Source organism: Vibrio sp. McD22-P3 (genome assembly GCF_021568915.1).
Taxonomy (GTDB): domain Bacteria; phylum Pseudomonadota; class Gammaproteobacteria; order Enterobacterales; family Vibrionaceae; genus Vibrio; species Vibrio mediterranei.
Map to the genome: position 1 here is coordinate 1 of NZ_JAKGTN010000029.1, position 57,671 is coordinate 57,671.

General features: G+C 44.4%; 53 protein-coding genes and 2 tRNA genes (1 of these 55 running past the window's edge). 43 read left to right on the forward strand and 12 right to left on the reverse strand.

Annotated features, from left to right (window positions below):
• The first annotated feature begins 16 nt into the window (after positions 1-16).
• The 4 genes from L2W36_RS24345 (at position 17) to L2W36_RS24360 (ending at position 1,155) form a co-directional block, all read left to right on the forward strand.
• A tRNA-Asp gene (locus tag L2W36_RS24345) sits at positions 17-93 on the forward strand.
• 34 nt (positions 94-127) lie between these two features.
• Positions 128-204 (forward strand) — tRNA-Trp (locus L2W36_RS24350).
• Positions 205-332: 128 nt separating this feature from the next.
• Positions 333-668 (forward strand): DUF1904 domain-containing protein, encoded by a 336-nt coding sequence (locus L2W36_RS24355; protein ID WP_006074774.1) that lies wholly within the window; start codon positions 333-335, stop codon positions 666-668.
• Between the two features lie 178 nt (positions 669-846).
• Positions 847-1,155 carry a hypothetical protein gene (locus L2W36_RS24360; protein WP_038223073.1) on the forward strand — a complete coding sequence of 103 codons (309 nt, stop codon included), beginning with the start codon at positions 847-849 and terminating at the stop codon, positions 1,153-1,155.
• Positions 1,156-1,188: 33 nt separating this feature from the next.
• On the opposite strand, the gene L2W36_RS24365 is transcribed toward L2W36_RS24360, so the two are convergent.
• The 3 genes from L2W36_RS24365 to rdgC form a co-directional block, all read right to left on the reverse strand.
• Entirely contained in the window at positions 1,189-1,443 is a 255-nt protein-coding gene (locus L2W36_RS24365; protein WP_006074776.1) for a YfhL family 4Fe-4S dicluster ferredoxin, read from the reverse strand.
• 2 nt (positions 1,444-1,445) lie between these two features.
• Positions 1,446-2,828 carry a prephenate-dependent tRNA uridine(34) hydroxylase TrhP gene (gene trhP / locus L2W36_RS24370; protein ID WP_006074777.1) on the reverse strand — a complete coding sequence of 461 codons (1,383 nt, stop codon included), beginning with the start codon at positions 2,826-2,828 and terminating at the stop codon, positions 1,446-1,448.
• Between the two features lie 138 nt (positions 2,829-2,966).
• Positions 2,967-3,875, reverse strand: a complete 909-nt coding sequence (rdgC, locus tag L2W36_RS24375; RefSeq protein ID WP_236111810.1) for a recombination-associated protein RdgC — start codon at positions 3,873-3,875, stop codon at positions 2,967-2,969.
• Positions 3,876-4,069: 194 nt separating this feature from the next.
• Between rdgC and phoB the strand changes: the two genes are divergently transcribed.
• From phoB to L2W36_RS24390, 3 genes are read left to right on the forward strand one after another with little or no spacing between them, the layout of a single operon-like run.
• Complete coding sequence (gene phoB, locus L2W36_RS24380; RefSeq protein ID WP_038227986.1) at positions 4,070-4,759, forward strand: phosphate regulon transcriptional regulator PhoB; 690 nt, start codon at positions 4,070-4,072, stop codon at positions 4,757-4,759.
• Between the two features lie 19 nt (positions 4,760-4,778).
• Entirely contained in the window at positions 4,779-6,077 is a 1,299-nt protein-coding gene (phoR, locus tag L2W36_RS24385; protein ID WP_038227984.1) for a phosphate regulon sensor histidine kinase PhoR, read from the forward strand.
• A 5-nt stretch (positions 6,078-6,082) separates the two neighbouring features.
• On the forward strand, positions 6,083-7,045 hold the full coding sequence (locus tag L2W36_RS24390) for a PstS family phosphate ABC transporter substrate-binding protein (protein WP_373682926.1): 963 nt from the start codon (positions 6,083-6,085) through the stop codon (positions 7,043-7,045).
• A 35-nt stretch (positions 7,046-7,080) separates the two neighbouring features.
• On the opposite strand, the gene ppx is transcribed toward L2W36_RS24390, so the two are convergent.
• Both ppx and ppk1 read right to left on the reverse strand, forming a co-directional pair.
• Positions 7,081-8,586: an exopolyphosphatase gene (ppx, locus tag L2W36_RS24395; RefSeq protein WP_236111811.1), complete on the reverse strand. Its 1,506-nt coding sequence runs from the start codon at positions 8,584-8,586 to the stop codon at positions 7,081-7,083.
• Positions 8,564-10,672 carry a polyphosphate kinase 1 gene (gene ppk1 / locus L2W36_RS24400; protein ID WP_236111812.1) on the reverse strand — a complete coding sequence of 703 codons (2,109 nt, stop codon included), beginning with the start codon at positions 10,670-10,672 and terminating at the stop codon, positions 8,564-8,566. Before ppk1 ends, ppx begins: the two co-directional genes overlap by 23 nt.
• 283 nt (positions 10,673-10,955) lie before the next feature.
• On the opposite strand from ppk1, the gene L2W36_RS24405 reads away from it, so the two are divergent.
• The 4 genes from L2W36_RS24405 to phoU are packed head-to-tail and all read left to right on the forward strand — an operon-like array spanning position 10,956 to position 16,353.
• A complete protein-coding gene (locus L2W36_RS24405) occupies positions 10,956-13,151 on the forward strand; it encodes an ABC transporter permease subunit (RefSeq protein WP_236111813.1) in 2,196 nt (731 codons plus the stop codon).
• Between the two features lie 20 nt (positions 13,152-13,171).
• A complete protein-coding gene (pstA, locus tag L2W36_RS24410; RefSeq protein ID WP_124940210.1) occupies positions 13,172-14,818 on the forward strand; it encodes a phosphate ABC transporter permease PstA in 1,647 nt (548 codons plus the stop codon).
• A 2-nt stretch (positions 14,819-14,820) separates the two neighbouring features.
• Positions 14,821-15,639, forward strand: coding sequence for a phosphate ABC transporter ATP-binding protein PstB (gene pstB / locus L2W36_RS24415; protein ID WP_006074789.1), 819 nt, complete (start codon positions 14,821-14,823; stop codon positions 15,637-15,639).
• Between the two features lie 18 nt (positions 15,640-15,657).
• Positions 15,658-16,353, forward strand: coding sequence for a phosphate signaling complex protein PhoU (phoU, locus tag L2W36_RS24420; protein WP_006074790.1), 696 nt, complete (start codon positions 15,658-15,660; stop codon positions 16,351-16,353).
• Between the two features lie 9 nt (positions 16,354-16,362).
• On the opposite strand, the gene L2W36_RS24425 is transcribed toward phoU, so the two are convergent.
• The 4 genes from L2W36_RS24425 to L2W36_RS24440 form a co-directional block, all read right to left on the reverse strand.
• Positions 16,363-16,851, reverse strand: coding sequence for a hypothetical protein (locus L2W36_RS24425; RefSeq protein WP_236111814.1), 489 nt, complete (start codon positions 16,849-16,851; stop codon positions 16,363-16,365).
• A 90-nt stretch (positions 16,852-16,941) separates the two neighbouring features.
• Positions 16,942-17,877, reverse strand: a complete 936-nt coding sequence (locus tag L2W36_RS24430; RefSeq protein ID WP_236111815.1) for a LysR family transcriptional regulator — start codon at positions 17,875-17,877, stop codon at positions 16,942-16,944.
• Between the two features lie 87 nt (positions 17,878-17,964).
• Positions 17,965-18,714, reverse strand: coding sequence for a copper homeostasis protein CutC (locus tag L2W36_RS24435; RefSeq protein WP_236111816.1), 750 nt, complete (start codon positions 18,712-18,714; stop codon positions 17,965-17,967).
• Between the two features lie 192 nt (positions 18,715-18,906).
• Entirely contained in the window at positions 18,907-19,515 is a 609-nt protein-coding gene (locus L2W36_RS24440) for a peroxiredoxin (protein WP_006074794.1), read from the reverse strand.
• A 187-nt stretch (positions 19,516-19,702) separates the two neighbouring features.
• Here L2W36_RS24440 and L2W36_RS24445 point away from each other — a divergent pair, with 187 nt between their 5' ends.
• Positions 19,703-20,608: a hydrogen peroxide-inducible genes activator gene (locus L2W36_RS24445; RefSeq protein ID WP_006074795.1), complete on the forward strand. Its 906-nt coding sequence runs from the start codon at positions 19,703-19,705 to the stop codon at positions 20,606-20,608.
• 762 nt (positions 20,609-21,370) lie between these two features.
• Here the strand turns inward: L2W36_RS24445 and L2W36_RS24450 are convergent.
• Positions 21,371-21,841 (reverse strand): CBS domain-containing protein, encoded by a 471-nt coding sequence (locus L2W36_RS24450; protein WP_038227972.1) that lies wholly within the window; start codon positions 21,839-21,841, stop codon positions 21,371-21,373.
• A 255-nt stretch (positions 21,842-22,096) separates the two neighbouring features.
• On the opposite strand from L2W36_RS24450, the gene queA reads away from it, so the two are divergent.
• The 5 genes from queA to secF all read left to right on the forward strand — a co-directional run bounded on the left by queA (position 22,097) and on the right by secF (position 27,769).
• Positions 22,097-23,149, forward strand: a complete 1,053-nt coding sequence (gene queA / locus L2W36_RS24455) for a tRNA preQ1(34) S-adenosylmethionine ribosyltransferase-isomerase QueA (RefSeq protein ID WP_236111817.1) — start codon at positions 22,097-22,099, stop codon at positions 23,147-23,149.
• A 151-nt stretch (positions 23,150-23,300) separates the two neighbouring features.
• The gene (gene tgt / locus L2W36_RS24460) at positions 23,301-24,434 is read left to right on the forward strand and encodes a tRNA guanosine(34) transglycosylase Tgt (RefSeq protein ID WP_236111818.1); all 1,134 of its coding nucleotides are present in this window, start codon (positions 23,301-23,303) and stop codon (positions 24,432-24,434) included.
• A 169-nt stretch (positions 24,435-24,603) separates the two neighbouring features.
• On the forward strand, positions 24,604-24,933 hold the full coding sequence (gene yajC / locus L2W36_RS24465) for a preprotein translocase subunit YajC (protein WP_006074799.1): 330 nt from the start codon (positions 24,604-24,606) through the stop codon (positions 24,931-24,933).
• Between the two features lie 22 nt (positions 24,934-24,955).
• The gene (secD, locus tag L2W36_RS24470) at positions 24,956-26,812 is read left to right on the forward strand and encodes a protein translocase subunit SecD (protein ID WP_006074800.1); all 1,857 of its coding nucleotides are present in this window, start codon (positions 24,956-24,958) and stop codon (positions 26,810-26,812) included.
• Between the two features lie 9 nt (positions 26,813-26,821).
• Complete coding sequence (secF, locus tag L2W36_RS24475) at positions 26,822-27,769, forward strand: protein translocase subunit SecF (protein WP_038227970.1); 948 nt, start codon at positions 26,822-26,824, stop codon at positions 27,767-27,769.
• Positions 27,770-27,995: 226 nt separating this feature from the next.
• Here the strand turns inward: secF and suhB are convergent, their stop codons facing one another.
• A complete protein-coding gene (gene suhB, locus L2W36_RS24480) occupies positions 27,996-28,799 on the reverse strand; it encodes an inositol-1-monophosphatase (protein WP_031493748.1) in 804 nt (267 codons plus the stop codon).
• A gap of 177 nt (positions 28,800-28,976) precedes the next feature.
• On the opposite strand from suhB, the gene trmJ reads away from it, so the two are divergent.
• The 21 genes from trmJ to L2W36_RS24585 all read left to right on the forward strand — a co-directional run bounded on the left by trmJ (position 28,977) and on the right by L2W36_RS24585 (position 48,647).
• A complete protein-coding gene (gene trmJ / locus L2W36_RS24485) occupies positions 28,977-29,708 on the forward strand; it encodes a tRNA (cytosine(32)/uridine(32)-2'-O)-methyltransferase TrmJ (RefSeq protein WP_038227966.1) in 732 nt (243 codons plus the stop codon).
• 112 nt (positions 29,709-29,820) lie between these two features.
• Positions 29,821-30,327, forward strand: a complete 507-nt coding sequence (gene iscR, locus L2W36_RS24490) for a Fe-S cluster assembly transcriptional regulator IscR (RefSeq protein WP_006072585.1) — start codon at positions 29,821-29,823, stop codon at positions 30,325-30,327.
• Positions 30,328-30,356: 29 nt separating this feature from the next.
• On the forward strand, positions 30,357-31,571 hold the full coding sequence (locus tag L2W36_RS24495) for an IscS subfamily cysteine desulfurase (RefSeq protein ID WP_006072583.1): 1,215 nt from the start codon (positions 30,357-30,359) through the stop codon (positions 31,569-31,571).
• Positions 31,572-31,604: 33 nt separating this feature from the next.
• Complete coding sequence (gene iscU, locus L2W36_RS24500) at positions 31,605-31,985, forward strand: Fe-S cluster assembly scaffold IscU (protein ID WP_006072582.1); 381 nt, start codon at positions 31,605-31,607, stop codon at positions 31,983-31,985.
• Positions 31,986-32,043: 58 nt separating this feature from the next.
• Positions 32,044-32,367, forward strand: a complete 324-nt coding sequence (gene iscA, locus L2W36_RS24505; RefSeq protein WP_006072581.1) for an iron-sulfur cluster assembly protein IscA — start codon at positions 32,044-32,046, stop codon at positions 32,365-32,367.
• A gap of 67 nt (positions 32,368-32,434) precedes the next feature.
• Positions 32,435-32,950, forward strand: coding sequence for a co-chaperone HscB (gene hscB, locus L2W36_RS24510; protein ID WP_236111819.1), 516 nt, complete (start codon positions 32,435-32,437; stop codon positions 32,948-32,950).
• Positions 32,951-32,973: 23 nt separating this feature from the next.
• Positions 32,974-34,824 (forward strand): Fe-S protein assembly chaperone HscA, encoded by a 1,851-nt coding sequence (hscA, locus tag L2W36_RS24515; protein WP_006072578.1) that lies wholly within the window; start codon positions 32,974-32,976, stop codon positions 34,822-34,824.
• A 19-nt stretch (positions 34,825-34,843) separates the two neighbouring features.
• Positions 34,844-35,182, forward strand: a complete 339-nt coding sequence (gene fdx / locus L2W36_RS24520) for an ISC system 2Fe-2S type ferredoxin (protein ID WP_006072576.1) — start codon at positions 34,844-34,846, stop codon at positions 35,180-35,182.
• 14 nt (positions 35,183-35,196) lie between these two features.
• On the forward strand, positions 35,197-35,397 hold the full coding sequence (gene iscX, locus L2W36_RS24525; RefSeq protein WP_236111820.1) for a Fe-S cluster assembly protein IscX: 201 nt from the start codon (positions 35,197-35,199) through the stop codon (positions 35,395-35,397).
• Positions 35,398-35,573: 176 nt separating this feature from the next.
• Positions 35,574-36,872, forward strand: a complete 1,299-nt coding sequence (gene pepB, locus L2W36_RS24530) for an aminopeptidase PepB (protein WP_088876171.1) — start codon at positions 35,574-35,576, stop codon at positions 36,870-36,872.
• A 32-nt stretch (positions 36,873-36,904) separates the two neighbouring features.
• The gene (gene ndk, locus L2W36_RS24535; protein ID WP_038227962.1) at positions 36,905-37,330 is read left to right on the forward strand and encodes a nucleoside-diphosphate kinase; all 426 of its coding nucleotides are present in this window, start codon (positions 36,905-36,907) and stop codon (positions 37,328-37,330) included.
• 189 nt (positions 37,331-37,519) lie between these two features.
• On the forward strand, positions 37,520-38,644 hold the full coding sequence (locus L2W36_RS24540) for a bifunctional tRNA (adenosine(37)-C2)-methyltransferase TrmG/ribosomal RNA large subunit methyltransferase RlmN (RefSeq protein WP_038227960.1): 1,125 nt from the start codon (positions 37,520-37,522) through the stop codon (positions 38,642-38,644).
• A gap of 488 nt (positions 38,645-39,132) precedes the next feature.
• The gene (gene rodZ / locus L2W36_RS24545; protein ID WP_171390634.1) at positions 39,133-40,083 is read left to right on the forward strand and encodes a cytoskeleton protein RodZ; all 951 of its coding nucleotides are present in this window, start codon (positions 39,133-39,135) and stop codon (positions 40,081-40,083) included.
• A 9-nt stretch (positions 40,084-40,092) separates the two neighbouring features.
• The gene (gene ispG, locus L2W36_RS24550; protein WP_038227956.1) at positions 40,093-41,217 is read left to right on the forward strand and encodes a flavodoxin-dependent (E)-4-hydroxy-3-methylbut-2-enyl-diphosphate synthase; all 1,125 of its coding nucleotides are present in this window, start codon (positions 40,093-40,095) and stop codon (positions 41,215-41,217) included.
• 26 nt (positions 41,218-41,243) lie between these two features.
• Positions 41,244-42,512: a histidine--tRNA ligase gene (gene hisS / locus L2W36_RS24555; protein ID WP_006072564.1), complete on the forward strand. Its 1,269-nt coding sequence runs from the start codon at positions 41,244-41,246 to the stop codon at positions 42,510-42,512.
• Between the two features lie 81 nt (positions 42,513-42,593).
• On the forward strand, positions 42,594-43,208 hold the full coding sequence (locus L2W36_RS24560) for a YfgM family protein (protein ID WP_236111821.1): 615 nt from the start codon (positions 42,594-42,596) through the stop codon (positions 43,206-43,208).
• Between the two features lie 12 nt (positions 43,209-43,220).
• The gene (gene bamB, locus L2W36_RS24565) at positions 43,221-44,378 is read left to right on the forward strand and encodes an outer membrane protein assembly factor BamB (RefSeq protein ID WP_236111822.1); all 1,158 of its coding nucleotides are present in this window, start codon (positions 43,221-43,223) and stop codon (positions 44,376-44,378) included.
• Positions 44,379-44,551: 173 nt separating this feature from the next.
• Positions 44,552-46,036 (forward strand): ribosome biogenesis GTPase Der, encoded by a 1,485-nt coding sequence (gene der, locus L2W36_RS24570; protein WP_006072560.1) that lies wholly within the window; start codon positions 44,552-44,554, stop codon positions 46,034-46,036.
• Positions 46,037-46,100: 64 nt separating this feature from the next.
• A complete protein-coding gene (locus L2W36_RS24575; protein WP_038227955.1) occupies positions 46,101-46,964 on the forward strand; it encodes a metal-dependent hydrolase in 864 nt (287 codons plus the stop codon).
• A gap of 325 nt (positions 46,965-47,289) precedes the next feature.
• Positions 47,290-48,309 carry a sensor domain-containing diguanylate cyclase gene (locus tag L2W36_RS24580; protein ID WP_198558214.1) on the forward strand — a complete coding sequence of 340 codons (1,020 nt, stop codon included), beginning with the start codon at positions 47,290-47,292 and terminating at the stop codon, positions 48,307-48,309.
• A gap of 104 nt (positions 48,310-48,413) precedes the next feature.
• Positions 48,414-48,647, forward strand: a complete 234-nt coding sequence (locus tag L2W36_RS24585; RefSeq protein ID WP_006072556.1) for a zinc ribbon domain-containing protein — start codon at positions 48,414-48,416, stop codon at positions 48,645-48,647.
• A 9-nt stretch (positions 48,648-48,656) separates the two neighbouring features.
• Here the strand turns inward: L2W36_RS24585 and xseA are convergent, their stop codons facing one another.
• A complete protein-coding gene (gene xseA / locus L2W36_RS24590) occupies positions 48,657-50,030 on the reverse strand; it encodes an exodeoxyribonuclease VII large subunit (protein WP_051647159.1) in 1,374 nt (457 codons plus the stop codon).
• A 207-nt stretch (positions 50,031-50,237) separates the two neighbouring features.
• Between xseA and guaB the strand changes: the two genes are divergently transcribed.
• The 5 genes from guaB to gmtZ all read left to right on the forward strand — a co-directional run.
• Complete coding sequence (gene guaB / locus L2W36_RS24595; protein WP_006072553.1) at positions 50,238-51,701, forward strand: IMP dehydrogenase; 1,464 nt, start codon at positions 50,238-50,240, stop codon at positions 51,699-51,701.
• 153 nt (positions 51,702-51,854) lie between these two features.
• Positions 51,855-53,408, forward strand: a complete 1,554-nt coding sequence (gene guaA / locus L2W36_RS24600) for a glutamine-hydrolyzing GMP synthase (RefSeq protein WP_236111824.1) — start codon at positions 51,855-51,857, stop codon at positions 53,406-53,408.
• Positions 53,409-53,588: 180 nt separating this feature from the next.
• Positions 53,589-54,182 (forward strand): acetate uptake transporter, encoded by a 594-nt coding sequence (locus L2W36_RS24605; RefSeq protein WP_006072549.1) that lies wholly within the window; start codon positions 53,589-53,591, stop codon positions 54,180-54,182.
• Positions 54,183-54,359: 177 nt separating this feature from the next.
• On the forward strand, positions 54,360-55,817 hold the full coding sequence (gmtY, locus tag L2W36_RS24610) for a gamma-mobile-trio recombinase GmtY (RefSeq protein WP_236111825.1): 1,458 nt from the start codon (positions 54,360-54,362) through the stop codon (positions 55,815-55,817).
• A protein-coding gene (gmtZ, locus tag L2W36_RS24615) for a gamma-mobile-trio integrase GmtZ (RefSeq protein WP_236111826.1) crosses the window boundary here: on the forward strand, positions 55,817-57,671 show its 5' portion. 827 nt of this gene lie beyond the right edge of the window; the window shows 1,855 of its 2,682 coding nt (coding positions 1-1,855); its start codon is at positions 55,817-55,819; its stop codon lies off the right edge, out of view. The genes gmtY and gmtZ overlap by 1 nt, the downstream gene beginning before the upstream one ends.

Below are 57,671 nucleotides of genomic sequence, written 5' to 3' on the forward strand. Positions count from 1 at the left end.
TTAAATAGACCACTGCGGAGTGGTAGTTCAGTTGGTTAGAATACCGGCCTGTCACGCCGGGGGTCGCGGGTTCGAGTCCCGTCCACTCCGCCACTTATTTGAGAGTCGTCTCAATAAATACGAAGATAGGGGTGTAGCTCCAATTGGCAGAGCAGCGGATTCCAAATCCGCGTGTTGGGAGTTCGAATCTCTCCACCCCTGCCATATTCAAAGGCTCTGACTTAGGTCGGAGCCTTTTTCGTTTTTCGTTTTTCGTTTTTCCTTTCCTAAATTCTCTAATCTCATTGTTCACTGATATACTCGTAATCGTTATCAAATACATGGATATAATTATGCCTCATTTACGATTTAGAGCGATTGAACCTGAGCTTGTTAAAACTCTTTCGAGTCCACTAGTTGATGAACTGCAACCGTTAATGGACTGCCCCAAAGAGGACTTCACTGTTGAGCATATTGCTTCCACTTTTTACTTTGATAATAAGGTCACTCACGCTTACCCATTTATTGAAGTTCTTTGGTTTGATCGGGGACAGGAAGTCAAAAATTCAGTGGCCACAGTTATTACGACTCAAGTACGCTCAGCCCTTGGAAAAGAGGTTGATGTGGCGGTAATCTTTAGTGCGCTTGAGCCTGCAAATTACTACGATAATGGACAGCATTACGGTTAGTACTTGAATAAGGTGACTCTCACAATTGGGACTGGAGAAGTCGAAGTATGTTGACTATGGTTATCAATACTTCGGTAGATTAGTCTTTTTGTTTCTTGGTGTTATTGTTATTGAGTTAAGGCTTATCTACTGTATTTTTGGGGATTTCCCCATTAAGTTTTGGGTAAGGAAGACTGTTATGACTATGATCTCATCAAGGCAGTTTGCCCGATGGCTTAGGGAGAGATTCGCTTCAGAAAAAGATGGAGTGATTCTAACTAGAGAGGACATTAATCAACTATCCGGTAGGCAAAGTTTCACACTCGGTTTCATCAATGATATTCACTATGAGTTGATGCAGCACGGTATTGCCTTTGTGACCGACACCAGCAGAGAGAAGTTCTATTTAATTCCTATCAACTCTGCAGAAAACTGGCGCAAAAAACTGGAGATGCAGTATGAGAAAGAGCTTTACTGCAATGTTTTTCCAATCGAAAAGTCTGGGTAATAAAAAAGCCTCCACTTGGAGGCTTTTTGCTGACTAGGCCATACCTTGAATAATCACAAACTTCTCAAGTAGCTCATCATCGGTTTCCACATGGTTTGGATCGGTGATGATGCATTTTGTGATTGGGCAGACGGACTGACAAGTTGGTTTATCGTAGTGCCCTTTGCACTCTGTGCATAAATGGGGATCGATCTCAAAGATCTCGCTGCCCATACTAATTGCCCCATTAGGACATTCAGGGTCACACATATCACAGTTGATGCACTTGTCAGTGATTAATAGTGCCATGGTTACTTACCAGTTGGGTTACGTGTATCTTGTCCTGAATTTAGGTTACGCATAAGTAGTGCGTAGTCCAGATCCAACTCCTCTGGTACTGGAATGAAGACGAAGTGACCGTTACCTTTAGCGTCGTCGATGCTTTCTGACTTACGGTTTTCCATCACTTCTAGGCTGAATACCACATTGCCTTTTGGTGTCATTAACTCAAGGCTATCGCCAACCACAAATTTATTTTTCACTTCAACTTCAGCCAAGTGACCGCGACGTTTACCGGTAAACTCACCTACAAATTGCTGAGAATCGGAAACGGAATAACCGTAGTCATAGTTTTGATAGCTGTCATGAGTATGACGACGTAGGAAGCCTTCTGTATAACCGCGGTGAGCTAGGCTTTCTAGCGTGCCTAATAGTGACTCATCAAACGGTTTGCCAGCAACAGCGTCATCAATAGCTTTACGGTAAACTTGAGCAGTACGAGCACAGTAGTAGAAAGATTTAGTACGACCTTCAATCTTAAGTGAGTGGACACCCATCTTAGTCAAACGCTCAACATGCTGCACCGCACGAAGATCTTTGGAGTTCATGATGTACGTACCATGCTCATCTTCAAATGCCGCCATTTTATCTTCTGGACGATGGCTTTCAGAAAGTAGTACGACTTCATCTGTTGGTTTACCACGACCAATAGTGGTCTCTGGACGCTCATCAACGACTTCAACTGCTTGTGCTTCAGGAACAAATTCTTCGACAATTTGACCTGCGTCGTTTTCAGTCGCTTTTTCAACTTTGTATTCCCAGCGGCATGCATTGGTGCATGTACCCTGGTTTGGATCGCGTTTGTTGATGTAGCCGGATAGTAGGCAGCGACCTGAATAAGCCATGCAAAGTGCGCCGTGTACGAATACTTCTAGCTCAGTTTCAGGGCAATGTTCACGGATTTCCTCAATCTCTTCTAACGATAACTCACGAGACACGATAACGCGCTCAACACCATTAGCTGCCCAGAACTTAACAGTCGCCCAGTTTACGGCGTTTGCCTGTACTGATAGGTGAATCGGCATTTCAGGGAATGCTTCACGAACCATCATGATAAGACCTGGGTCAGACATGATCAGTGCGTCTGGACCCATTTCAACAACAGGTTTTAGATCACGGATGAAGGTTTTTAGCTTCGAGTTATGCGGTTGAATGTTACAAACCACATAAAGCTTTTTACCTAGGGCGTGCGCTTCATTGATACCTATCTGAAGGTTTTCGTGGTTGAATTCGTTGTTACGAACACGAAGGCTGTAACGAGGTTGACCTGCGTAAACCGCGTCCGCACCGTAGGCGAATGCATAACGCATGTTCTTAAGGCTGCCAGCAGGTGACAGAAGTTCTGGAGTAAACATTGCTTTATATCTCTAATCTGATTTCAAGTCAGTGTTGTGCCACCTAATGGCACTAAGGGGCGCAAATTTTACGCTAATATGGAGAGGTTTCCAAGTTTTGTATTGAGCTCGCAGAACGCGAGCTCAGATAAGTAATGGCTATTGCTTTGGTAAGCCGCCTAAGGCGTCATAAAGATTTGGTAGGAATGCGCCAAACTCACCGCAAAGCAATGAGAAGTCGGCATCCATTCGAGCCGCAGCGTCTTCTCTTGGAATGTCGTCATTCTCATCTTTCAGTTCATCGCTGAATTTAAGGCGTTTAATACTGCCATCATCAGCCAGAATAAATTCAATACGCTCTTGCCAGTTCAGCGCGAGTTTAGTTACAAACTTGTTTGCCTCAATATGACCAAGAATCTCGTCGCTTGACAGTTCTTGTTTCTTACAACGGATAACACCACCGTCTTCTAGCACTGACTTAAGCTCAGCCTCATCTAGAAGATTGAAGCCTGTAGGTACTTCACCGCCTTTCACCCATTCGGTTAATGTATTTTCAATAGGCTGCTCTGGGAAGGCAGGAACAACAGGCAGGCTTCCCATTGTTTTTCTCAAGAGGGCGATGACATCTTCTGATTTCTTAAAGCTACTTGCATCTACAATGATGAAGCCTTCTTTTGGAAGGATAAGCAGATGAGTGAGGTTGCTACGGCTGAAAGCTCGTGGAAGCAAATCAATGATGATTTCATCTTTAAGGTCATCTTTTTCTTTTTTCTTAAGTGGTCGACCTTCTTGCGTTTCCAACGCTTCTACTTTGCTGTTTAGTGACTCTTTGATCACAGACGCTGGCAGCATTTTTTCTTCTTTCTTTGCACAAAGCAAAATGCGGTTTTCAGAAACGTGGGTCATCATGTCGCCATGTTTACCAAGCGCTGTCACCCAACCAAATTTTTGCTTATCTTGACTACCACAAGGTGTAAAACTAAACTCTTCAAGCTGCTGCTCGAGTTTATCGGCGTTAAATTCAAGATCCTTGTTGAATCGATAGACCAAACAGTTTTTAAACCACATATTACTCTCACCTTTAGAATAGATAGCTGCACATGATAGGCAATTTTCAAACAATTGTCCTAGCTTAAATCTTCAATATGACAACCCAGATTGTGCGAAAGTTATATTAAAAATTGTTTTCAATGGTCACAAAAGTGTCATAATAATTCTTGATAATGCATGCAGTTGATTAGATTCCATAAGGTTATTCAGATATGTCTAGAAGAATCCTGGTTGTTGAGGATGAAGCACCAATTCGTGAAATGCTGTGTTTCGTGTTAGAGCAGAAAGGCTACCAAGCTGTTGAAGCAGAAGATTACGATACCGCAGTAAACAAACTGGCTGAACCTTACCCAGACCTTGTTCTGCTAGATTGGATGTTGCCTGGTGGGTCAGGTATCAATTTCATAAAGCACATGAAGCGTGAAGAGCTTACTCGAAACATTCCAGTAGTGATGTTGACGGCTCGTGGTGAAGAAGAAGATAAAGTGCGCGGCTTAGAAGTCGGGGCTGATGACTATATCACTAAACCTTTCTCTCCAAAGGAATTGGTTGCTCGACTAAAAGCAGTTATTCGCCGTGTCACACCAACTGCGTTGGAAGATGTTATCGATGTTCAAGGGCTGAAGCTGGACCCAGTATCGCATCGTGTTACTGCGAATGATGCACCGCTAGATATGGGACCAACGGAATTTAAAATGCTGCATTTCTTTATGACGCATCAAGAGCGCGTATACAGCCGCGAACAACTGCTTAATAACGTTTGGGGTACTAACGTTTATGTTGAAGACCGCACGGTGGATGTGCACATTCGTCGTTTGCGTAAGGCATTAGAGTCCGCAGGACATGATAAGTTGATTCAGACCGTTCGAGGCGCTGGCTACCGTTTCTCTACCAAAGGCTAGCATCGAACTGGAGAGATAGATGGTTGAAAGGTTAACCTGGAAAAAGCTGGCCTGGGAGCTGGCTTTTTTTTACACCCCTTGGATTGTTGTTGGGTGGATATTTGGATACATGCCGTGGTTACTGCTCGTTGCCACGGTTTTGCAGTTGATATGGCACCTACATAATCAGCTGCGTTTGTCTGCATGGTTGTGGGATGAAAAGCGTCTGACGCCGCCATCAGGCACAGGCAACTGGGAGTCGTTATTTAATGGCATCTATCGACTTCAACAGCGCCAAAGACGTAAACGAAAAGAGTTGACCAACCTAATTCGCCGTTTTAAAAACGGTGCGGAATCGCTTCCCGATGCAGTTGTGGTGTTTCGTAGTGAAGGTAATATCGTGTGGTGTAACAAACTCGCACAACACCTTCTTGGCTTTCGCTGGCCTGATGATTCAGGACAGCCGATTTCTAATCTGATTCGCACCCCAGATTTCATTAAGTATCTAAATAAGCAGGATTTCTCTGAACCTTTAGAAATGCGTTCGCCTTTGAATGTGGAAAGAATGCTGGAGCTTCGAATTGTACCGTATACCGAAGGTGAGCATTTGATGGTCGTGCGTGACGTCAGCCAACTTAAGCAATTAGAAGGTATGCGTCGCAATTTCTTTGCTAACGTTTCTCATGAACTACGTACACCAATGACTGTTCTTCAGGGTTACCTTGAGATGACAGAAGATCCAGACATGGTTGTAGGTCCTATGTGGACTAAAGCTCACGGTGTAATGACCGAACAGCTTAATCGAATGAACAGCCTTGTGAATCAGTTACTCACGCTCTCCAAAATTGAAGCTGCGCCAATGCATGAGTTAGACGAAGTCGTCAATGTGCCTGCTATGCTCGAAGTTCTCGAAAAAGAGGCGGTTAGCCTAAGTGGTGAGGATGGGCACAAGGTTGAGTTTGATGTCGATAATAGCCTGAGAGTATTTGGTGACGATGATCAGTTAAGAAGTGCTATTTCTAATCTGGTTTACAACGCGATTAAATATACGCCACCGGGTGCAAATGTGAAGGTACGTTGGTATCAATCTGCTCAAGGTGCATGTTTAGATGTAGAAGATACTGGGGATGGTATTGAGCCCCAGCATTTGCACCGACTAACTGAGCGTTTTTATCGTGTCGATAAGGCACGCTCTCGTGATACTGGCGGAAGTGGGTTAGGGCTAGCTATCGTAAAACATGCGCTATCTCACCATGATTCTCATCTGGAAATTCACTCGGAAGTGGGCGTTGGTAGTAAATTCTCATTCATTCTTCCAGAACGTTTGGTAGTGAACTAATGGCGATGAGCGGAAGGTTAAGTTGGTCAGTATTGCTTTTTGGCGTGATATCCTTCTCTACGCTGGCTTCAGAGTTGCCTAAATATACGAAGCAACCTGGGGTTGCAGGCAACTTATCCTCAGTAGGTTCAGATACTTTATCGGGGATGACCACCTTATGGCTTGAAGAGTTTAAGAACATTTATCCTAATGTTAATGCCCAAATTCAAGCTTCAGGCTCGTCGACGGCACCTCCTGCTCTGGCCGAAGGTACGGCACAATTCGGTCCTATGAGCAGGAAGATGCGTTTAAAAGAGGTGGAATCTTTTGAGCGGCATTATGGTTACAAACCGACCGAGCTTCGAGTTGCGATCGATGCGATCGGGATATTTGTTCATACCGACAACCCCATCAAAGGGTTGAATTTCCAGCAAATAGACAGCATTTTTTCCTCAACCTTACGCTGTGGAAGCAACCACTACATTAGTAAGTGGGAGCAGCTTGGCGTTAAAGCACCTTGGAGTCAACGTGCTATTCAGATGTTCGGCCGTAACTCAGTGTCGGGGACCTATGGTTATTTCAAGAACAATGCATTGTGTGGAGGCGATTTCAAACGCAATGTGAATGAGCAACCTGGCTCGGCATCTGTGGTGCAGTCAGTAGCGTCATCCGTGAATACTATTGGTTACTCCGGCATTGGTTATCAAGTATCGGGGGCGAAATTGGTGCCTATCGCTAAACAAGGCGAGGATTACATCTTACCAACTCAAGACAATGTACAGTCGGGTCACTACCCACTGTCTCGGTTCTTGTATGTCTACGTCAATAAAGACCCACAACGAAAACTTGATCCTATAGAGGAAGCCTACATTCGCTATATCTATTCCCGAGAAGGTCAGCGAATCGTGGTGAAAGATGGCTATGTACCGTTAAGTCGAGAATTTGCAGAACAAGAGCTAGCCAAGGTTGGATTGAGCTTTATCGACTAACCTTCATTGGCGAACCGCAAATGTAGCTGCGACAGTTAATTGAATTCAAGTTGCCACCCTACCGCTTGCCAGTAGTTTTGCTCCGTTTGTAAATCAGCGGAGAGAAGCCGGTTTTGTTCTAACCAATCTACTTGCTCACAACTCACAGTCCAAATGTCGTCGACAATAGTCAGCTTTAGAGGTAATAACTCATCATTGCGCTGCCCATTAACGATAATGGCGAGTCGTAGGATTCGTATTAAACCGAGAATATGTTTTTTCTTAAACAGGCTAAACTCAGGGAGCTCTTGTAACTTGAGTGATTTTCTTTGATAGCGAGCCAGTGTCGCTAAAATGCGCTGCTGCTCACTGTTAAAACCCGGCATATTGGTGTGCGTGAGTATGTAGCTTGAATGTTTATGGAAGGCCTGATAACTAATACTGAGCCCAACCTCGTGAAGTAGAGCACTCCACTCAAGCAAACTAAACAAATCACTTTTCTTTTTAAGATTGAGCTGCTCATGAGTTTGATTTAAAAACTCGACTGCCTGGCCGCGAACTTTGGCGGCATGTTCAAGATCGACAAAATGTTTGGCGGCCAAATTTTCAGTAGTTCGCATTCGGATATCAGAGCGTTGGAAACGTTCCTCCATTTCATAAAGCAAACCTTCACGAAGAGCCCCTGCTGAAAAGTGCATTTCACGAATTTTTAAACTTTCAAAGAGCGCAGTTAATATGGCCACGCCTGCGGCAAACACTGGCTTTCTTTCGTCCGTTAGTCCAGCTAAGTTGATGTCATCAATAGTGCTAAACTCACACAAGGTATCGATAAGTTTATACAATCGTCTATGGGTGATTAAACCATCTTCATGTCCTAATCCGATTATGACTTCCCTTATTGCTTTAATCGTTCCAGAGGAGCCTAATGCAACTTCCCAACCTTTCTTTTTATATCGAACCGACAATGCTTCAAGTCTTTGCTGAGCAGATAAAATAGCTTTGGAGAAATTTTTAGTGGAGAGTTTTCCGTTGGCAAAAAATTTAGTGGTATAACTCACGCAGCCCATCTGAGTGCTATTTAGTAGTACAGGTTCGAAAGCCTTACCTATGATGAGCTCGGTACTACCACCACCAATATCAATCACCAGTTTTGAATTTGACTCGGTTTGAGTATGTGCAACGCCGGTATAGATTAGGCGTGCTTCTTCTTCACCAGGGATGACTTCAATAGGAAAGGGAAGAACGTCGCGAGCGCGTTGCAAAAAGATATGGGTATTATTGGCGATACGCAGCGTGTGGGTTGCGGCAATACGAACGTTTTCTGGCTCAAAGCCTTGTAGGCGTTCTGCAAACATGGCAAGGCATTCTAATCCTCGTTCAATCGCAGCATTGTCGAGATTCTGTTGAGCGTCCAACCCGGAGGCTAATCTCACTCGCTGTTTATGGCGACTTACTAACTGTAGATCTTGATCCACTACCTTAGCGACGACCATATGAAAGCTGTTCGAACCTAAATCGATAGCGGCGACATTTTTTATACTACTGTCCTTGGTCTGGCTCATTATTGATCAGTTGCTCTTTGGTTTTTCTTGTTTGTTTCTCTACCTTTTTAAGATAGTCGTAAATAGCCATTTGTGAGCGTACTTTCTTACGATTACCGCGCGGTACGTAGCTGTTGCTCATTTCTTTGTCTATCCAACGCGCCTTCATGGTATCAGTAAAGTGAAGGTTAATAATGTCGATAATTCGCTGTTTTAAACGAGTATCACGCACTGGAGCGGCGACTTCAATACGATGGTCTATGTTGCGAGTCATCCAGTCGGCAGATGAGATATAGACTTGAGGGTCGCCATTGTTATGCGCAATGATGGCGCGAGGGTGTTCTAGGAAACGATCAACAATGCTGATAATTTTTATGTTATCGCTCACTCCTGCAACACCAGGAACTAGAGAGCACATGCCGCGGATAATCATTTGGATTTTAACCCCTGCATTGCTCGCGCCGTAGAGCTTGTTGATCAGTCCTTTGTCTACTAAGTTATTAATCTTTAAAGTGAGTTTGCCTTTCTTGCCCGACTTGGCATTGGCGATTTCAGTATCAATGAGTCGGTAGAGTTGTTTGCGCGAGTTACGTGGTGAGACGATGAGATAGTTAAACTTCACTGGTCGATAAGGGTTTTCGATATAGCCGAAAACGTTACGAACTTCATTCGCGATCTCTTGATCGGCAGTTAGCAAAGAAAAGTCGGTATAGATGCGAGCGTTCTTCTCATGAAAGTTCCCAGTGCCAATGTGAGCGTAGCGGGTAATCTCGCCCTTTTCTCGGCGACTTATCAGCAGTAACTTAGCGTGTATTTTTAACCCCGGAGCACCAAAGATCACTTGTACCCCGTTTTCGGTGAGCACCCTAGACCATTCAATGTTGGCTTCTTCGTCAAACCGAGCCTGTAGCTCAACCACTACCGTGACATTTTTCCCGTTGTGTACTGCGTCAATCAACGAGTTCATCAAACGGGAGTCTTTCGCGACTCGATATACGTTTATTTTGATGCCAATGACTTTAGGGTCAAACGAGGCTTGACGCACTAACTCAGTAATATGATCGAAGGTGTGATAGGGGAAATGGAGCAAAATATCTTGAGCGCGTATGGCCTCAAACTGGTTGTCGTAGCCATCGAAATCGGCACAACGCATTGGAGGTAGTGGTTTGTTTTCTAGGTATTCACGTCCAACATTTGGAAAGCCGATAAAGTCTTTAAAGTTATGGTAGCGACCACCGGGAATGAGGCTATCGTAGTTAGAAATGCCTAGTTTGCTGCACAAGGTATTTAGCATTTCTTCGGGCATATCACGCTCGTAAACAAAGCGTACGGGCATGGCGGTCAGTCGTTGATTGACACTTTCCGACATTTGCTCGAGCAGGCTGTGTTCTACTTCGAGACTTAAGTCGTACTCCGCATCCCTCGTCATTTTCATCGCATAGCCATTAAGCTCATCGTAATCAAAGAACCCGCGGAATATATCGTCAAGACAATAACGAATGATGTTGTCGAGCAGAATGATGGTTTTACGGCGTTTACCTTTCTGTTCCGGAACCATGACAAAACGGGGTAAGTGATCAGTCGGGATCTCTAAGATCGCATACTGAGAACTCTGCTCTTTTTGCATATCGACAACGATATAAGCGTACTCATCTTTAAGAAATTGCAGTACGTTGATGTCTTCACCAAGCATAAAAGGCGTTAAGTGAGGCAGTACTTCATTTCTAAAGTATTTCTTTACCCACTTTTGCTGCGTGTCACTTAACTGAGTTTCATTAACTAGGAAGATTCGACGACGAGCCATCTCTAAAATCAGCTCGTTGTAGAGTTCATCAAATCGTAAATTAAGCTTGAGTGCCTTACTTTGCATCTTACCCAGTAGATGCTTGGAGTTGTCGTTAATACCACTTTCTTGGTTAATGAGGATGCGGCGTTTTACGTCAGAGAAGCGAACTTTGTAAAACTCATCGAGGTTGTTGGAGAAAATCCCTAAAAAGCGGATGCGTTCAATCAATGGGACGGTCTTGTCTGCGGCTTCTTGCAGCACTCGCTCGTTAAAAGAGAGCCAACTAAGTTCTTTTTCGATATAGAGTTTTTCCGCGCTCATTTACCTAACCACCAACATTTTGGACTCATTGTTGTCAATGAGTGACATATAAGACTAACCTGATCGTGAACCTTATTGATTTTATATGACATTTTTATTTCAAATAGCGTGCGACTTGACACATTTCATTATTTTCAGCACGTTAGATGGCATGTAATATAACTGTCATCTAAACGACATAAAATGTTGGGGCACGTCATGCATTCTAGTAACTCGTCCCAGAACCCTTAATGGGCAATATCTCGTAAGATTCTAACCGCCACCAAAGAGACAAATGTAGATTATGGCAACAGCCAATTTTTCGTTACAAACCAAAGATCGTAAAAGACTGGTAAAGGACCGTTTGGTTCGCTGGATCGTGTCTTTTGGCGGTTTGAGTGTATTGGCGAGTTTGATCTTTATCTTTGTCTATTTGGCTTATGTGACGTTCCCACTTTTCTCTGATGCCAAAGTATCATGGTCACAAGGGGTTGAGTTAAGTATAGATAAACCTATCGTCTATAGCGCGATAGACGACCACGGCACTCTAGCTGCTTTTGTGACAACGGATGGCGTGGTGGTTGAGCAATCTTTAGTCTCAGGTCAACAAACAACACGTCAACTTCCTATTAGTACCTCAATGCTTAAGACGGTTAATAATGACCAGTTACTCATTGTTGATTCTGATCAGAGACTCGCCTTAGTTCAGCCTAAATTTAAATGGCAATCAGAAAAAGGACAAGGTGATCTAGAACTTAAGTTGCCAGGTCGTGCTGATTGGATGCCCACTCATGGCAGCGTCATATCATTGGTAACAGCAACCAGCAATGCTCGTGGAATAGCCTTTGCTATGGTAGATAGTCGTGGCTTAGTCCATTTGATTTGGCAGCCAACGAGTTCAGATGCGCAGGATTCTTCCGATTCGAAAACAGTGCAAACTCTCTCTACTCTTGCACCTTTAGACTCTGCCGATGAAATATTGCTAACTCCAGATGCGCAAACGGTTTATGTGCGAAGTGGTAATGAACTTGCTGTGATCAACAGAGGGGCCGAGCATCTCGTGGTTCGTGAGGTGGTGGACTTAACTGCAGTGAATAAGGCCAAAGTCACGGGGCTCAAATTGTTGTCTGGCGCTCACTCCTTACTGGTGGAGTATGATAATCAGCAAGTTTGGCAGTGGTTTGATGTGGTGAAACAAGACGCTAGGCACTTAACTGCTATTCGTTCCTTTAATTTTGACGCACCTTTAACTGCTTTACTTCCAGAAAATTTAACGAAAGGGTTCATAACCGTCCTAGCTGACGGAAGCCTACAAAGTAATTACACCACTAGTGAACGCGTTGTATTCACCAGTAGCCTGCCGAGTAAGAGCCTGGTAAGCGTCTCTGCGCTTTCTTATAACAATCAGTATGCATTGGTATTGTCCGGCGGTACGACCTACTTAGGACATATTGATAATCCGCATCCAGAAATTTCGTTGTCGGCACTGTTTGGCAAAGTGTGGTATGAGAGTTACCCAGAGCCTGAATTCGTTTGGCAAACTACTGCTGCTTCTGATGAGTTTGAAGGTAAGTACAGCCTTGTGCCTATTGCCTTTGGTACTATTAAAGCTGCGATGTTCGCTATGCTGTTTGCGGTACCGATTGCGGTGCTGGGCGCGATCTATACGGCGTATTTTATGTCATCTAGTATGCGTAAAGTCGTTAAGCCAACCATCGAACTGATGGAGGCGTTGCCTACCGTTATCATTGGTTTTCTTGCGGGTCTTTGGTTTGCGCCGATAGTAGAAACGCATTTACCAGCGGTACTTCTGCTTCTACTGACTCTACCAACAATTTGTCTATTGGCTGGTGTTGTTTGGTACATCTTGCCACGTCAATACACCAGTAAACTACCCAGTGGATTACATCCGTTTACGCTAATTCCTGTCATCATTGTTGCGATGTACCTTGCCATGACGTACTCCACTGACATGGAGGTGTTGTTTTTTAATGGTGATGCGCGAGTTTTTCTTGCTCAACATGGCATTGATTTTGACCAAAGAAATGCTCTAGTTGTGGGCTTTGCAATGGGATTTGCTGTGATTCCTACCATCTTTACGATTGCTGAAGACGCGATCTTTTCTGTGCCGAAGCATCTTTCCGACGGTTCATTAGCACTAGGAGCAACTCAGTGGCAAACCTTAGTGTACGTTGTGCTACTCACCGCAAGTCCGGGGATTTTCTCGGCAGTAATGATGGGATTGGGTCGAGCAGTAGGCGAAACAATGATCGTTTTGATGGCGACGGGCAACACACCAATATTGGATTGGAATATTTTTGAGGGCATGAGAACACTTTCTGCCACCATGGCTGTGGAGCTCCCTGAATCTGAGGTTGGAAGCAGCCACTATCGTTTGTTGTTTTTAATCGCATTGATTTTGTTTAGTTTTACTTTTGTTGTGAATTCACTGGCTGAGTGGGTTAGACAAAGACTGCGGGAGAAATACAGTGCGCTGTAGAATGTGGAAGGAGCCTTATCATGTTTAAGTGGCTCAAATCTGGCGCACCTTGGGTTTGGCTAACAGGTGGTGCCGTTAGCATCAGCTTAATATCCGTCCTCGGTCTTTTGTTATTGATCGGTTGGAAAGGGCTCACTTATTTTTGGCCCGCTCCGCTTTATCAATGGCAAGATGACAACGGCAAAGCTTTAATTGGGCAGATTTACTCAAAGACTTGGGTTCCTACCCATAACATTCCTGATGCCGATAAGTTGTTACCGACTGAGGTGCTGGCTGCGGGGAAAGTAGAGCGTCTGAGTATTAAAGTCGCGAATCGAGACTTATATGGTGTCGATTTTGTTTCTTTGCTCTCACCACAACTTAAGTTGCAAACGACACCTGCCGATCTTGTCGTTTTAGAGAGAACACGTGGTGGTGACTTCTTTGGGAAAATTATCGCTCTAAAGACGCCCGATGGCGCAATTACTGCGGATCTTAACACTCTGCTGAAGCTCGAAATTCAGCAGGTGAAACTGACTCGAGAGCAAATAGATGACACGATTCAGCGTAAAATACGTGGCTTGAATCATCAATTGGAAGCATTACGGCTAAAGCAGCGCCGAGACTCACTTAATGGAGAGCTGTCAGAGGAGCTTACTCACCGTTATGAGCAGCAAGTCAGTATTATTCACCAGCAGCTAAACCAAAGTGAAGGGGAGCTGGATGCACTGCGTAACGAGTTGAGCAGTAAAACGCTCATTGTTGAAGATATGCGTGGTGAGAAAGTTGAGATTGGGTTAAATCGGATCCTTGATTTCTGGTATCCGAACAATATGTCTTTTGCCGATAAGTTAGTACATTGGAGTGGACAAGTCTGGAAGTTCCTCTCTGATGATCCACGAGAGTCAAATTCTGAAGGCGGGGTGTTTCCAGCCATTTTTGGCACTGTTCTGTTGGTTATCATTATGTCGATAATGGTGATGCCGTTAGGGGTGCTAGTTGCGGTTTATCTACATGAATATGCTGAAAATAATGCTCTCACACGAATGATACGGGTAGGGGTGATTAACCTAGCGGGGGTACCTTCCATTGTATACGGTGTGTTTGGTTTAGGCTTTTTCGTCTATACCATTGGTGGCTCAATTGATTCGCTGTTCTATGCTGAGCGACTACCTGCACCAACGTTTGGTACTCCGGGGCTATTGTGGTCGGCATTAACTCTTGCGATTCTTACATTGCCAGTAGTGATTGTTGCAACGGAGGAAGGGCTGAATAGAATTCCAATGTCCGCCAGACATGGGTCACTAGCTCTAGGAGCAACCCAGTCTGAAACGCTTTGGCGTATTGTATTGCCTATGGCGAGCCCTGCAATCATCACTGGGCTGATCCTTGCAGTCGCGAGAGCCGCGGGAGAGGTTGCGCCTCTAATGTTGGTTGGGGTGGTAAAACTAGCATCAAGCTTGCCTATTGATTCACAGTTTCCCTTTTTGCATCTAGAGCGTAAATTTATGCACCTTGGTTTCCATATCTATGATGTGGGCTTTCAAACCTCGAATATTGAAGCCGCACGACCGTTAGTCTATGCCACCTCTTTCTTGTTGGTAACGGTGGTCGTTGGGCTAAACTTAACAGCAATCGCCATACGAAATAACCTGCGCGAAAAATATCGAACATTAGGACAAGATTAATCATGTTTTCTATCAATCAAACGTTGGGCTATCCCACGCCTTTAGATGTTAACAATCTAAGTGATGAGCAAACCGCCATTGCGATAGAAAACTTGAATCTGTTTTATCGCGATAAACAAGCTCTAGACGACGTATCTATGCGGATTCCAAAAGGGCAAGTGACCGCATTTATCGGACCGTCTGGCTGTGGTAAATCGACTCTGCTTCGCTGTATCAACCGAATGAATGATCTAATTGAAGGTTGTACGGTGACAGGCAAAGTGAAATTACATGGAGGTAATGTTTATCATCCGGATGTGGACGTCGCTACTTTGCGAAGACGAGTTGGGATGGTGTTTCAGCGTCCGAATCCATTTCCAAAGTCTATATATGAGAATGTGGTGTATGGATTGCGGCTTCAAGGAATTAAGAACAGCCGTAATCTCGATGATGCGGTAGAGCGAGCATTGCGCTCAGCGGCGCTCTGGGATGAAGTGAAAGACAGATTACACGAGAATGCATTTGGGCTTTCAGGTGGACAACAACAGCGATTGGTGATTGCTCGAGCTATTGCTATTGAACCCGAAGTATTGCTGCTGGATGAGCCAACGTCGGCGCTTGATCCTATTTCAACATTGACCATCGAAGAGCTCATTAATGATCTTAAAACCAAGTACACGGTTGTGATCGTAACGCATAACATGCAGCAGGCAGCGCGAGTTAGTGATCACACTGCCTTTATTCACCTCGGAAAATTGGTAGAGTATGCGGATACTGATACTATATTTACCTCACCGATTGAAAAACAAACCGAAGACTATATTACCGGTCGCTACGGTTAATTAAGGAAGTTGTTGGACATGCACTTTGGTCGTCATATCTCTGGTCAATTTAATGCCGAATTAGAATCGATACGCACTCACGTGTTAACAATGGGAGGGCTGGTCGAGCAACAGCTATCCTTTGCGATGCAGGCGTTGCACAAAGACGACCTTGAGTTGGCCAAAAAAGTGGTCAGGGACGATCACAAAGTGAATGCGATGGAAGTCTCCATTGACGAGGCATGTACGAGAATTATTGCTAAACGCCAGCCAACGGCTAAAGATCTCCGCTTAGTGATGGCAATCATCAAAACGATAACGGATCTTGAACGTATCGGCGATGTAGCGACTCGAATTGCTCGCGTGGCTATAGAGCAACCATCAACGAAACAACAGAAATTTCATGTCTCTTTAGAGCCGCTATGCCGACAAGCCATCACTATGTTGCATCAAGTGCTTGATGCATTTGCTCGTATGGATGTCGATGCTGCTGCCGAAGTCTATAAATTAGATGACAAGCTGGATGCAGAGTATGAAGCCGTGGTTCGTCAGTTGATGACGTATATGATGGAAGACCCGAAGAACATTCCTAACATTCTTCAGGTCATGTGGTCAGCTCGAGCCATTGAGCGGGTAGGTGATCGTTGCCAGAATATTTGTGAATACATCATTTACTTCGTGAAGGGTAAAGATGTTCGTCACCTGGACGAGAAAGCCATTAACGACATTCTTTAGTTGGGCAGTTTAAAAACGCCCAATCACACCGAAGTTTAAGGTCATATTCGAGCCTACTGGGATATAGGTGTCCTGTGAGTTGAATACGTCATAATCGAAACCTGTCTTTAAACCAAAGCTTGAGTTGAGCATATAAACATAACTTGCTCCAATGCTTAAGCCTAGGGAACTGCGACTACTCGATTCACTATCGCGGCTATCGCGACCGTAATAATCAGCAAGGCCAAATTCAGCCTGCAAGCCATGGTCCTGCTTGTGTCCGAACATATGTTGTAATCCTAGGCGGTAGGAGTCTAGTCGTTCGTCGTAACGGTTTGTGTTATAGGTCTTGCGTCCATAGCTAAAAAATACAGCATCCATACCTAGTGTGTCCGCTACACCTAACTGAATACCAGCACCATTGTATATACCGATTTTGAGGTCAGGTGATACGTGGAACGTTTGAGCTGATGTTGTGAAAGAAAGAGTAGCGATTAGAGGTAACAATAGCTTTTTCATCAAGCACCTTTAAGAACAGTAAAAGTGTGCTGATGGTAGCTATCGTTGTGCTACATGGCTAAGAAGTGTTGCTTATCGCTAATATTAGTTTTAATTATTGATCTGCTCTAAAAACTTTTCGCGTAGTATTTTTTCCAACCATTGCGCTTTAGGGGAGTGACGGTTTTTATTGTGAAGGTAGGTATACAGGTTTTTAGTATATGTACGCCCGTCCAGTTCAAACCTTAGTGCTCTCAAACCAGAACTATGTCGATTTGGTAACAGGTTAGAGTGAGGCAATAAGATATCCGTAGCAGAAACGACGTCAATGATGGCCATGAGCACCTCCGACCGGAAAACCACTTTAGGCTCGTAGCCTAGCTGTTCAAGTATCTGAGCAGCAAAGCTAAAGTTATCATTCCAGCCAGGGGAAATTAAAGAGGCGATTTCAAACTGAGCTGCATCGTGCGCCGTAATGACCTCTCCCTTAAGAGGATGGTCTTGTCGTACATAAACTTGTCCTTCTAAATAGGCTAACTTAGTTCTCGCAATTTCTTTGGAGATGCTATCTAGATCATAGTGAATTCCTATGAAAACCTCCCCACTACGAAGTTGCTCTGGTGTTTGTTGAGTCCAACTCACTAACTCCAAATTGAGTTTTGGGGCTTGTTTTCTAAGTTCAGTAAATAAAGATCCCGCCAAACAAGATAATACGATTGGCGCCAAAGCGATTTTTATTGTTCCTTCTAGCTCACTTGGCGAAAAGTCGGAAAGCTGTTCTAAAGAGGCTTCGAGTCCATCTAAATAAGGGGCAATCTTTTCCTCTACTTGAAGAGCAAATGGTGTTGGCTCTAACCCGCCCTGTACTTTGACGAAGAGTTCGTCATCCAAGTGAAATCGCAGCTTTTGCAGAGCTTGACTGATTGCAGGCTGAGTCACAAACAAGCGCTCGGCGGTTTTTCGGGCATTGCGCTCCTGCAACAGAACTCGAAACGTTCTGAGTAGGTTCAAATCGAGCTTTTGGAATAAATTCGCTGACGTTTTCATAAATCCCTAGGAGAAAGTAGTGCGAGATTGAAAGAAGCCTACAAACAGTCGGCTCCTTCTCTGGAACTTTGGTTAAAAGCAAAAGCTTTATAATGAGTTTAGCACTTTCGCTACTGCTCGAATTTTATCACTGCTTGTCACAGGAATGGCAAAATCATCCACATCATCACTGCCCATTTTTGCATCGTCAACAATGAAATGCATCTTGCTTTTTCTAGTTGATTTGCCTGAAAGGTGGACTTCCGTAACGTGACTGGTGGCGATGATCTTAGCGACATTATCAGCATTGACTCCAGCTCCGGCCATCAATTCTATGCGTCCATTTGCTAAAGCTGACAGCTTGGCGAGCATATCGCTACCGTCTAGTGCATTTGAGGCCAGCCCGGATGTGAGTATTCGCTCACACCCTAATGCGATCACATCCTCCAAAGCCTGTTCGGGATGTTTACATTGGTCGAACGCTCGATGGAAGGTGACGCCCAGCTGTAACTCATGAGCCAGTTTTACTAAGCGGATAGAACGAGGCATATCGATGTTGCCATCTTTATCAAGTAGACCTAAAACGATACCTTGAGCACCATATTTAGCGGCGGTGCGCACGTCTTCTGCCATGATTTCAACATCGTCACAATCATAGAGGAAATCACCTTGTCTAGGACGGATCATGACGTAGATAGGAATAGAAGAAGATTGGACAGCTTGTTTAATGAGGCCTGCGTTCGGGGTTAGTCCCCCTAACGCCAAAGATGAGCATAGCTCAATCCGCGTAGCACCACCTGCAATAGCCAGTGGCAGGGACTCGATATTGTCGATACAGACTTCAAGTTGGTAGTTCATAAGGTCTCTCAGTAACTATACTGGGTATCAATATATCTCTGCTTTTGAATTCTGAAAATAGAAAAAGCCCGAGTCGTGACTCGGGCTTTAATTTTTTGGCTAACTCGTTTCTTCTTCAATGATTGGCTGCGTTTTTCGCTTTATATTTATCCAACCATCAACCCTGATTGAGCGCAGGGTGAAGGTATCGAATTATTTAGACAGGTCGTCTGCGTGCTCAGATAGGAACGCTGCAACACCTTTTGGAGATGCGTCCATACCAGCTTTACCTTCTTCCCATTGTGCAGGACATACTTCGCCGTGCTTCTGGTGGAAGTTTAGAGCGTCAACCATACGTAGCATCTCGTCGATGTTACGGCCTAGAGGTAGGTCGTTAACTACTTGATGACGTACAAGACCGTCTTCGTCGATTAGGAAAGAACCACGGAAAGCAACGCCTGCTTCTGGGTGCTCTACATCGTACGCTTGGCAGATTTCGTGTTTAACGTCTGCAACTAGAGGGTACTTAACTTGACCAATACCGCCATCTTCGATAGCAGTGTTACGCCATGCGTTGTGAGAGAACTGAGAATCGATAGAAACACCGATAACTTCACAACCTTTAGCTTGGAAATCAGCAAGACGGTTGTCGAATGCGATCAGTTCAGATGGGCAAACGAAAGTGAAGTCTAGTGGGTAGAAGAATACAACTGCTTTTTTACCTTTAGTGAACTCAGCAAAGTTAAAGTTCTCAACGATATCACCGTTACCTAGAACAGCTGCTGCAGTAAAGTCTGGGGCTTGACGACCAACTAGTACCATTTTTTTGCTCCTAAATAGAGTTTAATTCAAACCATTTTTGGTTTGGTCCGTGTTTGTGCGAGACAAACTATAGTACACATTGTAGTATTGAAAAAAGCGAAATTAATAGATTAATTCCATCGAAAAAAGCGATGAAGCAGTAATGCCGATTCCTTTTTTGATATTGGTCCAAAAACAGGCAGTTACCATGAATAAATGGCCCAGTTTAAAGCAGCTTCATTACTTGGTTACTCTGCATGAGACGCGACACTTTAGTGAAGCCGCAGAGCGCTGTTTCGTCAGTCAGTCTACGTTAAGTAAGGGGATTCAGAACCTAGAAGAACTGATAGGCTGCCCTCTTTATGAAAAGAAAGATAAGAAAAGTCCGTTAGTCTTTACCCAAGCTGGTGAAATGGTGGTTTCACAAGGACGAGAGCTCCTAGCAAAGGGACAAGACCTGATTGAGTTAGGCAACTTGTGTCAAGGTGATGCGATGCAGGGGCAGTTGAAGCTTGGTTGTATCCCTACAATAGCGCCATTTTTACTGTGTGATTTAGTTCAGGAAGTGAACGCGCGTTACCCTCAGCTTAATCTTTTACTCAGAGAAGATACTACCGCGAACTTACTCGCCGCGCTGAGACATGGTGAATTGGACGTTCTCATTTTGGCGCTCCCGATGGACATCGGCAATATGGACAGCTGCATTGTTGGACATGACCCGTTCAAGATGGTCATCAGCCGTAATCAAGCGGACAGAATTCGTGTTCCTATCAAATATGATGATCTACCGGATGAATCGGTTTTCTTGTTAGAAAATGAACACTGTTTAACAGAGCATGCGGTTTCTGCGTGCAAGCTGACTGAGAAAGAGAAAATCAATCCATTTAGCGCAACAAGCTTACATACTTTGGTTCAAATGGTTGCTAATGGATTGGGGACTACATTTATTCCTCAGATGGCGATCGAGCATGGTCTATTGGAGAATCAAAACCTTATTGTCGTTGAGCCTCCGGGGCAGCAAGCTTATCGTGATATTGGTTTAGTTTGGCGACCAAGTTCATCTCGACGTGACTCATTTCTTCAATTGGCGGATGTGGTTTCAGAATTACTTTAGTTTTCAAACTATTCTGCATAAAAGAGAACGGCTAGTGAAAGACACCACTTTTGGTGTCTTTTTTGTTAAATTACTCTAAATGCCTAGGTTAGTGTGTAAAAAAACACAGTTTAATTTTCACAAAATCTTTCAATCAAATCCTGCGCTTCACAGTGTCAATTTCACACTGTCAAATTGAAGAGGTGTGCGGTCGTTATCTAGACATCTTAATGATAACGAGGTGTACCTAGCAATGTTCCTACTTTCGCTATAACCATGTAAGAAATAATGGTTGCCATTTTGTGTAATTAAATTACGTAATAAGCTACATTATTTGCACTTTATCAATGATTGTTATTAAGAGTACAAAGTGTCGAATTTTCGAAAAAGGCACATTTAGAGTTGATACTCTAAGTTGGCTTGGGTATCGTATTTGTATGTTTTCAGTGGAAGGTAAGACTTGGTAATGAATCATTTATTTGACTCATTTTGCCACAATGAACATAAAGTTTGTTGACCGTTTCTGTAACTACTTTCGTTTTAAACTTTCAAGTGAGATGAGAGTAAGTGCAGTCAGTGGCTTATCTTAGTGATAAAGAGCCCCAGCTGTGATCGTTTGATTGTCTCTCGTAGTGTTTAAGCGTTCTCATAATGAGTTATCACATCATTGAAAAACAGAAGCTTAACGCTTCGACTGGTTTTGAGCACTGCCTCAGTAGTTCAGTAATGGCTACTGAATGTCGGTAAGTTTGAGCGGCGCAAGCCGCTCCCTTTTTTTGACTGTTACGCGTCAAGTGCTTCCGAATCGCTACTCTCTTCAACTTCGTCCGGCTCGACTTCTTCTTGAAGTTCTAGCAAGTTAATCGCAATCGCGACAAAATCACTGTCAGTAATAATGCCAACGAGTTGTTTATTTTTCACAACAGGAAGGCATCCCACTTTGTGTTTTTGCATGTAGAGTGCACTTTCTTTTAATCCGGCTCTTGGTTCCACCGTCATAATATTGCTGTGCATGAGTTCACTCAATGGGGTGGATAATGTGTAAGACTGGTCGCTTGGGATTTTTTGTAGGATGGATTCTTGTGCCGCCAAAACATCACGTTGAGAAACAATGCCGAGCAAATGACGTTCTGCATCAACGATAGGTATATGCCTGATATCGAGTGCTTCCATCGTATGTTTAGCATCGGCTAGGGAGTGAGACCGCAATAGGGTGTGAGGGTTGCGAGTCATCATATCTTCGACCTTAATCATAGGGCCTCCAACTCGTTCTGATTGTGTACTTTAACTATAGAATTTTTCATGGATTAAGTCTGAGACAGGCGTCGTTTTTTGTAGCGCCAGTCACAAAATAAGCTTACTGATACTAAGGTTAAATTGCGTCCCCAAAAAACACAGAGTTTACGTTGGACAATGACGGTTCAGCTTGCTATTCCAACGGGTCACTTTATACTATGCGGCTGCGAATTTTTTCGCCGTTTTTGTCGCTTAATATAGAAGATTGGTGTTATGCAAGTTTCAGATTTTCATTTTGATTTACCAGATGAGCTTATCGCTCGCTACCCTAAAGCCGAAAGAAGCTCAAGCCGACTGCTTCAGCTAACCGGAAATACTGGTGAAGTCGTAGATGGAAGCTTCACTGATATTGTTGACCAAGTACAGCCGGGCGATTTGCTCGTGTTCAATAATACTCGCGTGATTCCAGCACGAATGTTTGGACGTAAAGCGTCAGGCGGTAAAATTGAAGTACTTGTCGAACGTATGCTTGATGAAAAGCGTGTCTTAGCTCATGTTCGATCTTCTAAAGCTCCAAAACCAGGTACAGAACTGTTCCTTGGAGAGAATGATGAATACCAAGCGTTGATGGTCGCTCGTCACGACGCACTTTTTGAGATTGAAATGCAGTCTGAGAAGACGGTTCTTGATATTCTTAATGATATTGGCCACATGCCATTACCTCCTTATATCGATCGTCCAGATGAGGATGCCGATAAAGAACGTTACCAGACCGTTTACAACGAGAAACCCGGTGCGGTTGCAGCTCCTACCGCTGGTCTACACTTTGATGATGCTGTACTTGAGAAAATCAAAGCCAAGGGCGTAAATTTTGCCTATGTGACTCTGCATGTTGGTGCAGGTACTTTCCAACCTGTGCGAGTTGAAAATATCAATGACCATCATATGCATGCGGAATACGTTGAAGTGCCGCAAGAGGTCGTAGACGCGATCAATGAAACCAAAGCAAACGGTGGCCGAATTATTGCGGTCGGTACAACATCCGTTCGTTCTCTAGAAAGCGCTGCGCAAGATGCGCTGAAAAACGGCACCGAGCTAGTGCCATTTTTTGGTGATACAGAAATCTTTATTTTCCCGGGATATGAGTATCAGCTGGTGGATTGCTTGGTAACAAATTTTCACCTTCCTGAGTCCACACTCATCATGCTGGTCAGTGCCTTTGCGGGTTACGATAATGTGATGAGTGCATACCACCATGCTGTAGAACAGAAGTACCGTTTCTTTAGCTACGGTGATGCGATGTTCATTACCAAAAAGACCGCTTAAGATTTTTATTTCACTCAAGGAGCCAGTGGAATACGGTAAGGATTACCAACTTCACTAGTCGCTTGGCTAGTGCATTCAAGTGCGACAAGCTACGCTTGTTAGTGCGTTTTAAGATTGAGTCAGACTGTGTCTCTGGCAATGTGGAGGCTTCGTGAAATTACAATACGAACTAAAAAAGAAAAATGGTCACGCTCGTCGTGGTCAATTGACGTTTGAACGCGGGACGGTACAAACGCCAGCGTTTATGCCTGTTGGTACTTACGGTACTGTGAAAGGTATGACACCTGAAGAAGTAAAAGGCACTGGAGCTGAAATTCTTCTAGGTAACACTTTCCACCTATGGTTGCGCCCAGGTCAAGAAATCATGAAGATGCACGGCGACTTGCATGACTTCATGAACTGGCATGGTCCAATCCTTACCGATTCAGGCGGCTTCCAAGTATTTAGCCTTGGGGATATTCGCAAAATCACTGAAGAAGGTGTGCATTTCCGTAACCCAGTAAACGGTGACAAGATTTTCATGGATGCTGAAAAATCGATGGAAATCCAGAAAGATCTTGGCTCTGATGTGGTGATGATTTTTGACGAATGTACGCCATACCCAGCGACCCATGCTGAAGCGAAAAAGTCGATGGAAATGTCATTGCGCTGGGCACAACGTTCTCGCGATCATTTCGACAAGCTTGAGAACCCTAACTCGTTGTTTGGTATTGTCCAAGGTAGTGTGTACGAAGATCTACGTGATGTGTCTGTTGAAGGCTTAACTAATATTGGCTTCGACGGTTATGCGGTTGGTGGTCTTGCTGTTGGTGAGCCAAAAGAAGACATGCACCGTGTATTAGAGCATACAACGCCTAAACTACCTGAAGACAAACCTCGCTATCTAATGGGTGTAGGTAAACCTGAAGATTTAGTTGAAGGTGTTCGCCGTGGTATCGATATGTTCGATTGCGTAATGCCGACTCGAAATGCACGTAATGGACATCTATTTGTAACCGGTGGCATTGTTAAGATCCGTAATGCAACGAACAAGACGGATACAGGTCCATTGGATGAGCATTGTGATTGCTACACCTGTAAAATTTACTCTAAAGCGTATCTGCATCATTTAGATCGCTGTAATGAGATCTTAGGCGCTCGCTTAAACACGATTCACAACCTACGCTACTACCAACGTCTGATGGAAAGCATCCGCACTGCGATTGATGAAGACCGTTTTGATGAGTTTGTAGAAGAGTTTTATGCACGACGCAATCGCGAAGTGCCGCCACTAGATATGAAATAGTTGGCTAAATAAACGGCTATCCCTGCAATTGGTACCAAATCCTAGCTCTCGGTCACATTTTTTATGTGTTTAAGTCGCTATGAAACATTGAGTTACCGTTTGCTTCTTGAAAAGATAGGGGGATAGCCCAATTTTGGATATGTATTTACATTAAAGAGGATGTTTTCCGATGAGTTTGATTTCTGCAGCTCACGCAGCTGAAGCGGCACCACAAGGTGGCGGTTTTGAAATGCTAATTATGCTTGGCATGTTTGCGGTAATTTTCTATTTCATGATTTACCGCCCACAAGCTAAGCGTGCTAAAGAGCATAAAAACCTAATGGCTTCTATGGGTAAGGGTGATGAAGTCCTAACTAATGGTGGTCTAATTGGTAAGATCACTAAAATTGCTGAAGACAACGACTACATTGCTATCGCTCTTAACGACAACAATGAAGTAGTTATTAAGAAAGACTTCGTTACTGCAGTGCTACCAAAAGGTACGCTAAAGTCTCTATAAAAACAGCTAAAGGATCCTCGCTGTGCTAAACCGTTATCCTTTGTGGAAGTACCTGATGGTGGTGTTTGCCATCGCCATTGCAGCTTTGTATGCACTTCCCAATCTATACGGTGAAGATCCGGCTATTCAAATTACAGGGGCGCGTGGCGCCTCTGTTGATATGTCGACGCTGGATACTGTCACCAAAGCTCTTGAAGAAGAGCAACTCTCTCGTAAGTCCATTGCTTTAGAAAATGGCTCCATTCTTGTTCGTTTCAACGATACTGATACTCAAATCAGTGCGCGTGACGTAATCAGCCAAGCTTTAGGTAAAGATTCCATTGTTGCATTGAACCTAGCGCCAGCTACGCCAAACTGGCTAGAGTCGATCGGTGCAAACCCAATGAAATTAGGCTTGGACCTTCGTGGTGGTGTTCACTTCTTGATGGAAGTGGATATGGATGCTGCGATGGAAAAGCTGGTGGGTCAGCAAGAAGAAGCATTTCGTAGTGAGCTTCGTGAAGACCGAATTCGCTACCGCTCCATTCGTCCATCGGGTAAAGACGGTGTTGAAGTACTACTTCGTGACGCTGAACAACTCGCGGAAGCAAAAGCGGTGCTAACCACGAAACACCCAGACATGGACTTCTTTGATTCTGACTCAAATGGTCGTTTCGCACTTGTAGCGCGTTTTAAAGAAACTCGTCTACAAGAGATTCGTAACTATGCTGTCGAGCAGAACATCACCATTTTACGTAACCGTGTAAACGAACTGGGTGTGGCTGAACCTCTGGTTCAACGTCAAGGTGCTAGCCGAATCGTAGTTGAACTTCCAGGTGTACAAGATACTGCTCGAGCTAAAGAGATTCTTGGTGCAACGGCAACGCTAGAATTTCGTGAAGTAGACAGCTCTGCGGATCTTGCAGCGGCTGCTAATGGTCGAGCGCCAGCGGGTAGTGAAATCAAGCAAGACCGTGACGGTCGTCCTGTGGTGTTGAAGAAGCGCGTTATTCTAGGTGGTGCGAGCATTACCGATGCAAGTTCAAGTGCTGATGAATATGGACGTCCACAAGTTAACATCTCGCTAGATAGCGAAGGTGGTAACAAAATGGCGGCGTTCTCACGTCAGAATATTGGTAAGCTGATGGCCACGGTTTTCGCTGAGTATAAAGACAGCGGCAAGCGCACACCGGAAGGCAAAGTTATTCTTGATAAGCATGAAGAAGTTATTAACCAAGCGACGATTCAATCGGCACTTGGTCGCAACTTCCGCATCACTGGTATCGATTCTGCAGCCGAAGCTCACAACTTAGCTCTGCTATTGCGTGCCGGTGCTCTGATTGCACCTATTTCGATTGTTGAAGAGCGTACCATCGGTCCATCAATGGGTCAGCAAAACATCGATATGGGCATTAAGGCATGTATTACAGGTATGATCGCCGTAATGCTATTCACCTTGGTCTATTACCGTCGATTTGGCCTATTTGCCAATATGGCGTTAATGGCTAACATCGTATTGATCGTTGGTGTGATGTCGATGATTCCTGGTGCAACGATGACGTTACCAGGTATTGCAGGTATCGTACTTACCGTAGGTATGGCGGTTGATGCGAACGTTCTGATATTTGAGCGGATACGTGAAGAGCTAAAAGAGGGACGTAACCCTCAACAAGCGATTCACCAAGGTTATGCCAATGCGTTTAGTACCATCGCTGATGCGAACATTACCACGCTAATTACCGCGATTATTCTATTCGCAGTAGGTACCGGAGCAATCAAAGGCTTCGCGGTAACGCTGTCGATTGGTATTATCACTTCAATGTTTACTGCCATCATTGGTACACGATGCCTCGTGAACCTAGTGTACGGTGGTAAGCGTATCAACAAGTTGTCGATCTAAGGGTTAGTTATGTTTCAGATATTGAAAGCAGACAAAACGATCGACTTTATGCGTTGGTCTAAAGCGGCATTTGCCTTGTCGCTCGTGATGATAGGTGCTGCCATCTTTACTCTGTCAACCAAATGGTTGAACTGGGGTCTAGACTTTACTGGCGGTACGTTGATTGAAGTTGGCTTTGAGCAGCCGGCTAATCTTGAGCAAGTTCGTTCGGCTCTAGATGCGAAAGGCTTTGGTGATGCAACGGTTCAGAACTTTGGTTCATCTCGTGATGTCATGGTTCGTCTCCGTCCACGTGAAGATGTACAAGCGGAAGCACTAGGTAACCAGATTTTAGATGCGATTAAACAAGGTACGGGCGAAAGCGTTGAAATGCGCCGTATCGAGTTTGTTGGTCCGAACGTGGGTGATGAGCTGACCGAAGCGGGCGGTTTAGCGATCCTAGTATCGTTAATCTGTATCTTGATCTATGTATCTGTACGATTCGAATGGCGCTTAGCGGCAGGTGCGGTACTAGCACTCGCGCACGACGTTATAATTACGTTGGGTATTTTCTCTTTGATGCAAATCGAAGTCGACCTTACCATTGTTGCGGCACTGCTTACCGTAGTCGGTTACTCGCTCAATGATACGATCGTTGTTTTCGACCGTATTCGAGAAAACTTCCGTAAGATGCGTAATGGTGAGCCAGCTGACATTATGAACAGCTCAATCACTCAAACGTTAAGCCGTACTTTGATTACGTCTGGTACTACATTATTCGTAGTTATCGCACTCTTTACTCAAGGTGGTGCGATGATTCACGGGTTCGCAACAGCCTTGCTGTTAGGTATTACCGTTGGTACTTATTCTTCAATCTATGTTGCATCGGCTCTGGCTCTGAAACTGGGTATCCAGAAAGAGCACTTAATGCCACCGCAGATTGAGAAAGAAGGTGCAGAGTTTGATGAAATGCCTTAAGGCATCGAATTAGACTTCAAGTGCGTCGTCACCCCCACACAGGCGTGACTCGCGGATGACGAAAGCATCGTCCTAAATCGCAAAAGCCACTCTATCGAGTGGCTTTTTTTGTCTGTCATAAATGGATGACAGTAACTGTCTCACTGCATCGAAAATGCTAAAAAAAACCCCGACCAATGGCCGGGATTTCAAATTCAGCTGTGACGGGCTGTAAGTCTTAAGCTAATTACTTAAGGATAGCTTCGTTACCATTCTCGCGAATGATTTTAAGCATGCTCTTAGCACCACGTGCACTTGCAGCAACAACGTTACCAGACTTCATGTACTCAGTACCGCCTGAAAAATCAGTTACGATAGCGCCAGCTTCACGTGCGATAAGTTCACCTGCAGCCATGTCCCATGGTTTTAGGCCTAGTTCGAAGAAACCGTCTAGACGACCTGCACCTACGTAGCAAAGATCAAGAGCAGCAGAACCTGCGCGGCGGAAGTCTGCACATTCAACAAACATTGCTGACATGATCTTGAAATAGCTTTCAGAGTGCTGTTTTTGCTTCGAAGGGAAACCTGTACCGATAATAGTACCTTTTAGGTCTTTTAGTGTGTTAACACGGATTCGAGCGTTGTTTAATTGAGCGCCAGCACCGCGTTGTGCAGTGAATAGCTCGTTTAGCATTGGATCGTATACGCACGCAACTTCAGTTTTACCCTTAATGCGAACCGCAATAGATACTGAGAAGTGTGGAATACCTTTAACGAAGTTATTAGTGCCATCCAGTGGGTCGATGATCCATTGTACGTCGCTATCTTTACCTTCAATCATGCCACCTTCTTCAGCGATGATGCTGTGGTCAGGGTAAGATGTTTGAATAGTATGGATAATGAGTGCTTCAGCTTCTTTGTCTACGTTAGTAACAAAGTCATTAGTGCCTTTCTGTACCGACTCGATCTTGTCAGTGTTTTCTAGTGATTTAGCAATATGGTTGCCCGCTTTACGCGCAGCGCGTATAGCGATATTTAGCATTGGATGCATACGAATTTTCCCAACGGATGTTAAAGAACAAAAAGCGGCGGCGAGTATACCAAAGTTTTGGCAAAAAGGAAGTGGTTATTTTTTGTTCTGTCATTGGGGTGAATAAAAAGACCCTGACTATTTTAGTCGGGTTTATGTTATTATTCGTCGGTTTTGTAATCTCGGTGCAATTTGACAATGCTAGACAACGTGAAAATCGTCCTCGTCGGAACCTCTCACTCCGGTAATATCGGCTCAGCTGCAAGAGCGATGAAGGTGATGGGTTTAAGCCAGATGGTCTTGGTTGACCCACAATGTGAGGTAGATGCTCAAGCGATTGCGCTTGCAGCGGGTGCTAGTGATATTGCGCTTGGCGCTCAAATTGTTGGTTCATTGCAAGATGCTATTGAAGATTGTGGTTTGGTTGTTGGCTCAAGTGCGCGCTCTCGTACACTGGATTGGCCTATGATTGAACCAAGAGAGTGTGGCGAGAAGTTTGCCATAGAAGGTGAGCAACACCCTGTTGCTTTGGTTTTTGGTCGTGAACGCACTGGCTTGACCAACGAAGAGTTGCAGCTTTGCCATTTTCATACTTGTATTCCTGCAAACCCGGAATACAGCTCTCTTAACTTAGCGATGGCGGTTCAGACATTAAGTTATGAAGTACGTGTTGCACATTTGCAGCGTGTGGCCAACCAATTTCCTGAACAAGAGCAAGCTGAGTATCCACGTCACAAAGAGCTAGAATTATTCTACCAACACCTTGAAAAAGTCATCACCGATACCCAGTTTATCTCTAAGGATAAACCAGGGTTAGTAATGAACAAATTACGAAGAATGTTCAGCAGAGCTCGCCCTGAGTCACAGGAAATCAACACGTTGCGTGGTATTTTAACGTCAATAGAAAAAGGGCTAGGGGTTAAAAAATAACCACTTTTTCTGTTGGGTTAAATACCTGACTATTTTAGTCAAATAAATACTTGATTAAAATAGTCAGGTATGGAAAAATCGAAACCACATAATCAATGTGGAAACGTGTGATATGAGACTAACATCAAAAGGAAGATATGCAGTAACGGCGATGCTAGATGTCGCACTGCACTCACAGCAAAGCCCAGTACCTCTGGCAGATATCTCTGAACGTCAAGGGATCTCACTGTCATATTTAGAGCAACTGTTCTCAAAATTGCGCAAAGCTGGACTTGTAGCCAGTGTACGCGGTCCAGGTGGTGGTTACCGACTCGGCGCAGAAGCGTCTGATATTGCAATTGGAACGGTGATAGCTGCTGTTGATGAGTCTGTTGATGCAACCAAATGTGCTGGCAAAGGCGATTGCCAAGGTGGTACACGTTGCCTCACTCATACGCTTTGGAGAGATTTAAGCTCTCGCATTAGTGACTTCTTAAATAACATCACTCTCGGTGAGCTGATGGTAGATAATGAAGTATTAGAAATTTCAGACCGACAAGACGTAGATCTTGCGGTAAATCATGGGTTCTCAAGAAAAAGTACAAGCACCGCACCCATCGGAATTAATGTTCGCTCGTAAGTAGTGTTGCTTTTACATTGGAGTAAAGAATGAAACTGCCTATTTATCTAGACTACTCTGCCACATGTCCTGTTGACCCGAGGGTTGCAGAAAAGATGGTTCAATTTATGACGATGGACGGTACCTTTGGTAACCCAGCGTCACGATCACACCGTTTTGGTTGGCAAGCAGAAGAAGCAGTAGACAACGCGCGTGAGCAAATCGCCGATCTGTTGAACGCGGATCCTCGCGAAATTATTTTCACTTCGGGCGCGACAGAATCAGACAACCTTGCTATCAAGGGTGCTGCTCATTTTTACGCTAAAAAAGGTAAGCATGTTATTACCTGTAAAACAGAGCATAAAGCAGTACTTGACCCATGTCGTCAATTAGAGCGTGAAGGCTTTGAGGTAACGTATCTTGAGCCGGAAGCCAATGGTCTTATCGATTTAGCAAAGTTAGAAGCTGCAATGCGTGACGATACTGTGCTTGTTTCTATTATGCACGTAAACAACGAAATTGGTGTTGTTCAAGATATCGCCGCTATTGGTGAGCTATGCCGCAGCAAGAAAATCGTTTTCCACGTTGATGCTGCGCAATCGGCTGGCAAATTGCCAATTGATGTTCAAGAAATGAAAGTTGACTTAATTTCAATGTCAGCTCACAAGATTTATGGCCCTAAAGGTATCGGTGCACTTTACGTTCGTCGTAAACCACGTATCCGTTTAGAAGCACAAATGCACGGTGGTGGTCATGAGCGTGGTTTCCGTTCTGGTACGCTACCGACTCACCAAATTGTTGGTATGGGCGAGGCATTTGCTATTGCTAAGCAAGATATGCAAAAAGATTATGACCATGCAAAATCTCTGCGTGATCGCCTGTTAAACGGTGTTAAAGATCTTGAAGCCGTTACGATCAATGGTGATCTAGAGCAGCGTGTACCTCACAACCTAAACGTGAGCTTCGCATTTGTTGAAGGTGAATCGCTATTGATGTCATTGAAAGATCTTGCAGTATCATCCGGTTCAGCATGTACTTCAGCGAGCCTAGAACCATCTTATGTACTTCGTGCATTAGGTTTGAACGATGAACTGGCACACAGCTCTGTACGTTTCTCGTTTGGTCGCTTCACGACAGAAGAAGATATCGACTATGCGATTGAGCAAATTACAACAGCAGTGAACAAGTTACGTGACATGTCTCCTCTATGGGATATGTATAAAGAAGGGATTGACCTAGATACGGTCGAGTGGGCACACCACTAATCTCACGATAGTAGAGGATTCGAGGAATTTATTATGGCATATAGTGAAAAGGTTATTGACCACTATGAAAACCCACGTAATGTAGGGTCGTTTGATAAAAATGATCCAGCTGTGGGAAGTGGTATGGTAGGCGCGCCAGCTTGTGGCGACGTAATGAAGCTTCAGATTAAGGTAACACCAGAAGGTATTATCGAAGACGCGAAGTTCAAAACCTACGGTTGCGGTTCAGCTATCGCATCAAGCTCACTGGTTACAGAGTGGGTAAAAGGTAAATCAATTGAAGAAGCTGCGGCTATCAAAAATGCTGAAATTGCTGAAGAACTAGAGTTGCCGCCAGTGAAAGTTCACTGCTCAATTCTTGCGGAAGACGCAATTAAAGCCGCCGTAGCCGATTATAAGAAAAAGCACGACTAAATCGCTTGGATAACCAAGCCTTAATATATCATCAAGAGAAGCAAACAAAGGTTGTAGTATGGCCATCTCAATGACAGAAGCAGCAGCAAGCCGAGTAAGAACGTTTTTAGAAAACCGCGGTAAAGGTATTGGATTACGTTTAGGTGTAAAGACCACTGGGTGTTCTGGTATGGCCTATGTTCTTGAGTTTGTTGATGAACTTGATGATGGTGATGAAGTCTTTGAGCATGAAGGTGTGAAAGTCATCATCGATGCAAAGAGCTTGGTTTATCTCGATGGAACAGAGCTTGATTACGTGAAAGAGGGCTTGAACGAAGGGTTCGAATTCAACAACCCAAACGCAAAAGGCGAGTGCGGTTGTGGTGAGAGCTTTAATGTTTAACCTTTAATAGTCGTGGTGCAGTTGGTTTAGCCAGTTGCTCCACGATTCTTGTTTGCGAGTCTATGTTATGAACCATTTCGAACTATTTGGGCTACCTATTCAGTTTCAGCTGGACGGTAGCCTTCTTTCTTCTCAATTCAGAGAATTACAGCGACGCTTTCATCCCGATAACTTTGCTACCGCTTCCGAGCGTGACCGCATGCTTGCGGTTCAGAAAGCAGCGCAAATCAATGACGCATACGAAGTACTTCGTAAGCCAATTTCTCGAGCAGAGTATCTGCTGGCTGAGAATGGCGTAGATATTCGAGCTGAACAGCAAACCTTGCAAGACCCTATGTTCTTAATGGAACAGATGGAACTGCGTGAGACCCTCGAAGAAATAGAGACCTCAAGTAATGTTGAGTCAGAACTCTTTGACTTTGAGGCGAAGGTCAGCAAAATGTTCAAATCACAACTGCTTGAGTTACAACAGCTGCTCGAACAGAATCAGTGGCCACAAGCTGCAGATAGCGTCAGAAAACTAAAATTTATCGCCAAGTTGCAAAGTGAAATAGAACAGCTCGAAGATAAGCTGCTTGGTTAATGGAAGCTCCCAAGGATATTTGAATGGCATTACTTCAAATCGCAGAACCCGGTCAAAGCTCTGCGCCACACGAACATAAGTTGGCTGCAGGTATTGATCTAGGGACTACAAACTCTCTAGTTGCAACGGTAAGAAGTGGAGAAGCAGCCACGCTACCAGATTCGAATGGCAGAAATATCTTGCCTTCGGCCGTGCATTACACAGAAGAGTCGACCACGGTCGGTGTTGAGGCTCGTGATAACGCAGCTTCTGATCCAGTGAATACTATTATTTCGGTAAAACGCTTATTAGGTCGTTCACTTGCGGATGTTCAAAGCCGTTACCCATCTATGCCTTACTCTTTGACAGAAAGTGATAATGGTCTGCCAGTATTACAAACGCGTGGTGGGGCGAAGAATCCTATTCAAGTGTCCTCTGATATCTTAAAAGCACTTTCTCAACGTGCAGAAGAATCGCTAGGTGGCGAATTAGCAGGAGTGGTTATCACGGTTCCTGCCTACTTTGATGATGCTCAGCGTCAAGGCACAAAGGACGCAGCGAGCTTAGCTGGTTTACATGTCTTACGACTACTCAATGAACCTACTGCGGCCGCGATTGCTTATGGTTTGGATAGTGGTCAAGAAGGTGTGATTGCTGTTTATGATCTTGGTGGCGGTACCTTTGATATATCTATTCTGCGATTATCTCGTGGCGTGTTTGAAGTACTCGCAACGGGCGGCGATTCAGCGCTGGGTGGCGATGACTTTGACCATTTGGTTGCAGAACATTTGCAGCAGCAAATTGGTAAGGCTGAATTAACGGTTCAAGAGCAGCGTGAATTACTGGACGCTGCAACGCAAGCTAAGATCGATTTGAGTCAATCTGATGTGGCAAGTGTGGATGTGCTAGGTTGGCAAGGCGAATTAGAGAAAGCTCAATTTGAAGATCTCATTCGTGCCCTAGTTAAGAAAACCCTTCTTTCTTGTCGCCGTGCTCTAAAAGATGCGGAAGTTGACGCTGAAGAGGTGCTTGAAGTCGTCATGGTGGGTGGTTCAACCCGTACACCTTTGGTTCGCGACATGGTAGGCGAGTTCTTTGGGAAAACACCTCTGACTAGCATTAACCCTGATGAAGTCGTTGCGATTGGTGCTGCCATTCAAGCGGATATTCTTGCAGGAAACAAACCTGACTCTGAAATGCTGCTACTCGACGTACTGCCTTTATCTCTAGGTATTGAAACCATGGGTGGCTTGGTCGAGAAAATTGTTCCTCGAAATACAACCATCCCAGTTGCTCGTGCTCAAGAGTTTACCACTTTTAAAGACGGTCAAACGGCTATGTCGGTTCATATTGTTCAAGGTGAACGTGAAATGGTTGATGATTGTCGTTCTCTGGCTCGTTTTTCACTTAAAGGTATTCCTCCAATGGCGGCGGGTGCTGCGCATATTCGTGTCACCTATCAGGTTGATGCAGATGGTCTACTGTCGGTCACTGCGATGGAAAAGAGCACAGGTATTCAATCTGATATTCAAGTCAAACCATCATACGGACTCAGCGATGATGAAGTGACCAATATGCTTAAAGACTCGATGACTTACGCTAAAGACGACATGTTGGCTCGTGCTTTGGCTGAACAACGTGTGGAAGCCGATCGCGTTATCGAAGGGTTAATTGCAGCGATGCAAGCTGATGGTGATGCTTTATTAGATGAACAAGAAAAACAAACACTAGTAGAAGCTATTGAAGCACTAATTAAATTGCGCAATGGTGACGATGCCGACGCCATTGAACAAGGTATAAAAGATACTGATAAAGCGAGCCAAGAATTTGCTTCTCGTCGTATGGACAAGTCCATTCGCGAAGCTCTTGCCGGTCAATCAGTAGATAACATTTAAATTCGAGGACTAAGTAGTCATGCCAAAAATAGTTGTTCTGCCCCATGAAGATCTGTGCCCAGAAGGCGCAGTGTTAGAGGCTAACGAAGGCGAAACCGTATTAGATGTGGCACTAAAAAACGGTATTGGGATTGAGCACGCTTGTGAGAAATCGTGCGCTTGCACAACTTGTCACGTGATTATTCGTGAAGGTTTCGATTCACTTGAAGAGAGTGAAGAGCTTGAAGATGACATGCTAGATAAAGCGTGGGGCTTAGAACCAGAATCACGTTTGGGTTGCCAAGCCGTCGTTGCTGATGAAGACTTAGTGGTAGAAATTCCAAAATACACGTTAAACCACGCATCTGAAGATCACTAATAAGTGGAGGATACATGAGCTTAAAATGGACTGATTCTCGTGATATCGCTATTGAGTTGTGCGATCAATTTCCAGATATGGACCCTAAAACGGTTCGTTTTACCGACTTACATCAATGGATAACGAAACTAGAAGATTTTGACGATGATCCAAATCGTTCTAATGAGAAAATCCTTGAAGCAGTCATCTTATGCTGGATGGATGAGTACGATTGATAAATCGCTCTAACTTTACTTCTAAAAACGGACCTTTGGTCCGTTTTTTTGTCGCTACATGTTACATTGTTATTAATTCCCTTGGGCGGGTCATTGGTATTGTCTCTACATAGTGATAACATCATTTGAACCATAAGATACGACAACACAAAACAGAATTAAGACAAGGAGAGACCATGTCTAACACAATGTCGGTATTTCTTAGCCAAGAAGCGGCTGCTCCTCAATGGGGCGACAAAGCAATCATCTCTTTCACAGAAACTGGCGCGACAGTCCACTTAGGTGAGGGCCACGATTTAGGCGCTATTCAGCGCGCGGCTCGTAAATTAGACTCACAAGGTATTTCTAATGCAACACTGGCTGGTGAAGGCTGGGACCTAGAATCAACCTGGGCATTCTATCAAGGCTATCGTAACTCTAAGAAAAGCACGCAAGTAACACTGCCGTCACTCGGTGAACAAGATGAAAACGAGCTGAATGCACGTATCAAAGCTTCCAACTGGACTCGTGACATCATCAACAAGAGCGCGGAAGAAGTTGCACCTCGTCAACTTGCGACTATGGCGGCTGAGTTCATTAAATCAACGGCACCTGAGCACGTTACTTACCGCATTGTAAAAGATAAAGATCTGCTGACTGAGGGATGGGAAGGTATTTTCGCTGTAGGTCGCGGTTCTGAACGTACATCGGCAATGCTGCAACTCGATTACAACCCAACTGGAGACGAAAATGCCCCAGTATTTGCGTGCCTAGTTGGTAAAGGCATCACATTCGATTCTGGTGGCTACAGCCTGAAGCCTTCTAACTTTATGTCGGCGATGAAAGCAGACATGGGTGGCGCTGGTACTATCACTGGCGGTTTGGGATTAGCGATCATGCGTGGTTTGAATAAACGTGTGAAGTTGATTCTCTGCTGTGCGGAAAACATGGTTTCTGGCCGAGCGCTTAAATTGGGTGACGTGATCACTTATAAAAATGGTAAGACGGTTGAGATCATGAATACCGATGCCGAGGGACGCTTGGTTCTAGCTGATGGTCTCATTTACGCGAGTGAACAAAACCCTGAGCTGATTATTGACTGTGCTACGCTCACCGGTGCAGCTAAGAATGCTCTAGGTAATGATTACCACGCTATCATGTCTTTTGATGATGAACTCACTCATCAAGCATTAACCAATGCAAACCAAGAAAAAGAAGGTTTGTGGCCACTACCGCTAGCAGATTTCCATCGAGGTATGCTGCCGTCAAACTTTGCTGATCTTTCAAATATCAGCAGTGGTGATTACTCACCAGGTGCAAGCACTGCAGCGGCATTTTTGTCTTACTTTGTTACCGATTATAAAAAAGGTTGGTTGCATTTCGATTGTGCCGGCACTTATCGCAAAGCGGGGACTGACAAGTGGTCTGCGGGGGCAACTGGCATGGGTATTCGTACTCTAGCTCGACTGCTTACTGAGCAAGCTCAAACCAAATAACAACAATAGAAACAGAAAGATAAGGAACAATAATGGCCCTAGAAAGAACATTTTCAATCGTTAAGCCTGATGCTGTAGAACGTAATCTTATTGGTGAGATCTATCATCGTATTGAGAAAGCTGGTCTAAAAATTATCGCAGCTAAGATGGTTCACTTGACCGATGAGCAAGCGAAAGGGTTTTACGCTGAACACGAGGGTAAGCCATTCTTTGATGCACTGCGCGAGTTTATGACCTCTGGTCCTATCATGGTTCAAGTACTTGAAGGCGAAGATGCTATCTCTCGTTATCGTGAGCTTATGGGGAAGACTAACCCTGAAGAAGCTGCATGTGGAACCATTCGTGCAGATTACGCGTTAAGCATGCGCCATAACTCGGTGCACGGCTCAGACAGTCCAGAATCGGCAGCGCGTGAAATTGAATTTTTCTTCCCTACGTCGGAAATTTGTCCGCGTTAATGATTGATTCCGCTCAACACAAGGAGGCTTAGGCCTCCTTTTTTAATATTGAGTGTGTTTGCTGTTCAAAAAATGTTCACTTATAAATGAATACCTTATTATTTTAAGGTTTTGTAGCGCTTGTTGTAGTCGCCTAAAGGCTGTACAATTCGCGCCCTTAAGTAGAATCACCGTCATCGAAGAGGCAACATGACCGCACAAAAAGTCAATCTACTCGATTTTGATCGCAAAGGTATGCGTAAATTCTTCCAAGAGGAACTTGGCGAAAAAGCCTTCCGTGCTGATCAGGTTATGAAGTGGATCTATCATTTTGGTTGTGATGACTTTGAGAAGATGACCAACATCAACAAGAAGCTTCGTGAAAAGCTGATTCGTTTGGCTGAAATTAAAGCTCCGACAGTCTCTGAAGCGCAACACTCATCTGATGGCACCATTAAATGGGCGATGCGTGTAGGTGATCAAGATGTCGAAACGGTCTATATCCCAGATGATGACCGCGCAACGTTGTGTGTTTCATCTCAAGTAGGTTGTGCGTTGGAGTGTAAATTCTGTTCAACGGCACAGCAGGGCTTTAACCGTAACCTTAAAGTCTCGGAAATTATCGGTCAGGTTTGGCGCGCTGCGCGTGAAGTCGGCCTTGAAAAAGAGACAGGTCGTCGCCCAATAACCAACGTGGTGATGATGGGTATGGGTGAACCTCTACTCAACATGAAGAATCTGATGCCTGCGTTAGAAATTATGCTAGACGATCTTGGCTTTGGTTTGTCCAAACGCCGCGTAACAGTATCGACTTCTGGTGTGGTGTCCGGTCTTGATCAAATGACGGGTGAAATTGATGTTGCATTGGCTATTTCTCTTCACGCTCCAAATGACAAGTTGCGTAGTGAAATCATGCCGATTAATGATCGTTGGGATATCGAAGATTTCTTAGCATCAGTTCGTCGTTATATTGCGTCATCTAATGCTAATCGCGGTAAAGTAACCGTTGAATATGTACTTTTGGACCATGTTAACGACGATATGGATCATGCGCGTGAGCTTGCGGAACTGTTGAAAGACACGCCTGCGAAAATCAACTTGATTCCATTTAACCCTTATCCAGGGTCACCGTACAAGAAACCGAGCAACTCGCGCATCGATCGTTTCATGAAGACGCTAATGCAGTACGACTATACAGTGACAGTTCGTAAGACTCGCGGCGACGATATTGATGCGGCGTGTGGCCAGTTAGTTGGTGATGTGATTGACCGTACTAAACGTACCAAGCAACTGGCTGAGCAAAAAGGTGAAGCTATTCCGGTAAAATCGGTATAATCCACAAATAAATAAAGAAAAACCAAGTATTTGCTTGGTTTTTTTGTATCTATAGCGCTGCAATCGGAAATATCTGATCCTTGCCACAATTTACTGATAAAAAATTCAGTATTAATGGAACAAATATCGGTTTTGTTAATCAAATATTTCAAAACGTCGCTTGAACTTTATAGATAGTGTCAATTTTTTATCAAAAATGGCTCTATTTACGTCGTTTTACGTTTGTCGATTTTAACTCGTGGTTAGAATCGACTATGATGGTCACATTCAGCCGCTGTCTTGACCCAATGTGGGGAGATCTTGCGCGAAAATCATAATGAAATCGAGCACTTTGCACTAGATTGAGGTGCAGAAGTAGGCAATTTGGGACTATGCTGTAAACACAGTTAGTACGTACGATTTACCACACTAATGACGATATCACACCAATTAAAAAAACGAACTAAGCGTGTAGCGTCATAGTCACAACCAAAAGAAGTACATGATAAATGAGTACTGAACAAAATACCGCAGTAGATAAAGTTGAACAGCAACCACAAGAGTCCGTTCTTGCCGGAACCATATTAAAAGAGAAGCGTGAAGCGCTAGGCCTCACCCAGAAACAGATCGCAGACCGCTTACGCTTGCGTGTCGCCATCATTCAAAAGATTGAAGCCAACGATTTTGATGGTGAGCAAGTTGCAACCTTCACTCGAGGCTATCTACGTTCTTACGCTAAGGCCGTTGGTATTGATGAAAAAGAGATCCTTGGTGCCATTGAACACCACAGTGAAGCTCAACCTTCAGAACAGCCAATGCAGAGCTTCTCTCAGAAAACCAATAAAGAAAAACACGATAGCCGCATAATGAAACTTACTTGGGGTATTTTCGTGGTAATTATAGGTATCTCTTCGGTTTGGTGGTTACAAAGCCAGCAAAAAGATACTCTATCGGAAATCGCAGATACTAGCGATCCTGCCTTTCAAGTAGAAGAACCCGCTTCGCCACAACTTACCGCTGAGCCTGAATTAGCAACAGCAGAAGATGAAGTAAAAACTATTGATGTGTCTGCCATTATCGAAGCGCCGGAGCAGACAGAGGAAGCTGCAACAGAATCGGTACCAGAGACTGCCAATAATAACGTTGAATCGGTTTCGGCAGACGTTGCAGTAATTGAGGAACAACCTCAAACCGCAAACGAGCAACCAAAACCAATTGATGGTCTGACTAATTTAACGATGGCTTTCACAGGTGACTGCTGGATCCAGGTAAAAGACGCGGACGGAAAGACCATCACTACTGGTATTAAAAAGCAGGGCGATAATGTCAATGTAAACGGAAAAGCACCATTTAAAGTGATTTTAGGTGCTCCTGAGAAAGTTTCTATGACATTAGCAAGTGAACCTGTCGACCTTTCTGGGTATACTTCAGGCAAAGTAGCTCGATTCACCTTACCTTAGATAATCAATATGCATCACGAATCACCAATTAAACGTCGCCCATCTACGCGTATTTATGTGGGCGATGTACCTATCGGCGATGGCGCACCCATTGCTGTTCAGTCAATGACAAACACTCGCACAACGGATGTTGCTGCGACCGTTGCTCAGATTAAAGCGTTAGAAAATGTCGGTGCAGACATTGTTCGTGTTTCTGTTCCTACTATGGATGCCGCAGAAGCCTTCCGAGAAATCAAACAGCAAGTTTCGATTCCTCTGGTGGCTGACATTCATTTCGACTATCGAATTGCATTGAAGGTTGCGGAGTATGGCGTAGATTGTTTACGTATCAACCCGGGCAATATCGGTAACGAAGCTCGCATTCGCTCTGTTGTAGATTGTGCGCGTGATAAAAACATTCCAATTCGTATTGGCGTAAATGGCGGGTCTTTAGAAAAAGACATTCAGATGAAATATGGCGAGCCTACACCAGCTGCTTTGGTTGAGTCGGCGATGCGTCACGTGGATATTTTGGATCGTCTAAACTTCGACCAATTTAAAGTCAGTGTTAAAGCATCGGATGTGTTCCTTGCCGTAGATTCTTACCGATTGTTGGCTCAAAAGATTGATCAGCCACTACACTTAGGTATCACTGAAGCTGGCGGTGCTCGTGCGGGTGCTGTGAAGTCGTCAGTGGGTCTTGGAATGCTGTTGGCAGAAGGTATTGGTGACACTTTGCGTATTTCTTTAGCGGCAGACCCAGTTGAAGAGATCAAAGTGGGCTTTGATATTTTGAAGTCATTGCGTATTCGCTCTCGTGGTATCAACTTTATTGCTTGCCCAAGTTGTTCACGTCAAGAATTCGATGTGATCGGTACAGTAAATGCGCTAGAGCAGCGCTTAGAAGATGTGATTACACCAATGGATGTGTCGATTATCGGCTGTGTGGTGAATGGACCAGGTGAAGCAGAAGTTTCACACTTAGGCTTAGCTGGTAGTAACAAGAAAAGTGCATTCTACGAGGACGGTAAACGTCAGAAAGAGCGCTTCGATAATGATGACCTAGTGAACAAGCTCGAAGCAAAAATTCGTGCTAAGGCGTCGATGTTAGATGAGTCAAATCGCATCGAAGTGAATCAAGTAGAAGATAAATAATTTCAACGATATAACGGTATTAAACTGTGGCAAAAACTATTCAAGCAATCCGAGGCATGAACGACTGCCTCCCAACACAATCTCCACTTTGGCAAAAAGTTGAGAATACAGTTAAGCATGTTGTTAGCGCATATGGCTACAACGAAGTACGTATGCCAATCGTTGAAATGACCCATCTATTTAGCCGCGCTATCGGTGAAGTGACGGATGTGGTCGAAAAGGAAATGTACACCTTCGAAGACCGTAATGGCGATAGCCTAACGCTTCGTCCTGAAGGCACGGCCGGTTGTGTGCGTTCTGGTATTGAAAATGGCTTGTTATATAACCAAGAACAACGTCTTTGGTATATGGGCCCAATGTTCCGCCATGAGCGCCCACAAAAGGGTCGTTACCGTCAATTCCATCAATGTGGTGTGGAAGTCTTTGGTCTAAATGGCCCTGACGTTGATGCTGAACTTATCATGATGACTGCGCGTCTATGGCGTGAGTTGGGCATTGCTGAACATGTACGTTTGGAACTGAACTCTATCGGCTCTCTAGAAGCTCGCGCTGATTACCGTACGGCATTGATCGCTCACCTAGAGCAGCATATTGATGTTCTTGATGAAGATAGCAAGCGTCGTATGTACACCAATCCGCTACGTGTTCTAGATAGCAAGAACCCAGATGTACAAGCGATTTTGGTTGATGCTCCTGAGCTGTCAGATTACCTCGATGCAGACTCAAAACAACATTTTGCAGGTCTTTGTGAACTTCTTGACGCAGCAGGAATCGAATATACGGTAAATCAACGCCTTGTCCGTGGGTTGGATTACTACAACCGCACGGTATTTGAGTGGATCACCGAAAGTTTAGGTGCTCAAGGTACGGTTTGTGGCGGTGGTCGTTATGACGGACTGGTTGAACAACTAGGTGGCAAAGCGACGCCAGCTGTCGGATTTGCTATGGGTTTAGAGCGTTTGGTACTAATGATGGAAACGCTTGAGCTGACTGATGTTCGTCGTAGTGTTGACGCCTACGTAGTGACTGCGGGTGAAGGCACCATGATGGCAGGTATGAAGCTAGCCGAGTCTTTGCGTGAAGCTATCCCTGGTATTCGTGTCATGAATCACTTTGGTGGTGGCAACTTCAAGAAACAATTTAAGCGTGCAGATAAAGTTGGCGCAGTATACGCTCTAGTGCTAGGCGAGAATGAAGTGGCCGAGAATACGGTCGTGGTCAAAGATTTGCAGGGTGGTGAGCAAGAAACTATTGCTCAAACTGAGTTAGCCGCTAAATTAGCAGATATTATCTAGTTTATAGACTGACGTTGATTGGACGTATTCGATAGATGAATCAATCAACGTTAGTGACGAATTCTTTTAAGAGGACAGGAAGTGGAACTCTACGATTCTGAAGAACAACAAGTAGAAGCAATCAAAGATTGGTGGAAAGAGAACGGCAAAGCAGTGGTTCTTGGTGTTGTTGTTGGTTTGGGTGGTTTATTTGGCTGGCGTTACTATCAAGACTCAGTAACGTCTGCGCAAGAAGCTGCTTCTGAACAGTATACCAAAGCGGTAGAAGCTATTGCCGCTAAAGGCACAGACGCAAGTGGTGATGTACAAGCATTTATCGATGGTAGCAAAGACACTGAATACAGTGTTTTGGCTTCACTACAACTAGCGAAAGTTCAAGTAGAAGCTGGTGAGCTTGAAAAGGCTCTTGAGCAACTGCAATGGGCACAAAGCAAAACTAAAGATGCGGCGATCACTCCGCTAGTGACTTACCGTATTGTTCGTCTAATGGCGGAAACAGGTAACGTTGATGGTGCGCGTGCTGAACTTGCGAAAATTACCGATGACGCATGGGCAGGCCGAGTGGCCGAGCTGCGTGGTGATATCGCAATTCGTGACGGTGACCGTGATGCAGCTTACACTGCTTATACTGAAGCACAGCAAGCGCAAGACGCAAGCCAAGGGCTACAAATTAAACTGGACGATCTTGCCAAGTAAGGGCCATAGCCGATGAATAGAGTCGTAAAGAAAGTACTGCTTTCTATTTCGGTACTGGGAATTCTTGCAGGGTGTTCTAGTGAAGAAGATACCGTCATTATGGCACCACTGCCAAAAGTACAAAGTGAGTTCACGCCTCAGTCGGTATGGTCTGCAAGTATTGGTGATGGTGTTGGTCAGTTCTTCTCGAAGCTCTCTCCAATTTACGCCTATGACAACTTGTTTGTCGCTAGCCGAGACGGAGTGGTAAAAGCGCTTGATCCAGAAACGGGTAAAACGCTTTGGGAAGTTAATGTCGCTGGTGAGACATCAGCTCGACTTTCTGGTGGTATTGCCGCGGCGTATCAAAAGCTATATATCGGTAGCGAAAACGGCGAAGTTATTGCGCTTGACGTCAAAACGGGCGAAGAAGTTTGGCGCGCCAAGGTGAATGGTGAGGTGCTTGCGAATCCGGTAGCGGATGCAAGTTTAATCATGGTTCATACCAGTCAAGGCTTGTTGGTTGCATTGGAACAAACGTCGGGCGAAGAGCGCTGGGCGATCAGTACTGATGTTCCAAACCTAACTTTACGTGGTGACAGTGCACCAGCTACCGTATCAGGTGGTGTTTTCTGGGGCACGGCCAATGGACGTTTAGCTGCCGCTATCGTCGAGCGTGGACAGTTGATTTGGCAGCAACCTGTAGGCACGCCAAAAGGCGCTACCGAGATCGATCGCTTGGTTGATGTGGATTCATCTCCAATCATTTTAGGTGGCACACTGTTTACGGTGGGTTTCAATGGGCAGTTAATTTCTATTGATCTACGTTCTGGTAACCCTATTTGGAAACGTAACTACTCATCAGCTACAGATATGGCGACGGATAACCGTAGTTTATTCTTGGTGACAGATAATGATCATGTAGTAGCTGTAGATGCTCGCAGTGGTACTGAGCTGTGGGAAAATAACCAGTTGGAAAACCGACTGCTAACAGCACCTGTTATTGTTGATGGTTACATCGTAGTAGGTGATAGCTTAGGTTACCTACACTGGATTAATCGAGAGTCAGGTGAGTTTGTAGCACAGCAACTCATCAACGAAAGTGGCCTTTCTGTTGGACCAACTAAGGTACCTGAAGGTTATGTTTTAGTGACTCGTGATGGTGAAATAAAGAAACTCACTATCAACTAGAAAGCGTGATATAATTCACAAACGGCTCCTGGCTGATCTCAGTTAGGAGCCGTTTTATTGCTGCGAAGCAAAAGGATCTTTTCGAGCTCGGATAGATGGATTAATTTGTGGTTATAGGAAAACGTGAGAATTTTACCTATAACTACAATTAGAAGATAAGTGTAGAGGTTTATATGGTACCTGTTGTTGCCCTAGTTGGACGCCCGAATGTGGGTAAGTCGACCCTGTTCAATCGATTGACGCGTACGCGTGATGCTCTTGTTGCGGATTTTCCGGGGCTAACACGTGACCGTAAATACGGTCAGGCGAAACTGGGTGAGCATGAATTCATTGTTATTGATACCGGTGGTATTGATGGTACTGAAGAAGGTGTTGAAACAAAAATGGCGGAACAATCGCTAGCTGCGATTGATGAAGCGGATGTCGTGCTTTTCCTAGTGGATGGCCGTGCAGGTTTAACGTCGGCTGATGAAGCGATTGCTCAACACCTGCGTAAAATTGAGAAGCCGTCATTCCTAGTGATCAACAAAGTTGATGGTATTGATGCTGATGCTGCCAGTGCTGAGTTTTGGCAACTTGGTGTAGAAGACATGTACCACATCGCAGCGGCACACGGTCGTGGCGTTACTGCACTTATCGAACGCGCACTTAACCCATTTGCAGAAAGCTTTGTTGAACAAGGTGAAATTGAAGATCTGACTGAGTTTGAAGACGAAGAAGAAGAGAAACTCGATTATACCGAAGAAGAAGCGGAAGAAGAGTTTAAGCGTCTTCAAGATCAACCAATTAAGTTGGCTATCATTGGTCGACCTAATGTGGGTAAATCAACGCTGACCAACCGTATTCTTGGTGAAGAGCGTGTAGTAGTTTATGACATGCCGGGTACCACTCGCGATTCTATTTATATTCCTATGCAGCGTGATGATCGTGAGTATGTACTAATTGATACTGCTGGTGTACGTCGTCGTCGTCGCATCAACGAAACGGTTGAGAAGTTCTCAGTGGTTAAAACACTGAAAGCAGTAGAAGATGCAAACGTTGTATTGCTCGTTATCGATGCTCGTGAAAACATCTCAGATCAAGACTTAAGCCTCCTTGGTTTTGCGTTAAACTCTGGTCGCTCTATTGTGATCGCTGTGAACAAGTGGGATGGTTTAGATACTGACGTGAAAGAACACGTTAAGAAAGAGCTTGATCGTCGTCTTGGTTTCGTTGACTTTGCTCGTATCCACTTTATTTCAGCTCTTCATGGTACTGGTGTTGGCCACTTGTTTGAATCTGTTCAAGAAGCTTACAAGTCTGCGACTACCCGTGTGGGTACTTCGGTACTGACCCGTATCATGAAAATGGCGACGGAAGATCACCAGCCACCTATGGTTCGTGGACGTCGTGTTAAGTTGAAATATGCGCACGCTGGTGGCTACAACCCACCAATCGTTGTGGTTCACGGTAACCTAGTCAATGAACTACCAGATTCGTATAAGCGTTATTTAATGAACTATTATCGTCGTTCTTTGGAAATCATGGGTACGCCAATTCGTATTAACTTCCAAAGCAGCGATAACCCATTTGAAGGTAAGTCTAACAAGATGACCCTTTCACAAGAGCGTAAACGTAAACGCTTAATGACGATGATGAAAGGTCGTCCTAAAAAATAAATCGAAATTAAACAACGCCCTCTGAGTACAGCGGGCGTTTTTTGTTGCAAGGAATAATCATACCGTGTTTACCGCTAGTAAAATTCACTTTTGTCATCAAACTTGGCAGCTAGACAGCGCAATTCAATTGATCGATGAGCATTCTAATTACACCGATATTGTTGTAGACAGTACGCCATTTCACCCAGTAAGTCATATATGGCCTGATCATCCGGCAGACAAAGGTTATCTGTTAGCGAAAGGTCAACAACTTGAAGTCATAGATTGTCTTGTTGGTGCTATCGAACTGGATACCAAAACACTGTATGTCGGCAGCGCGATTCCCGTAAAACGAGACTGTGATGGATGGGTATTTGTTGTTGTGCATCGAATCGCGAAAGGAACAGAACTTTGTGTTGGTCAGGTCATTACATTGGAAGTAGACAAAGCCTATCAACAAAGTTTGAGCAGAGGACATAGTGCCGGACATATCGCCTCTCTTGCACTTAACAAAGTGCTTGCTGCGTCATACTGGAGAAAAGAAGCAGACCGAAAAGATGGTTTGGCCCACTATGATTTTAATAGTTATGCTCAGGAACAGAGTGTGGTATCGCCAAACCGATGTTTTGACCGATATCGCCTTGGGAAAACGTTAAAGAAACGTGGACTAAATACCGTAGAGGTAGTGACAGACTTACAGAGAATTGAAGATATGACTAATCAACAGTTAGCTGAGTGGTCACAAGAACCCTCTGAAGTTTCAATGCAACTTGAAGGTCCATTTTTGACCAGTTCAAGATATTGGCACTGCACTCTTGATGGCGTCGACGTCGTGATGCCTTGCGGTGGAACGCATATCAATCATATGGATGAACTGATTAACCTTAGAGTCGAGCTAAAAGCCGTAGATTCGTCTTATATCGAAATGCATACCCATGTAAGTGACTAATTCGAGAAATGATCGTTTTATTAAATTCTGTGTGGTGTCATTTATCAAGTCTTGCATGGAATAATAACCTAAATTAAATCCAAATGCAGAATATGTAACTTATGCTTTCGGTATGTGGTTATATAAATGTTCTTTTAAGAGCAGATCGCTGATCAGATTAGATTAAGGGGAAGATCTAGGGAAGATCTAGAACAGCATCGTATTGTTGTTCGTCCCTTTGACCATACGACTAAATATTAAACTGGTCAATAGATCATCTATCCGTACGTTGTGTTATTATGTGTCGGTTACGCATACTCAATAAGAACGACAATTCTGCGGATTTATGACGAAAGATTTGCTGATAGATGCCCATAAGGGCATGAACTTACTCTTGAAAGAACTTGCTCTGGGGTTGCCAAAACCCCAATTGGAGGAGCGAATCATTAAGTTAACAGAGCGCCTGTTTAAGGATAAACGCGCCTCAATATTAACGTTAGATCAAGAGACACATCGACTGTACAGCACTTCAGCACCTAACTTGCCTGACTTTTACAACGATGCTATTGATGGGATCGAAATAGGAGAAGGAGTAGGTTCCTGCGGTGCGGCTGCCTATTTAAAACGTTCTGTTATCGTCTCTGATGTCAAAAGCCATAGTAATTGGCAGCCTTTTGTTGAACTTGCGACACAAGCAAATATTAGAGCATGCTGGTCTGTACCAGTGATCTCTACACAAGAGCACGTATTGGGTACGTTTGCACTCTATAGCTCATTGCCCTCTGATCCCCATGCTATTGAACTGGAGATACTCGAGTCTATTGCCGCGGTTTATTCTGTGGCACTAGAGAAATATGCTTTAGAAGATAAACTCAACTACCAAGCTAAGTTTGATTCTCTGACTCAATGCCTGAATCGTCGAGCTCTATTAGAACGTGTCGAACAAAGTCATTGCTTTCAAGGCAATTTTCTTGGCTGTTTCTTCATAGATATCGATAAATTCAAACAGGTAAATGATGTATATGGACATCAATTTGGCGATAAGGTGTTGGTTGCTGTCGCGCAAAAATTACGTTTGCTATTACCTGACCAAGCTGTGTTAGGTCGATATGGTGGCGATGAGTTTCTTGCGTTTAGTTGCTTTCCTAGTCAGGAAGATTCCAGAACTTTTTACGAGACATTGCAGTCAGAATTGAATCAACCTGTCACTTTAGAAGAGACTAACATCGGTGTTAGCGTTGGGTTTGCAACTAAAGAATGTTGTTCAGACATGACGATTGACCAATTGATCCGTTTAGCGGATACCGAGATGTACAAAGTCAAACGTAAAGCTAAGTTAGAGAGTTTATTCCTATCTCGTGGCTAAACGTTTTCCTAACGTTAAAGAACGTCTTATGGCAGTTGCCTAGTATCCTTTAGGTGTTCGAGATAGAATATCAATATTAACATCTACTAATATTTAGGTGAGATATGAACTTCGCAGACAACGAGTGCCCAGATTGCAAGGTCGCTTTAGATTGGGACGGGCAGTATTTCTGTAAACAATGTACTAAACACTTTGTCAAAATTGGTTATTGCCCAGATTGCCAAGCTGAAATGGAAAAGCTTCAGGCGTGTGGTGCAGCTAACTATTTTTGTAACTCATGTAATGAACTAAAGTCCAAATCTCGAGCAAGGTTTGAATTCCAACCAATCAAAGCTTAGTGAGATTGTCTAGTTAGGTTTGATATCGGTAACGGTAGAGACAAGAGTGCCATGCTCTACTTGAGTCGTCATTGTCGAGCCTATCTCTACCGAATCTACATGAGAAATGACTTTCCCATCCTCATCTTGAGTAATAGAGTAACCGCGCTTCAAAGTAGCGAGTGGACTCACCGTATCAAGCTTACCTACTGTTAATGCAAATTTATGCTTAGTTGAAGAGAGTTGGCGTTGCATCGCTTGCTCTAGTCGGCTTTCTAATTGAGTCAATCGATGCGATTGTTGTGCCAGACGAGTAACAGGAGACTGTAACTTCAGGCGATGCAGCTTGTTGGTTAACCTTAGAGTCTCTTGAGATAACCTTTGCTTCATTGCGGCATTAAGGCGGTACTCAAATTCATCCAGGCGTTGACTTTGGCGCTGCAAATGATGTTTAGGATGTTGATTGCTCAGGTCTTGCATCAACGAGGACAAGCGCTGCTTTTGCTCCGACAGATAAAGTCGAATGATGTTTCTCAGGCGCTGTTCTCTAGTGATCAGTGACTCACGTTTATGAGAGGTATCATTGCTGACTAGTTCTGCGGCTGCACTTGGTGTCGGGGCGCGCACATCAGCGACGTAATCAGCGATAGTGACGTCAATTTCATGTCCGACTGCACTGATAATTGGTATTTGGCTGGCGGCAATGGTTCTGGCGACGATTTCGTGGTTGAAGCACCATAAATCTTCAAGTGAACCTCCGCCTCGACCGACGATTAACACATCACACTCGTTTCGGCTGTTTGCTCTGCCAATCGCTTGAGCAATCTCAATCGCAGCATTATCTCCTTGAACCGTCGTCGGGTAAATAACCACAGGTAAGGAAGGATCACGCCTTTTCAAAACATCTAAAATATCAAATAAAGCAGCGCCCGTTTTGGAGGTAATGATACCTACACGTTTTGGGTGGCTGGGCAATGGTTGTTTTAGTGTTTGAGCAAACAAACCTTCTGCGGCAAGTGACATTTTCAGCTTCTCAAACTCTTGCTGAAGTCGACCATCCCCCTCGGGTTGCATTGACTCAATGATGAGCTGATAGTCACCTCGTGGCTCATAGAGAGAGAGTCTTGCTTTAACTAGTACTTGATTTCCATTAGCAGGTTTGAACGTTACACGGCGATTATTACCACGAAACATCGCGCACTTCACTTGAGCGCGAGAGTCCTTAAGAGTGAGGTACCAGTGACCTGAGACAGGTGCAGAAAAGTTAGAAATTTCACCAACTAACCACACAATCCCCATTTCATTTTCTAGCAACAAACGAACTTCAGAGTTCAGGCGTGACACCGTGTAAATGTTTTGATTACTAGACGTAGAATTAGAGCTTGATCGCGAGGATAGGGGCACAGCTAATCTCAAAGACGTGGGTATGGAAATTAGCGGCAATATAATACATATCAAGGGGGTAAATGCAAATAAAAAATATAAAAATGTGTAGCCAAGCGATTTCGTCGGGCGTATAATCCCACCGCAATATCTAATCCAAATGACCTTATTATGCGAAACGATAAGGACGGATTATTCCTTCAACTCCTCTATTGTGAGATATTGCAAATGCTAAGAATTGCCAAAGAAGCGCTGACGTTCGATGATGTACTACTCGTTCCAGCTCACTCCACCGTTCTCCCAAACACAGCCGATCTTCGCACTCGGTTGACGAAGAATATCAGTCTGAATATTCCAATGATCTCTGCGTCTATGGACACAGTGACGGAAGCGCGTCTAGCGATCGCGCTTGCCCAAGAAGGTGGCATTGGCTTTATCCACAAAAACATGTCTATTGAGCAACAAGCTGAGCAAGTACGTCTTGTTAAGATCTTTGAAGCTGGTGTAGTAACAAATCCTGTTACTGTTCGTCCAGAAGCAACGATTGCTGATGTAATGGCGCTAACTGAAAAGCATGGCTTTGCTGGTTTCCCTGTTGTTACAGAAACGAATGAGCTTGTAGGCATCATCACTGGCCGTGATGTTCGCTTTGTTACTGATTTAAGTAAGAAAGTAGAAGTAGTAATGACGCCAAAAGCGCGTCTAGCATCAGTAAAAGAAGGCGCTTCTCGTGAAGAAGTGCAAGAAGAGATGCACCGTGCACGTGTTGAAAAAGTGTTGGTCGTAAACGATGAGTTCCAACTTACCGGTATGATCACTGCAAAAGACTTCCACAAAGCAGAACGTAAACCAAACGCATGTAAAGATGCGCAAGGTCGTCTGCGCGTAGGTGCTGCTGTCGGTGCGGGCGCGGGTAACGAAGAGCGCGTAAAAGCTCTAGTTGAAGCTGGTGTTGATGTGCTTTTGATTGACTCTTCACACGGTCATTCAGAAGGCGTTTTAACTCGCATTCGCGAAACACGTGAAGCGTACCCAGATCTCGATATCATTGGTGGCAACGTAGCTACGGCTGCTGGCGCGAAAGCATTGATTGAAGCGGGTGTTAGTGCCGTTAAAGTTGGTATTGGCCCTGGTTCTATTTGTACAACTCGTATCGTTACAGGTGTTGGTGTTCCTCAAGTTACAGCGATTGCTGACGCTGCTGGTGTTGCCAACGAATATGGTATTCCAGTTATCGCAGACGGTGGTATCCGCTTCTCTGGTGATATCTGTAAAGCAATCGTTGCTGGTGCATCATGCGTGATGGTTGGCTCTATGTTTGCTGGTACTGAAGAAGCACCAGGCGAAGTTATTCTTTATCAAGGCCGTTCTTATAAGGCTTACCGTGGAATGGGTTCTCTTGGCGCGATGTCTCAAGGTTCATCGGACCGTTATTTCCAATCAGATAATGCTGCGGACAAGCTTGTTCCAGAAGGTATCGAAGGTCGCATCGCCTACAAAGGTCGCCTAAAAGAAATCGTTCACCAACAAATGGGTGGTCTTCGTTCAAGCATGGGTCTAACAGGCTCTGCGACTATCGAAGATATGCGTACTAAAGCAGAGTTCGTACGTATCTCTGGTGCTGGCTTAAACGAGTCACACGTGCACGACGTTCAAATCACTAAGGAAGCACCAAACTACCGTCTAGGTTAATTACCCATAGACTGTAGTGATAACGTTGAGGGTCACAATTGACCCAAGTAAGTCTAAATCTTACGTAAACGTTTGCTTTTTTCCTTGATGCATAGATGTGAGGCGGGTAAACTCGCCTCCGTTCTCAATACTTAGCTTATAAGATTGCCCAAAATGACGAAAAATATTCATGACCAACGAATTCTGATTTTAGACTTCGGCTCGCAGTACACACAATTAGTAGCACGTCGTGTACGTGAAATCGGCGTTTACTGTGAACTATGGAGCTGGGATGTAGAAGAAGCGGATATTCGTGAATTCAACCCAGACGGTATTATTCTATCTGGCGGCCCTGAGAGTGTAACAGAGGAAAATTCTCCTCGTGCTCCTCAATACGTATTTGATTCAGGCGTTCCTCTTCTTGGCGTTTGTTACGGCATGCAGACAATGGCTGAGCAGCTTGGTGGCCGAGTAGCAGGTTCAAACGAACGTGAATTTGGCTACGCACAAGTTAAAGTATCTGGTGACTCAGCGATTTTCAAAGATCTTGAAGCGACTCAAGACGTTTGGATGAGCCACGGTGATAAAGTTGTAGAAATTCCAGCAGATTTCGTAAAAGTTGGTGAAACGGACACTTGCCCGTACGCTGCTATGGCGAATGAAGAGAAGAAATACTATGGCGTTCAGTTCCACCCAGAAGTAACGCACACTAAACAAGGCCTGCAAATGCTAGAGAACTTTGTTCTTGGTGCATGTGGCTGTGAGCGTTTATGGACATCAGAATCCATCATCGAAGATGCTGTTGCTCGTATTAAAGAGCAAGTAGGCGATGATGAGGTTATTCTAGGTCTATCTGGTGGTGTTGATTCATCGGTAGTTGCAATGCTTGTTCACCGCGCAATTGGCGACAAGCTGACCTGTGTGTTCGTTGACAACGGCCTACTTCGCCTTAACGAAGGCCAGCAAGTGATGGAAATGTTTGGCGATAAGTTCGGCCTAAACATCATCAAAGTTGACGCAGAAGAGCGCTTCTTGACTGCACTTGAAGGCAAATCTGACCCAGAAGAGAAACGTAAAACAATTGGTCACGTGTTTGTTGACGTATTTGATGAAGAGTCTAAGAAGCTTAAAAACGCGAAATGGCTAGCACAGGGTACAATCTACCCAGATGTTATTGAGTCAGCTGCTTCTAAAACGGGTAAAGCTCACGTTATCAAATCACACCACAATGTGGGTGGTCTTCCTGATGATATGGAAATGGGGCTTGTTGAGCCACTACGTGAATTGTTTAAAGATGAAGTACGTAAAATCGGCCTAGAACTGGGTCTACCATACAACATGCTTTATCGTCACCCATTCCCAGGACCAGGCCTCGGTGTTCGTGTTCTTGGTGAAATCAAGAAAGAGTACTGTGACTTGCTGCGCCGTGCTGATGCTATCTTTATTGAAGAACTGCACGCTGCAGACCTGTATAACAAAGTTTCTCAAGCATTTACCGTGTTCCTACCAGTTCGTTCGGTAGGTGTTATGGGTGATGGCCGTAAGTATGACTGGGTAGTATCACTGCGTGCTGTTGAAACCATCGACTTTATGACGGCTCATTGGGCGCATTTACCATATGACTTCCTAGGTAAGGTCTCGAACCGCATTATCAACGAAGTTGAAGGCATTTCACGTGTGGTTTACGACATTTCTGGTAAGCCACCAGCGACCATCGAGTGGGAATAATCTCCGATTGTTGTTATTAAATTATGAAACCGGCGCAAGCCGGTTTTTTTATGCATGCTAATTAATATCTGCAAATTATCAATCTTAGATTGCAAATAACGGATCTGCTCAATGTCACAAATATCGATTAAAATTTTTCTATAACTTTTACCACTAATTTTTAATCGAAGGCTCTTTTACATGTCGAACAAACTCGCAAACCCTGCGCCACTTGGCCTAATGGGTTTTGGTATGACTACCATTCTGCTTAACATCCACAATGCAGGTTTCTTTCCGATTGATTCAATGATTCTTGCTATGGGTATTTTTTATGGCGGTCTTAGCCAAGTGTTTGTTGGCATGATGTGCTTTAAGCGTGGTGACACTTTTGGCACTACGGCATTCACGTCGTACGGCTTATTCTGGTTAACGCTAGTGGGTATTATCGTAATGCCTTACATGGGTCTTCCTGCTAGCCCTGCGAAATTTATGGGTTGGTATTTACTGCTATGGGGTGTGTTCACTGGCTTCATGTTCATTGGTTCACTTTGCTACCCAGTGGCTAAGCAAGTGGTCTTTGGTTCTCTGACGATCCTATTTTTCTTGTTGGCAGCGCGTGATTTCTTCGGCAGCGAATTGATTGGCACTATTGCCGGCTTTGAAGGTATCTTCTGCGGTGCGAGCGCGATTTACTTCGCAATGGCTCAAGTACTTAACAACGAATATGGTCGCACTATTCTCCCTATCGGTGAGAAAAAAGCGCCAGCAATGAACACTCAAGAAGTGGCAGCATAATTTAAGTTTCATTCATTCGGGAACAGTGAATGATAAAAGGGGTAGCTAAGCTTATATATAGTAAGTTAAAAGGTGTATGTTGTGTATTAAGGCAGAGAAATCTGCCTTTTTATTGCACAGTTAACACTATAGGTATATAGTTAATTGTGTGTACAGTATGTATATGGAAAGCATAATTTGTCATCAGTAAAAGTTAAAGCAACGATTGTAGAGGACAATACGGGCATAAAAAGCCAACTGCCTATCTTGCTAACTGAGCAAGGAGAACTAGGTACGGTCACGGACTACCTACTCAAGCTCGAAGCGGATGGTGTTAGTAACTCCGTCATGAATGGATTTCTTCAAGCGGTGTCCTTGTTGCTGGATTATATGGAAGCAAATAGAGGATTGTTTGACGATCCGAAGTTGCTCTTTCAGACCTTTTCTAAGCGATTGTACACAGGAACGATTGGTGAGGATGGGCTTGACCCCTCTGGTTTATATTGGGTGCCAAGCTCAACCAGTAACGTGAATAAGCACATTCACCGACTGACGGCCTTCACCGATTGGTTGGCAGACAAGCAAGGCACTGCGCCGATGAATCCCTTGCGTGATGCTACCCATCACGAGCAGCGATTGAATTACGCTGCATGGTATCGCAAAAACCAAAATGACTTTTTGGGTCATATTGAAGATAAGACCGTCAATAAAACCATCCGTAAGGCGCGAACTATTAAGGGGCGCACACCACTCACCAAAACCGAAGATGACGCCATCGCCTTTCCTGATAAGCATTGGGAAGATTTTTATATGAACGGGATTGGTGGCGCAAGCGACCCACGAGTGGCACTCAGGGACAAATTAATACTCCTACTCATGCACGGTGGCGGACTACGCGAAAGCGAGGCATTAACCCTTTGGGTGACAGATGTGTTTGAAGACCCTTATAACCCAGATAGCGCAATCGTGCGAATATATAATGAAGTCGATGGTAAAGCGCCAAGTGACCCTGAAGTTCGCTCTAAAAATCAGAATAGAAAAACGTACTTAAAAGAAAAGTATGCGCGTATCCCTCGTCAGCGCATGAAAGGTACAGCTCATCTTGGCTGGAAGAATCGTGTGGTTGACCATAAAGACAACTACATACAGGTTCAGTGGTTCCCAACCGACTATGGCAAAGTGTTTATGTCACTTTGGAAAAACTATCAAAAGTACCGCGCCAGCATCGACTGTCACCACCCTTATGCGTTTATTTCATTTCATCACAGTGCTTTCGGTAACCCTTACACCATCAACGCTTTCCATGATAACTACGCCAACGGCTTGAAGCGCATTGGTTTGGAGCAAAGCAAGGCAGAAGGCAAAGACCCCCATGGGCATCGACATAACTACGGTAGACGATTAGAGCGCTCAGGGGTTAATCCTTTGGTGATTAAGCGTTGTATGCACCACAAGAATCTAAGCTCACAAGAACCCTACACTGGCAAAGGTCAGCAGGAAATATCGGATGAACTGACCCAAGCGACACTGCAACTGGCAAACCCCGAATCCAAAGTTAAAGCACTCGACTGGAAAGCACTGGTTGAGCATGGCTTTAATGACATCGACCCACAGGGATACTTCACTGGCAAACATCCAAAATTGAGAGGTAATTAATGGCGAAAAAAATAATACGAGACGGACGTTCGTCGGATTTAACCTTCTCATGGATGTTGACCACACTTGGTGCAGAGTGGCAACAATGGCAGGAATTGGTGGCTGAGTGGATGGCAACACAAACCAGTGCGGTTGATAGTAAACAAAAAGCTTTAACCCGCTTTTTTGAAGTTTATATTGCTGAATGTGCACCCTATGCCATTGGCGATATGTCCTTGTTTTTTAAGGGCTACCAAGGGCATCAATGCTCTAGTGAAGAGTTGGAAAAACTGGTTGCAAAAACGCAAAATAACACATATAAGATCCAGTCGGGCGTGAACTACCCTTGTGACTTCATCGACTTTGTTATCGAAAAAATATTCTCGGAAGAAGATGATAATGGCAACCTTAAACATCTGGTTAATAACCCGCTAAGCAAAAGAAAATATCAACATTCAGCAACCGAAACCGTCCGCAATCCTCTGCCGTATCGCTATATTCAAGACTTGCGCCAAATCCTCTGTCCGTTGCCAGATAAAACCAAACTGACCGTCATTGAGCAAAACCTTAAAGACAGCGAAACGTTGCTGCCTGCCTATCACTACCGCCATTTCAAGCACTGGACATGGGCGCAGCAGCAATCAGGGCAAGGGGTAACAGGTGGTGATGGTGATTGGTTTGAAGTCGAGCCTGAACTGATTGATAAAACCGACCCTGATTGCGTATGGCGCACTAAAGAAGTGACTCGCCGTATTAAAGGTGAAGGGAACAAGAAAGTCACCATTCACCAACTCTGGTCGCCCGTCAAAGCGATGGTGATTTTCATGAAACTCCATCTACCACTACGTACCTATCAGGTGCGGATGCTGGACAGTGGTGAAGCCGATACATGGCGCTATGAACAAGGTCAGTGGGTAGTGAACACCCAACATGATTTTGCACTTGGCAGTGAAAAACGCCCCTTCGGAAAAGGCATCTTTCACCGTATTCACGACACCATGACAGGGCTGTATTCCACAGGTCTATATATCAACACCAACAAGACCGCCGACCAAAACAAAGACGAATTGGAGCGTGGCTACATCATCCCTTGGCAGAACGAAGAAGTGCTGTACTGGCTAGAAAAACTGCGTAACTGGCAAGAAAAATACAACTCAATTGCAAAGCCCACCGACTGCACCACACTGCTTGCAAAGCACACTGGCAATAAGAAATCGAACAAGCAGCTAGAAGGTATGGGGGAAATTGCGTTTCTGTTTCGTGACGCGTCAGCAAAAGGCGAAGATAAATCAAAACCAATTAATGGTGACGCAAATATAGGGCCTTTCTGGTATCAACTTTTATTGACGCTAGAAAACCAATTGGCAGAGCAAGGCAATACATTGGATAACGGCGAACGCTTGAAGCTGGTTGTAGATTACCCAGAGAAAACCACAGAAAGCGCTAAGGTTGCCACACGCTTTCCATTGCACAGTTTGCGCGTCTCGCTCATCACGGCGTACACGATGGATACGCAACTACCACTGCCTGTGATTTCTAAGCTATTGGCAGGGCATACACGCCTGTTGATGACCATCTACTACAACAAAATCACTCCATCGCTTATGGCTGAGAAGATGAGTGATGCGCATTACGCACTGGATGCCAAATCCAAGCAGTCTGTGCGCAACTTCCTTAAAGATGCCTCAATGGAGCAAATCCAATGCAAGATGGTGTATCACAACGATGACAGCATTCAGGCGGCATTGGTTAATTGCAATCCGATTGGCTGGGAAGAGCGCTCGTGTGGGCTGTGCTTAGTGGGCGGTAACACAGTTAAATCCGATGAAGTCAGTACCCTTGGCGGCTGTTGGAATGGCGGTGAGTTGATTAGAG

Excerpts from the sequence above, each read along its gene's own strand:
- L2W36_RS24355 (WP_006074774.1), top strand. The coding sequence starts at position 333 with ATGCCTCATTTACGATTTAGAGCGATTGAACCTGAGCTTGTTAAAACT.
- L2W36_RS24360 (WP_038223073.1), top strand. The coding sequence starts at position 847 with ATGACTATGATCTCATCAAGGCAGTTTGCCCGATGGCTTAGGGAGAGA.
- L2W36_RS24365 (WP_006074776.1), bottom strand. The coding sequence starts at position 1,443 with ATGGCACTATTAATCACTGACAAGTGCATCAACTGTGATATGTGTGAC.
- trhP (WP_006074777.1), bottom strand. The coding sequence starts at position 2,828 with ATGTTTACTCCAGAACTTCTGTCACCTGCTGGCAGCCTTAAGAACATG.
- rdgC (WP_236111810.1), bottom strand. The coding sequence starts at position 3,875 with ATGTGGTTTAAAAACTGTTTGGTCTATCGATTCAACAAGGATCTTGAA.
- phoB (WP_038227986.1), top strand. The coding sequence starts at position 4,070 with ATGTCTAGAAGAATCCTGGTTGTTGAGGATGAAGCACCAATTCGTGAA.
- phoR (WP_038227984.1), top strand. The coding sequence starts at position 4,779 with ATGGTTGAAAGGTTAACCTGGAAAAAGCTGGCCTGGGAGCTGGCTTTT.
- L2W36_RS24390 (WP_373682926.1), top strand. The coding sequence starts at position 6,083 with ATGAGCGGAAGGTTAAGTTGGTCAGTATTGCTTTTTGGCGTGATATCC.
- ppx (WP_236111811.1), bottom strand. The coding sequence starts at position 8,586 with ATGAGCCAGACCAAGGACAGTAGTATAAAAAATGTCGCCGCTATCGAT.
- ppk1 (WP_236111812.1), bottom strand. The coding sequence starts at position 10,672 with ATGAGCGCGGAAAAACTCTATATCGAAAAAGAACTTAGTTGGCTCTCT.
- L2W36_RS24405 (WP_236111813.1), top strand. The coding sequence starts at position 10,956 with ATGGCAACAGCCAATTTTTCGTTACAAACCAAAGATCGTAAAAGACTG.
- pstA (WP_124940210.1), top strand. The coding sequence starts at position 13,172 with ATGTTTAAGTGGCTCAAATCTGGCGCACCTTGGGTTTGGCTAACAGGT.
- pstB (WP_006074789.1), top strand. The coding sequence starts at position 14,821 with ATGTTTTCTATCAATCAAACGTTGGGCTATCCCACGCCTTTAGATGTT.
- phoU (WP_006074790.1), top strand. The coding sequence starts at position 15,658 with ATGCACTTTGGTCGTCATATCTCTGGTCAATTTAATGCCGAATTAGAA.
- L2W36_RS24425 (WP_236111814.1), bottom strand. The coding sequence starts at position 16,851 with ATGAAAAAGCTATTGTTACCTCTAATCGCTACTCTTTCTTTCACAACA.
- L2W36_RS24430 (WP_236111815.1), bottom strand. The coding sequence starts at position 17,877 with ATGAAAACGTCAGCGAATTTATTCCAAAAGCTCGATTTGAACCTACTC.
- L2W36_RS24435 (WP_236111816.1), bottom strand. The coding sequence starts at position 18,714 with ATGAACTACCAACTTGAAGTCTGTATCGACAATATCGAGTCCCTGCCA.
- L2W36_RS24440 (WP_006074794.1), bottom strand. The coding sequence starts at position 19,515 with ATGGTACTAGTTGGTCGTCAAGCCCCAGACTTTACTGCAGCAGCTGTT.
- L2W36_RS24445 (WP_006074795.1), top strand. The coding sequence starts at position 19,703 with ATGAATAAATGGCCCAGTTTAAAGCAGCTTCATTACTTGGTTACTCTG.
- L2W36_RS24450 (WP_038227972.1), bottom strand. The coding sequence starts at position 21,841 with ATGATTAAGGTCGAAGATATGATGACTCGCAACCCTCACACCCTATTG.
- queA (WP_236111817.1), top strand. The coding sequence starts at position 22,097 with ATGCAAGTTTCAGATTTTCATTTTGATTTACCAGATGAGCTTATCGCT.
- yajC (WP_006074799.1), top strand. The coding sequence starts at position 24,604 with ATGAGTTTGATTTCTGCAGCTCACGCAGCTGAAGCGGCACCACAAGGT.
- secF (WP_038227970.1), top strand. The coding sequence starts at position 26,822 with ATGTTTCAGATATTGAAAGCAGACAAAACGATCGACTTTATGCGTTGG.
- suhB (WP_031493748.1), bottom strand. The coding sequence starts at position 28,799 with ATGCATCCAATGCTAAATATCGCTATACGCGCTGCGCGTAAAGCGGGC.
- trmJ (WP_038227966.1), top strand. The coding sequence starts at position 28,977 with ATGCTAGACAACGTGAAAATCGTCCTCGTCGGAACCTCTCACTCCGGT.
- iscR (WP_006072585.1), top strand. The coding sequence starts at position 29,821 with ATGAGACTAACATCAAAAGGAAGATATGCAGTAACGGCGATGCTAGAT.
- L2W36_RS24495 (WP_006072583.1), top strand. The coding sequence starts at position 30,357 with ATGAAACTGCCTATTTATCTAGACTACTCTGCCACATGTCCTGTTGAC.
- iscU (WP_006072582.1), top strand. The coding sequence starts at position 31,605 with ATGGCATATAGTGAAAAGGTTATTGACCACTATGAAAACCCACGTAAT.
- iscA (WP_006072581.1), top strand. The coding sequence starts at position 32,044 with ATGGCCATCTCAATGACAGAAGCAGCAGCAAGCCGAGTAAGAACGTTT.
- hscB (WP_236111819.1), top strand. The coding sequence starts at position 32,435 with ATGAACCATTTCGAACTATTTGGGCTACCTATTCAGTTTCAGCTGGAC.
- hscA (WP_006072578.1), top strand. The coding sequence starts at position 32,974 with ATGGCATTACTTCAAATCGCAGAACCCGGTCAAAGCTCTGCGCCACAC.
- fdx (WP_006072576.1), top strand. The coding sequence starts at position 34,844 with ATGCCAAAAATAGTTGTTCTGCCCCATGAAGATCTGTGCCCAGAAGGC.
- iscX (WP_236111820.1), top strand. The coding sequence starts at position 35,197 with ATGAGCTTAAAATGGACTGATTCTCGTGATATCGCTATTGAGTTGTGC.
- pepB (WP_088876171.1), top strand. The coding sequence starts at position 35,574 with ATGTCTAACACAATGTCGGTATTTCTTAGCCAAGAAGCGGCTGCTCCT.
- ndk (WP_038227962.1), top strand. The coding sequence starts at position 36,905 with ATGGCCCTAGAAAGAACATTTTCAATCGTTAAGCCTGATGCTGTAGAA.
- L2W36_RS24540 (WP_038227960.1), top strand. The coding sequence starts at position 37,520 with ATGACCGCACAAAAAGTCAATCTACTCGATTTTGATCGCAAAGGTATG.
- rodZ (WP_171390634.1), top strand. The coding sequence starts at position 39,133 with ATGAGTACTGAACAAAATACCGCAGTAGATAAAGTTGAACAGCAACCA.
- ispG (WP_038227956.1), top strand. The coding sequence starts at position 40,093 with ATGCATCACGAATCACCAATTAAACGTCGCCCATCTACGCGTATTTAT.
- bamB (WP_236111822.1), top strand. The coding sequence starts at position 43,221 with ATGAATAGAGTCGTAAAGAAAGTACTGCTTTCTATTTCGGTACTGGGA.
- der (WP_006072560.1), top strand. The coding sequence starts at position 44,552 with ATGGTACCTGTTGTTGCCCTAGTTGGACGCCCGAATGTGGGTAAGTCG.
- L2W36_RS24580 (WP_198558214.1), top strand. The coding sequence starts at position 47,290 with ATGACGAAAGATTTGCTGATAGATGCCCATAAGGGCATGAACTTACTC.
- L2W36_RS24585 (WP_006072556.1), top strand. The coding sequence starts at position 48,414 with ATGAACTTCGCAGACAACGAGTGCCCAGATTGCAAGGTCGCTTTAGAT.
- guaB (WP_006072553.1), top strand. The coding sequence starts at position 50,238 with ATGCTAAGAATTGCCAAAGAAGCGCTGACGTTCGATGATGTACTACTC.
- guaA (WP_236111824.1), top strand. The coding sequence starts at position 51,855 with ATGACGAAAAATATTCATGACCAACGAATTCTGATTTTAGACTTCGGC.
- L2W36_RS24605 (WP_006072549.1), top strand. The coding sequence starts at position 53,589 with ATGTCGAACAAACTCGCAAACCCTGCGCCACTTGGCCTAATGGGTTTT.